Source organism: Streptococcus vulneris, from assembly GCF_019218685.1.
Classification (GTDB): Bacteria; Bacillota; Bacilli; order Lactobacillales; family Streptococcaceae; genus Streptococcus; species Streptococcus vulneris.
Genome location: NZ_JAHUZC010000005.1, coordinates 1 through 57671 on the forward strand (window position 1 = coordinate 1; position 57671 = coordinate 57671).

Sequence of the window (57671 nt, forward strand, 5' to 3'; positions counted from 1 at the left end):
CCCTTAGTAATGACTTGAGTTTTTCCTTTGAGCAAGAGTGGATTTTCACGAGTCACTGTGGTAAATGGAATTTCTTCTTCTTGGATATCCAGTCTAGGTTTTGTTTCTACAACTGGAGCAAGATCATGTTCATCACCTACATATGTTACGAGAGTTCCGACTTCAACAATTTGAGTAACTGCTTCTTTGGTTACAAGACTATCTACAAGAGTTTTCACTTCCTTGCCATCGACAGTGCTTACAGAGTAGAAGTTGCTACGATGTCCATTGACGCCCTTAGTAATGACTTGAGTTTTTCCTTTGAGCAAGAGTGGATTTTCACGAGTCACTGTGGTAAATGGAATTTCTTCCTCTTGAACATCTAGTCTAGGTTTTACCTCAGTAGTTGGTGCAAGACCACTTTCATCACCCTTGTGAGTTACAGGAGCGCCGACTTCAACCACTTGGTTTACAACTTCTTTGGTTACCTGGCTATCAAGGACTGTTTCTGTTGTTTTTCCATTTTCAGTGAGTACAGAGATGTAATGAGTTCGTTCACCTTTGACTCCTGCTGTAATAATATTTTCCTGACCAGCTGGGAGGTTAGGATTTTCTTTCTTGATAACTTCAAATGGAATTTCTTCAGTTCTTGTGATGAGTTCTGGACTGGTTTCAACATTGGCAGCCACTTCATTTTCATCCAGGCTTCCTGAATGAGTTGCAGCTGGTTTGAGGCCTAAGCGAGCGGCTTTTAGGTTGGCTACAAGTGTGTCAAGCTCAGCTTGTTTATTACGGTTGAGGTTGTAATTTAGAGCTGTTTTAGCTGCGTCAAGGGCCTCAAGACTTTCTTTACTATATCCTTCTAAGTTTGTAGGAATTTTAGCTAATTCTTCGCGGAGGGCATTATAATTAGCACGGAAGTAGTCTTTGTTGTGATCTGCAAAGGCAGTCATAAGTTCAAAGATTTCCTCTTCCTTGTACTCAGCGCTTGGTCTATCTGCCCAGATAGCAAGCATACTTCCGACTGTTGGAAGGTCTACTTCAGGATATTTGGTAGAAGCTAGTTGATTGAATGGTGTTTTTCCAGTATTCTCAATAGCTTTTTTGAGGAAACCACCACCATCTTCTGGTTTTTGACCGAGAATGTAGTACCAGTCACCGTTGGTATTCAAGAACTTATAACCCTTGCTTGCTAGATATTGAGGTGATGCAAGGTTGTAGCCCCACCAGCCTTTAGACCAGTAAGAAATCAATACATCTTTGTCAAATTGAACATCGTCCTTGTCCTCATAGTAGAAGCCATCGTTGAAGGCCATTGGTTGAAGCCCTCTTTCTTTAGCCATAGCAGCAAGGCTGTTAGAATAGTCTGCGAACTTGTTATAGAGTCCATACCATTTGAGGTAGTACCAACCTTGAGCGTTTGTCGCATCATTGGCATACTCATCTGTACCATAGTTGAAAATCTTTGATTTATCAGCAAAGTAATCCATATACTTACCGATAAGAGCTTTGGTAAAGTTAAGGGCTTCTTGATTTTCAAGGTCCATCGTGGTTTTTGAAACTTTATCAAAGTTGGCTTGAGGATTCGCGATGCCAAGTTTTTCCATGGCAACCAGCATAGCATCCATATGCCCTGGGCTATTAATAGCTGGAATCAGACCAATACCTTTTTCCTTAGCGTATTTAACAAGCTCTGTCACTTCTGCCTGTGTTAGTGCAGTACCGTTTGGATCGTCGTAGTAAGCTTTAGTTCCTTCGATAATAGCTTTTTTAACGTCATCACTAGCATAGGTTTTTCCGTTGGCAGTAATGGTCATATCATCGAGTAAGAATCGAAGTCCGTCATTTCCTAGAAGGAGATGAACATCAGAATATCCGAGCTCACTGGCCTTATCTACGATGCGTTTGAGTTGGTCAAGAGTAAAGTATTTGCGTCCAGCATCGATTGAAATCACCTTGTTTTTAGCAAGTTTTTCAACCTCACGTTTAGCATCTTCTTCTTTTTGAGCTTCTGGTGTGAAGGTCAAATTGCTGACTGCTTCTTGAAGTTTTGTAATTGCTTGGTCAATCGTGTCTTGTTGGGCACGGCTGAGGTTGCTATCGAGAGAGCGAATAGCTTTTTCAGCTTCTTTTACGGCCGCGACGCTTTCTGCAGTATAACGGTTAAGGTCTTTTGGTACCTCGTTAAGTGCTTTTTCTGCAGACTCATAATCAGCTGCGAAGTATTCAGCGTTAGAATTTGCGAATTGACGCATGAGTTTGAAGAGGCGTGATGGTGAATAACGTGCAGATGGAGTGTCAGCCCAAGCAGCTACCATACCACCGATGATTGGGATATCAGCTCCTTCTGTTTTTGGTACAGAAGTGATTGGTGTGTTTTTAATACCATTGAGCCCCTGATCGAGATTGTACCAGCCTTGGCCATCAGCGTTTCGTCCAAGAACGTAGTACCAAGCATCGTTAGTGTTTAGGATTTGGTGACCTTTTTCTACTAGAAGTTTAGAAGAAGCGACGTCGTAACCTCCCCAACCACCAGTCCACATTGAAACGATGATATCTTTGTCAAAAGTTCCGAAGCTAGTATCACTATTGTAGTAAATACCATCATTGAAGGCCATTGGTTTTAGACCGTGCGATTTTACAATACGAGCTAGGTCATTGGCGTAGGCAATAAATTTTTCATATCCTTTTACAGGATAGCCTTCGTTTGGATAGTATTTATCAGCTTGAAGAACGCTCCAACCTTTAGCGTTTGTTGCATCATTGGCATATTCATCAAGTCCGATGTTGAAGATTTCAGTCTTTTTCGCGAAATAAGCAGCATATTTATCGATAAGGGCTTTTGTAAAAGCGACAGCTTGTTCGTTGTCAAGATCGACAGTACGAGCTGATTCCTTCCCAAAATAGCTAAAGTTAGGGTTTTGGATTCCCAATTCTTTCATGGCATTGAGAATAGCATCCATGTGACCAGGACTATTTACTGTTGGAATGAGACCGATACCTTTATCTTTGGCATAGTTAATCAGATCTGTCATTTGACTTTCTGTTAAGTGATTGCCGTTTGGATCGTTGTAATAATCATTCGTACCTTTTTCAATGGCACGTTTGACATCGTCACTGGCATAGGTCTTGCCGTTAGCTGTGATGCTCATATCGTCCAACATGAAGCGGAGCCCATCATTTCCAACTAATAGGTGTAAATCAGTGTAGCCATAATGTTTCGCTTTATCGATAATTTCCTTGAGTTGTTCTGGTGAGAAATATTTACGTCCAGCATCAATAGAAACAATTTTCTTTTTCGCTAGTTTTTCATTTACAGTTGCAGCACGTTCCTTTCCTGCCTCTGTTGCCGGTTTGTCAGCCTCTGCTTTCGCTTCATCTTTTTCAGCTGGTTTATCCTTGTCAGTCTTGTCTGTATTTGACTCTTTAGAATCAGCCTCTTTCTTAGGGCTAGTTTCTTCTGCCTTTTTATTAGCAGTTTCTTTTTCAGCAGAAGTTGGCGTTACCACTTCTGCTTTATCACTAGGAGTTGAACTAACTTCCTCTTGTGGTTTTTCTTCTGTTTTTGGACGACTAGCTACCTTATCAGTAGCTGGAATTTCTGTTTCTACAGTTTTTGGAGCTTCTGGTTGAAGCTCTGCTTTAGGTGTTTCCTCAGTCCGATTTTCGGATGATTGAGGGGAATCAGAAACCGTATGGATGGTCGGTTGGTTTTCTGTAGTAGTAGGAGTAACTCCATCGGCTGTAACAGTCTGTGCTTGGAAGGCGAATCCAATTAGAACAGAAGCTGCTCCTACAGCGTATTTACGAATAGAAAAACGCTGTTGTTTTTCATGTTTCATTGCAAAACCTCCTGATTGCATTGTTATATTGATAGCGTTTACATAAATCAACACCTTTATTTTATTTCTTATATTAACGAGAGTCAAGAGGAGATGACAAAAAACTATAATAAGTATAAAAAAATATAAAATTTAAACTTAAGATTTCAGATTGGTCGGAAAAGATACATATATATATCTAGTAGAATCTTTTTGGTTCTATTTCTATAAAATATTCCACAAATTATAGAATCTTCCAAAAATAGGTAAGCGCTACCTTTTTGATGTGGTATAATAAGTATAGAAAAAGCCCAAGCGTTTAGGCTCAGGCTTTCTTCTTAGTGATCACGGTCACATGAAATGAATTTGATTTTGTAGTAATCCGCTCGTTTGTATGTTTCGCTGAATGCGAGAACTTGACCAGTAGACTCTAGTTTAGTAGTCTTGGTTTGTAAAACGGTTGGGAATTGTTCATCGACTCCGAGGATCGAAGCCGCATGTTCTGGAGTTGGAAATGCTATTTCATTGATTTCTTCAAAATGTTCATCATTCATGTGAATGTGGTAATCCAATTTGAAACGGTTATAGATAGAGCTATAATATTCAAGATTTGGATAATTTGCGTTGATGTATTGTTCTGGGATGTAAGATGTATGGTAGATGTAGACAACACCACCTGTTTCGCGTACGCGTTCAATCTTGTAGTAGAACTGATCTCCGCGTAGTCCGAGTTTTTCTAAGTAGCTTAGTTTGTTTCCACGCTCAATAGAAAGGACGGTAACTTTATCATCTTTAGTTTCAAAAACTTCTACATCTGAAAACTCTACGAGTTTATGTTTGCGTGCGCGTGAAACGAATGTACCCTTTCCTTGTTGACGGACAATATAGCCATCCTTGGCAAGGTCGTTTAAGGCGCGGACAACTGTGATAGAACTCACATCATACATTGCAATCAATTCAGCTTCAGTGTAGAATTTATCTCCACTGGCAAATTGACCAGAAATGATTTTGTTCTTTAACTCATCTTTAATATATTGATACTTTGGAATTGCCATATTTTCACCTCGATTTTCCTTCTCCGTTAAAGATTTTACCATAAAACTGGAAAGAATAGTAGCCTTTTGAATAAAAAAATTAGAATAATAGGCTATAAGGTTAATTTACATAGGAATAAATAGAAAAACCTACATTTTTATACATGGTGCTAAAATGTTGTTATGACTATAGATTACGAGATTTTTATAAGTTTTTTGTGTAAAATTTAGTGAAAAATGAAAAAAATTGTGAAAACCTATTGACAAATGCAAGATATTGAGATATATTTACTATATCAACAAATGAAAGCGTAAACTTTAGTTGTCAGAAGGTAAGAACATGACACGATTTGAGATACGAGATGATTTTTATCTCGATGGAAAATCATTTAAGATTTTATCTGGCGCCATTCATTATTTTAGGGTTCCTCCAGAAGATTGGTATCATTCGCTCTATAACTTGAAGGCTCTTGGTTTTAATACAGTAGAGACTTATGTGGCCTGGAATTTACACGAGCCTCGTGAGGGTGAGTTTCACTTTGAAGGAGCTCTGGATTTGAAGCGATTTCTTGAGACGGCACAAGATTTGGGTCTCTACGCTATCGTTCGTCCCTCTCCCTTCATCTGTGCGGAGTGGGAATTCGGTGGCTTACCAGCCTGGCTCTTAACAAAGAATATGAGACTTCGTTCCTCAGATCCTGCTTATATTGAAGCTGTCGGTCGCTACTATGACCAGCTCTTGTCACGGTTGGTTCCACATTTGTTGGACAAGGGTGGCAATATCCTCATGATGCAGGTTGAAAATGAGTATGGTTCTTATGGAGAAGATAAGGCTTATCTGAGAGCAATTCGACAGTTGATGGAAGAGCGTGGTGTAACCTGTCCTCTCTTTACATCAGATGGTCCATGGAGAGCTACTCTGAAAGCTGGAACCTTAATCGAAGATGACCTCTTTGTGACAGGGAACTTTGGTTCTAAGGCACCTTATAACTTTTCACAGATGCAGGAATTCTTTGATGAGCATGGTAAGAAATGGCCGCTCATGTGTATGGAGTTCTGGGATGGCTGGTTCAATCGTTGGAAAGAACCGATTATCACACGGGATCCAAAAGAGTTGGCAGATGCAGTTCGAGAGGTTTTGGAACAAGGCTCTATCAACCTCTACATGTTCCATGGTGGTACAAATTTTGGTTTCATGAATGGTTGCTCAGCTCGAGGGACCTTGGACCTGCCACAAGTTACATCTTATGATTACGATGCCCTTCTGGATGAAGAAGGAAATCCAACTGCCAAATATCTGGCAGTCAAGAAGATGATGGCAACACATTTTCCAGAGTATCCGCAGTTGGAACCACTCTACAAAGAGAGTATGGAGTTGGATGCTATTCCACTAGTTGAAAAAGTTTCCTTGTTTGAAACTTTGGATAGCTTGTCAAGTCCTGTAGAAAGCCTTTATCCTAAAAAGATGGAGGAGTTGGGACAAAGCTATGGCTATCTACTCTATCGAACAGAAACAAACTGGGATGCAGAAGAAGAAAGACTTCGTATCATTGATGGTCGAGATAGGGCCCAGCTTTATGTCGATGGTCAGTGGGTCGAAACCCAATATCAGACAGAGATTGGGGAAGATATTTTTTATCAAGGTAAAAAGAAAGCGCTATCTAGGTTAGATATCTTGGTAGAAAATATGGGGCGTGTCAACTATGGACACAAGTTCTTAGCGGATACGCAACGTAAGGGAATTCGGACAGGGGTTTGTAAGGATTTGCACTTCTTACTAAACTGGAAACACTATCCACTCCCACTAGATAATCCTGAGAAAATTGATTTTTCAAAAGGATGGACAGAAGGACAACCAGCCTTTTATGCTTATGATTTTACAATCGAAGCGCCAAAAGATACTTACCTAGACTTGTCTGAGTTTGGTAAGGGAGTTGCCTTTGTCAATGGGCAGAACCTAGGACGTTTTTGGAACGTTGGCCCGACCCTCTCACTTTATATTCCTCATAGCTATCTAAAGGAAGGTGCTAACCGCATCATCATCTTTGAAACAGAAGGTGAATATAAAGAAGAGATTTATTTAACTCGTAAACCTACACTAAAACACATAAAGGGGGAAAACTTATGACAATTGTAGGATGCCGTATCGATGGACGTTTGATCCACGGACAAGTAGCCAATCTTTGGGCTGGAAAACTAAATGTTTCACGTATTATGGTTGTAGATGACGAAGTTGTCAACAACGACGTTGAAAAGAGTGGTTTGAAACTCGCGACACCACCAGGTGTGAAATTGAGTATTTTGCCAATTGAAAAAGCGGCAGCCAATATTCTTGCTGGTAAATATGATAGCCAACGTCTCTTTATCGTGGCTCGTAAACCAGACCGCTTCCTTGGTTTGGTCGAAGCAGGTGTACCACTTGAAACTCTCAATGTTGGGAATATGTCTCAAACACCAGAAACTCGTGCCATCACACGTTCTATCAACGTAGTGGATAAGGATGTGGAAGATTTCCACAAATTGGCAGAAAAAGGTGTTAAACTTACTGCTCAAATGGTTCCAAATGATCCAATTTCAGACTTTTTGAGCTTATTAAAATAGGAAAAAATTTTTAGGAGGTCATTGTTATGATACAATGGTGGCAAATTTTACTTCTCACTTTGTACTCAGCTTATCAAATCTGTGATGAGTTGACGATCGTTTCATCTGCAGGTTCCCCTGTATTTGCTGGTTTCATTACTGGTTTAATCATGGGAGATGTGACAACTGGTTTGTTTATCGGTGGTAGCTTGCAGTTGTTCGTACTTGGGGTTGGTACCTTCGGTGGTGCTTCTCGTATCGACGCAACTTCTGGTGCGGTTCTTGCAACAGCATTCTCAGTTTCACAAGGAATCGCTACAGACCTTGCGATTACAACAATCGCTGTACCAGTAGCAGCACTTTTGACATACTTCGACGTTCTTGGACGTATGACTACTACTTTCTTTGCACACCGTATTGATGCTGCAATCGAACGCTTTGACTATAAAGGAATCGAGCGCAACTACCTACTTGGTGCAGTGCCTTGGGCTCTTTCACGTGCCCTTCCAGTATTCTTCGCCCTTGCTTTTGGTGGAGAATTCGTACAAGGTGTTGTAAACCTTGTTAAGGAATACCAATGGGTTGCAGACGGTTTGACACTTGCAGGACGTATGCTTCCAGGTCTCGGATTTGCAATCTTGCTTCGTTACCTTCCAGTTAAACGTAACCTTCACTACCTTGCAATGGGATTTGGTTTGACAGCTATGTTGACTGTTCTTTACTCATATGTAACAGGTCTTGGTGGCGCTGTTGCAGGTATTATCGGTACTCTACCTAAAGATGTTGCTGAAAAAATTGGTTTCGTGAACAACTTCAAAGGATTGTCTATGATTGGTATCTCTATCGTAGGTATCTTCCTAGCAGTGCTTCACTTCAAAAATAGCCAAAAAGTATCTGTAGCAGCACCTTCTACACCATCAGAAAGTGGGGAAATCGAAGATGACGAATTCTAATTACAAACTTACAAAAGAAGATTTTAATCAAATCAACAAACGTAGCTTGTTTACTTTCCAATTAGGTTGGAACTACGAACGTATGCAAGCTTCTGGTTACCTTTACATGATCTTGCCTCAATTGCGTAAAATGTATGGGGATGGAACTCCTGAATTGAAAGAAATGATGAAAGTTCATACTCAATTCTTCAATACTTCACCATTCTTCCACACTATTATCGCTGGTTTTGACCTTGCCATGGAAGAAAAAGATGGTGTAGGTTCAAAAGATGCCGTTAACGGTATCAAGACAGGTTTGATGGGACCATTCGCTCCTCTTGGAGATACTATCTTTGGTTCACTTGTACCTGCTATCATGGGATCTATCGCAGCAACTATGGCTATCGCTGGCCAACCATGGGGAATCTTCCTTTGGATCGCAGTTGCAGTTGCTTATGACATCTTCCGTTGGAAACAGTTGGAATTTGCTTACAAAGAAGGGGTTAACCTTATCAACAACATGCAAAGTACTTTGACAGCTTTGATTGACGCTGCATCTGTACTTGGTGTCTTCATGATGGGTGCTCTTGTAGCAACAATGATTAACTTTGAAATTTCTTACAAATTGCCAATCGGTGAAAAAATGATTGACTTCCAAGATATCTTGAACTCAATCTTCCCACGCTTGCTTCCAGCAATCTTTACTGCCTTTATCTTCTGGTTGCTTGGTAAGAAAGGTATGACTTCTACTAAAGCTATCGGTATCATTATCGCTCTTGCAGTAGGTCTTTCATTCATCGGTAAATTCTTGCTTGGAATGGGCGCATAATTTATGGCTAAATCATTAATTTTGGTGAGCCATGGTCGTTTTTGTGAAGAACTTAAAGGTAGCACTGAAATGATCATGGGTCCACAAGACAACATTCATGCAGTGGCTCTTCTTCCAGAAGATGGACCAGAAGACTTTACTGCAAAATTTGAAGCTGCTATTGAAGGATTGGATGATTTCCTAGTCTTTGCGGATCTTCTTGGTGGTACACCATGTAACGTGGTGAGTCGCTTGATCATGGAAGGTCGTGATATTGACCTTTACGCAGGGATGAATCTTCCAATGGTGATTGAATTTATCAATGCGAGCCTTACAGGCGCAGATGCGGACTACAAGAGCCGTGCTGCAGAAAGCATTGTGAAAGTCAATGACCTGTTAGCGGGCTTCGATGATGACGAAGATGAATAAGATGTGACAACGTGAAAATCACAGGGAAAATAGGCGATAAGAGGATGGAGCGATGCTCCGACGATAATCGGTCTTTTTCCCAAAGATTTTAGTTGGAACTCGATTCAATAAGATGTGATATCGTGAAAATCGTTAGAGCATTTTATATAGAATATACATGGGAATGGGGCTTACTCCCATTCCCATATTTAATAGAAAAAGAGGAAATCAATGCTACATTATACAAAAGAAGACTTGCTCGAATTGGGTGCAGAAATCACTACACGTGAAATCTACCAACAGCCTGATGTATGGAAAGAAGCTTTTGAATCTTATCAAGCAAAACGTGAAGAAATTGCAGCCTTCCTACAAGGGATTGCTGATAAACATGACTATATCAAGGTTATTTTGACAGGTGCGGGGACTTCTGCTTATGTGGGAGATACCTTGGTACCTTACTTTAAGGAAGTATATGACGAACGCAAATGGAATTTCAATGCCATTGCGACAACAGATATCGTTGCCAATCCAGAAACTTATTTGAAAAAAGATGTGGCAACTGTCCTTGTGTCTTTTGCTCGTAGTGGGAACTCACCTGAAAGTGTGGCGACTGTTGATTTGGCCAAAGCCTTGGTGGATGAGCTTTATCAAGTGACGATTACTTGTGCAGCAGATGGTAAATTGGCACTTCAAGCTCATGGAGATGACCGCAATCTTTTGCTTTTGCAACCAGCTGCTTCCAATGATGCTGGATTTGCTATGACTTCTAGCTTTACGTCTATGATGTTGACAGCTCTCTTGGTTTTTGATCCTACAGAATTTGCTGTGAAAGCTGAACGTTTTGAAGTTGTATCTAGTCTTGCCCGTAAAATTCTAGACAATGCAGAAGATGTCAAAGAGCTTGTTGACCTTGACTTTAACCGTGTCATCTATCTAGGCGCTGGTCCTTTCTTTGGTCTTGCTCATGAAGCTCAGCTCAAGATTTTGGAATTGACAGCTGGCCAAGTGGCGACCATGTATGAAAGTCCAGTTGGCTTCCGTCACGGTCCAAAATCTCTGATCAACGAAGATACAGTTGTCTTGGTCTTTGGTACAACGACAGACTACACTCGTAAGTACGACTTGGACTTGGTTCGTGAAGTTGCTGGTGACCAGATTGCTCGTCGTGTTGTGCTTTTGAGTGATCAAGCCTTTGGTCTTGAAAATGTCAAAGAAGTGGCCCTTGGTTGTGGCGGTGTCTTGAACGATATTTACCGTGTCTTCCCTTACATCGTTTATGCCCAACTCTTTGCCCTATTGACTTCACTCAAGGTAGAAAATAAACCAGATACACCGTCTCCTACAGGTACAGTAAACCGTGTGGTACAAGGTGTTATCATCCACGAATATCAAAAGTAATACTGCGTTTATAGATTCTTGATAAAGGGGTTTGTAAATCATACAAGTAAACCATAGATTGTCAATTCGCTTTCTATGGTTTGTTTGATTGAGAGAAATAGAAAAAGGAGAAGAGAATGAAAGCATACACAGAGCGTGTATTTGGAAATGTTGAGGGCAAGGATGTCTTGGCCTATCGCTTTGAGACGGACGGTGGCTACCAGCTTGAGGTTATGACTTATGGTGCGACTATCTTGCGCTATGTCACACCTGACAAGGCTGGAAATTTTGCCAATGTTATCTTGGGTTTTGATGATTTTGATAGCTATGTAGGCAATAGCCCCAAGCATGGAGCTAGCGTAGGTCCTGTGGCAGGCCGTATTGCAGGTGCGACCTTTGAGCTTAATGGCAAGAACTATGACCTTGAAGTCAACAATGCTAGCAACTGTAACCATAGTGGTTCAACTGGTTGGGATTCTAGCTTGTTTGAACTAGTTGAAGTGAGCGACCATGGTTTGACCCTCTACATAGAGCGTACAGATGGGACAGGAGGATTTCCTGGAAATCTCAAGATTTGGATCAGTTATCACTTGGAAGAAACTGGTGCCTATGAAATCAGCTACAAGGTAACGACCGATCAGGATACGCTGGTTAATCCAACCAATCACAGCTACTTCAACTTGTCTGGTGATTTCACACAGACAATTGACCGCCATGTCTTCCAACTAAACACAGAGGGCATTTATCCAATCGCTCCCGACGGTGTTCCGGCTAAAACTCCAGATGCTAATCGTGATGTGGTTAAACACATCTACAATGGTGCCTTGTTGAAAGACATCTTTGCAGAGGATGATGAGCAAATCCAACTGGTATCTGGTTTGGATCATCCATTCGCTCTTCCTGCAGGTCATGACAATGCTGGTTTCCTTTATGATCAAAATTCAGGTCGCTTCCTGCTTTTCAAGACAGAGGCCCCTTGCTTTGTGGTCTACACAGCAAACTTTGTGGATGAGAGTGTCATCATAGGAGGTCAGCCAATGGTGCAGCACAATGGGATTGCCCTTGAAGCGCAAGCTTTACCAGATGCCATTCACAGCGACCTCAAAGATCAAGTCATTCTCAAAGCCGGTCAAACCTTCACCAGTAAGACACGTTATGAGCTTGTTGTGAAATAAAAATTTAGAGATATGATAGGTATTCCAGAAATTAGGTATCTAATTTTAGGGATGCCTTTTATTATTACCCTATTTGTATATCTATCCCTAGAATCTTTTTTTAAATTGATGTATAATGGGAAGAGTTGTATATTTTACCATAATTTAATATACTAATTTAAAAATGTAAAAAGAGGGGAATATGAATTTCAAAACTACTGGAGAAGAAAGACAGAATTTCTCATTAAGAAAATTGGCAGTTGGCCTTGTATCTGTAGCTGTTGCGTGTTTCTTTTTGATGGGAACTGGCCTACAGACTGTATCTGCCCAAGAATCTCATGCCGTTAATTATACTTATGTTTTAGAGTCGGATTTGACTGATGAAGAGAAGACTCTCTTAGTTACATCCCTACCACAAGTAGCGGAAGAATCTGATGCGACTTACTATCTGGTTTATCGAGCCAATCAAGTACTACCCAACACAGGAACTAGCTCTTCCCTAGAAACTGCTGCCTTAGTGGCAGGCCTTAGTTTATTGATTGTAGTAGTTCTTAAGGGACGTGATGGCAAGAGTAAGATTAGTCGATTCTTGTTAGTAACCAGTCTAGGAAGCCAGTTGCTGTCTCCAACTGTCCTTGCCTTGACTAGCGAAACACTAGCTGCTTATAACACTCAACTATCGGTTCAGGCAGGAGATGCCTTGCCAGCCCCGGTTGATATTCCTGGTTATACATACATAGGATATGTGAAAAATAAAGTAGACGTTGTTAAGCAATCAGATAAACAGAAGGCGCATGACAGCAAGTCTAACTTAGAAAATGTAGATAGCTCAACGATAGAGGAACAACAAGGAGGAACACCTTCTCCTATAGAGTCTCAACTACAAAAAAACAATGAAACTGTAGTGCAAGCAAAGGGGAGCCAAGAGCCAGGTCATGAGGGTGCTGCCCTGGTTCAACCAGCACAACCGACTTATACAGAACCCGTTAGCACTAAAGGCACGCAAGAGCCAGGTCATGAGGGTGCTGCCCTGGTTCAACCATCGCAACCAGCGTACACAGCCCCAATTAGCACTCAAGGCACACAAGAGTCAGGTCATGAAGGCGAATCCCTGGTTCAATCAGAACTACCAGTTTACACAGGTCCTCAGGAGGGAGCTCCAGTTGAGCCAACAGTGCCAGAGTCTACAGAAGTTGTTAGCAGTAAGGGCACGAAAGAGCCCGGCCATGAGGGTGAAGCCTTAGTTCAACCCGTTCAGCCATCTTACACAGCTCCAATTAGTACCCAAGGTACGCAAGAGCCCGGCCATGAGGGTGAAGCCTTAGTTCAACCCGTTCAGCCATCTTACACAGCCCCAATTAGTACCCAAGGTACGCAAGAGCCCGGTCATGAGGGCGATGCTCTAGTTCAACCAGAATTACCGTCTTATACAGGTCCAATCAGTACTCAAGGAACACAAGAGCAGGGTCACGAGGGTGAGGCTGCTGTGGCAGAAGCTCTTCCTGAACTGCCTTTGACAAGTACTCGTCGAACAGTAACGGAAACTATCCCTCACGAAACTGAAGAAATCGAAGATGCGACCATCTTGAAAAATCATCGAGAAATTGCTCAGGAAGGAAAAGACGGTTTACGGACAATCGAGTATGAAGATTATCTCGTAGATGGTAAGGTGGAAGCTAGCAAGGAAATCTTACGTACAGAAGTAGAACCAACCAAAGAGATTGTCAAGGTTGGCAGTCTTGTTAAAACCAAACCAACAGTTGAAATCACCAATCTTGTTAAAGATGAGAGCAAAAAAGCTGTAGCAGTCACCTATCACTTAGATGACCAAACGTCTGCTTTTGTTAAGGCCAAGGCCCAAATTTTTCAAAATGGAACACTGATTAAAGAAGTGGATTTGAAAGATTTATCCGTTCAGCAAACGATTGATGGTTTGGACTACTATACTCCTTATACAATTAAGACTTACCTGACCTATAATCTAGGCCAATCTGATCAGGAAAATACAGAAGTATCAACGAAAGATTTTCAATTGGACTATAAGAAAATTGAAATCAAAGATGTGGATGAAGTGGGGCTCTATGGTAAGGAAGATGGTCACTACCGTCGCTATCTGAATTTATCAGAAGTACCAAGCGATTTGTCACCTTATTTTGTCAAAGTCAAATCAGATAAGATGAAAGAAATGTTGCTACCAGTTAGCTCTATTAAGGAAACAGAGGATGGGAAATACAAGGTAACCGTTGCCTTCAATGAACTGGTTCAAGAGAAAGATTCAGCATACAAGGATAACTATAGCTTCACAGTTGATAAGCAAAAGCTTGCCAAGGACGGTGTCTATACTTCCTTCAAGAAACTGATTGCTGCCATGCAAGGTAATCTCGCTGGAACCTTTAAACTTGGAGCTGATATGACAGCTGATGAAGTGGCCTTAGCAAAGGGACAAACCAGCTATGTGACAGGCACTTTCACTGGTAATCTTATCGGTGCGAGTGATGGGAAGCCGTTTGCGATTTATGACCTTAAGACAGCCTTGTTTGATAATTTGACCAAGGCTACTGTGAAAGATATTGATTTTAAAGCAGTATCGATTAAGAGTCAAGAAGATACAGCCAGCCTAGCAAAAGTGGCTACTAACAGCCAGATTAGTAATGTAGCTGTAGAAGGTCAATTGTCAGGTAGCAAGTCAGTTGCAGGTTTGGTAGCCAAGGCTCAAGATACAGAAATAACCAATAGTTCATTTACAGGTAGCATTCAGGCTAAGCATACGGATGCTTCTCCTTACTATGTGGGAGGTATAGCAGGGCTCTTATCTGGTAATAAGGCTAAGATTGATAAGGTCGCAGTTGATGCAAATATTTCTAGCAATGCTCGCAACAATGACCAATTTGCGGGAGGTATTGTTGGGAAAGTTCAAAGTGGTGCTTTAGTTTCTCACGCGTTAGCAAGTGGAACCATTCTCAACACAACAACTTATCCACGAGTCGGAGGAATAGCTGGTTCTACATGGCAAAATGGCCGTATCCATCATGTCGTTAGCATGGTCAACGCTGGAGATGGTTATGCCATCACAGGAGACCAGTACAGGGGAGCGGACATCAAAGATGCCAGCACTGCTGTTGAGAACAAGAAGGCTGATCTCTATGCGGCCCCAATCACCCAAGACCAGGCCAGAGAAAAGGTTCAGTCTTATGGGATGACAGTGACACTAAACGATACAGGTCAAACACTTAAGGCCAATCAGCACAGTGTGGACTATACTCAGTTAAGTCAAGGCCAAGCTAGTCGAAAAGTTGCTTATCACAATATTGAGAAATTGATGCCTTTCTATAATAAAGAGCTAGTGGTTCACTATGGAAATCAAGTTGATTCTACTGATAAGCTCTATACTACAGAACTGCTAGATGTCGTACCAATGAAGGACAATGACATCATCACAGATATTCAGGCCAATAAAGCAACGATCAATAAACTGATGTTGCATTTTGCTGATAATACAATCAGTTATCTAGATGTCACCTACAAAGAAGATTTCAAAAATACACAAATTGCAGAGTACAGCGTAGCAAGTAAAAACTTTATCTTTACACCAGAAGCCTTTTTATCTGACTATACGAAAGTGACCGATCAGGTCCTAGCAGATTTGCAAGGGGTCGAATATGACTCAGCAGCCATGAGAAGAGTTCTGGGCATTGAGGCAGATGCGTCGCTTGATCCGCTATACTTGGACAAAGAATTCGAAAAAGTTAAGGCTAATATCGGCGAACATCTCCGTAAAGTGCTAGCCATGGACAAGTCTATCAATACGATGGGAGATAGTGTAGCAACCTACATCAGCGAAAAAATCAAAAACAACAAGGAAGCTTTCTTGCTTGGTTTGACTTACCTCAATCGCTGGTACAATATCAACTATGATCACATCAATACCAAGGATCTCAATACCTATAAGTTTGACTTTGATGGCAATAGCACAACTTCAACCTTGGATACCATCATTGCCCTAGGTCAGAGCGGTATGGAAAATCTCAAGGCATCAAATAATATAAGTGCCTATGAAACAACCCTGGCCCCTGCAAAAGGTCGCAAGACAGTGACGGATTTACTAGAGTCTTACAGAAAACTCTTCCTACCAACTAAAACCAATAATGAATGGTTGAAGACGAATACCAAGGCCTATATAGTAGAGAGTAAGTCAGCGATTCCAGAAGTGCGTGCTAAACAAGAGTCAGCTACACCAGATAGTAACTATACACTGGGAGTCTATGATCGTATTACGGCACCAAGTTGGAAATTAAAAAACATGCTCCTACCTTTATTAACATTGCCAGAAGAAGATGTTTATGTGATTTCAAATCTTTCTACCTTGGCCTTTGGTGGCTATGAACGCTACCGTGACCGTGTTAATAATACAGTCTTATCAGGAGAAGAATTGCGTCAGTATGTCCGTGCTAAGGTTGACCAGTCGGCTGAATGGCAACGAGACCACTACGATATCTGGTACCACTTCCTTTCACCAGAATACAAAGAAAAACTCTTCCGTTCAGTCATGGTTTCAGATGGCTTTGGTATGAAAGATAGCAATAGTAATTATTACTGGGCTACCCTGTCTGATAAGGCCATTGATTCTATCTACAACTTCTTTGGACCAACTGGTAAGTGGTATGGGGAAAGTAAGGGAGCTGGAGCCTATGCCAACGGTTCTGAGGTCCACTATGTCAGCGACCGCTTGTTGGATAAATACGGAACATCAGTCTATACTCATGAAATGGTTCATAATTCTGACGGACATATTTACTTTGAAGGAAAAGGTCGTCGTGAAGGATTGGGAGCAGAGTTGTATGCCTTAGGCCTGTTGCAATCTGCTGACAGTCTAGATAAGGATGCTATTGTCTTGAATACTCTCTATAAAGGGGATAAGGATTCATCAACTCGCTTGCATACTTATGACCCGACAAGCCGCTTCACATCAGCCGCAGCCTTGCAAGAGTATGTTCACGGTATGTACGATGTCTTGTATACCTTGGATGCTATGGAAGCCAATGCCATTTTAACTAAGTCTAATGATGTCAAGAAAAAATGGTTTAGAAAAATAGAGAATTTCTACATTGAGGACAAGTACCATAAACAAACTCATGCTGGAAACTCTGTTCGTCCATTGACAGATGCTGAAGTAAGTAAACTAACCAGTCTGGATGCCTTGATTGACAATGATATCATCAACCGTCGGGCTTACCGTGATAAGAGCGACTATACTCGTAATGGCTATCATCTGATCAGCATGTTCTCACCGATTTATGCTGCCCTCAGTAATTCAAAGGGTGCGCCTGGTGACATCATGTTTAGAAAGACAGCCTACGAATTGTTGGCAGAAAAAGGTTATCAAGATGGGTTCTTACCATATGTATCCAACCAATATGCAGAAGAAGCTAAACGAAACGGGGACATTACCTATTCAGATTGGCTTAGGAAAGATGTGGGCCTCATCACTGATAGTCTCGTCTTGAAAAATGTCTTTGCCAACCAATATGGTTCATGGGCTGATTTCAAGAAGGATATGTTTAATAAACGTATTCGCAAGCAAGACCAGTTGAAACCAATCACTATTCAGTATGAACTTGGTGTACCAAACAGCAGCAAGGAGATTACAATTCGTTCAGCTGCTCAAATGCAAGAACTCATCGATCAAGCAGTGGCAAAAGATGTGGCTAACATTGACCGTACGACAAGCCACGCTCCTGCAAGTTGGGTCCACTTATTAAAACAAAAAATCTACAATGCCTACCTACGTAGCACAGATGATTTCAGAGAATCGATTTATAAACAATAAGAAAACTCCCCCAAGCTATCCTGTCTAAACCAGTCCACCTTGCAGATGGTCAGTCTTTGTGATAGAATAGCATAAAGTCCTTTTGAGGGGGAACTTGCTAGGAAATCCCCAAGCATTGTAACGGAAAAACCACCCTCGCTTCTTTGTGAGGGTGGTTTTTCCTTTGTAAGTAGAAAATAAGAGAGAAAGAGTCTACATCATGTCGAGAATTGTCACCATTCATCCAGCCAAGGAAATCCATCGCTATGGTTTTGAGAGTACCCAAGTCTATCGAGCCCGTATAGCACGCCATCTGGGTTTGGAATATGTTCACCTTGTATCGAGTCCTCAGCTTCGTCCTGACTGGAAGAAAGATTTAATCAAGTTAGGATTTTTAGAAAAAGAACTGATATGTGTTCCGCATAGTTTTTCAGATATAGGCCATGCAGACTTATCAGTGAAGCCAGAAAGTTTAACGCTAGCAGATGGAGATCAGGTGGAGCTCAATGAGGATGGTTTTGTGGTCTCTGTTACCCTGGGAGATGGCTCGGGGAGATATTACTATACCAAGGGTCCCTTCTTGTTTGAAGATTTCAAGGAAAAGGAACTGCGTTGGTATCACGAAAATGGAGAATTGGCTCTGGAAGGACGCTTTATCGATCCCTTCAAAGAACCCTCTCCTGTCACTATCTTTTACCCAGAATACATCTACCGCATAGGAGGAGAAATCCGTTCTGAAGAGGACTTACTGGTCAAGTTCTTAGCCAAATGGGCCCAGCAAACCGACCTCTTTATCCGTGACCAACAAATCGTACCCAAACCCAGCCTTTGGCGTTACATGGAAAACACGGATAAAAATTATTATGAAGTCGTCCATGAAAATGTCATGCGAGATTTACGCCTCGCCAATCTGCGCAAGACAAACAAATACCTAGTTGCCAGTGAAGTTTTGACTGATACTTTGGCGAAACAAGGGTATGACACTAAGTTTTTACCACCAATGTTTACAGAAAAAGTAGGTCAGCTAAGAAAAATCGGACCTGTTTTGGACTATTGCTTGGTGGGTCATATGGGAGAAGGCAAGAACGTTGAACTTGTCATTGAAGCTTTTATCGAACTCTACAAACGTGGCTCCAAGGCCCAGATTACCTTTTATGGTGGTACAGAGGAGCGTCTGGAGGAACTTCGTAATCGCTACGATCTGCCACCAACCATTCACTTTAAAGGTATCGTTGACGAAGTACCTTATCATCTCCACCAATGCTATTTGTCTGCAAGTTATACAGAGTTATTTGCTAATGCCTGTATTGAAGCCTTGAGTCAAGGTTTGTTAGCCTTGTTATCTGATGTGGAGATTGCCCATCGTTTCTATGCTGACCAGTCCAATGCCATCAACTTGTTTAAAAGCAAATCAGAGTTGATTCAAAAGATAGAAGAGATGGAAGAGCCTGATTTTTATCTATCGAATGAAAAAAATCTAGCCTTATCCTCTTGCTATTCTCTGGAAAAAGTAGCTCAAATATACAGAGAACTACTAGATAGGAACTTCTAGGATGTTGGGAATTCTAGTCACCCTAGTGCTCTATTTCTGCTTGATTTCCTGGATTGCCTATCGGAAAAAAGGGAGCGAAGAGAACTATTATCAGGTTAAGAAAGCTGTTCCAGTGACAGTTTTGGCCTTCTCAGTCTTTGCGACCTTGCTCAGCCCCATTTCCTTTCTGACTCTGGTGGGGAATGCCTATACAGGCAGGTCCTATCTCTGGTTTGCCTAGTGCGGCATCTTTCTAGCCATTCCACTAGCTCATCGCTATTTTCTTCCCCTCTATCAAAAGGGAAACTATGAGACAGCCTATCATCTTTTAGAGGACAAGTTTCAATCGACTGGCATTCGTTCACTGGCCTCAGGTCTTTTCATCATTTACCAGTTGGGGCGAATAGCAGTGGTGAACTACTTGTTGTCTCAGGCCTTAGCGCCCTTTATCCCTATCAATCAGCTGATCTTGTCAGGTTTACTCCTTCTTTTGACGGTTTATTATCTGGCAAGGGGTGGTCTCTTGGTTGTGCTGTGGACGGACTTTTTTCAGGGTTTGGTCCTGCTAGCTATACTAGCCCTCTTTCTACCAAGAATTGCCCAATCTGGCTTAGTCATGAATAGCAGTCAACAGCTTTCTCGCTTTGCAGAGAAACTGGATGGGCAGACGGTCTTGATCTTAGTTTCAGGAGCAGGCTTTAGTAGCTTATTCTCCTACGTCTCCTCGCAGGATATTGTCCAACGTTTTAATAGCAAAATGGGGCGTCAGAAGATTGGAAAAATTTTATGGCTACAGGGACTTTTGTCCTTTGGGGTTGCCAGTTTACTGTATCTGATTGGCTGCTTAATTCGTCAGGAAAATTTCGCTACCACATCGACCAATCCTGTGCTCATTGCCTATGCTCGGGAAGGTCTGGCACCTTGGTTTGGTAGTTTCATCATGCTGGCTCTCTTGGCAGCAGGCCAATCCACAGTTTCATCCAGTATGAATGCAATCGTGACCTGCTTGAAGTTGGATTTTGCTTGGTCAAAGATTCGTTGGTCGCCAAGCCTCCTATCCTTTGTCTTAGCATGTTTGTCTTGGCTCCTCTGCCTCTTACTCATGAATGCAGAAATCTACTCTATCTATGAGTGGATTAACGGCTTTATGGGCCTGACACTAGGTGTGATAGGTGGTTTGTATCTCTTGGTCTTACTCTTCAAAAAACCGAGTTTACCACTAGCCAAAATCTATTTGGTCTTTAGTCTAGGAGTCTTGGTTCTCTATCATTACAGTGGTTTCTTTGCCAATCCCACTCCTTGGTTAAATAGCATCATCACCACCCTATCTGCTCTTTTTATCTCAATTCTAGGAAGACTATATGAAAGCAAAATCTAAACCCATAGCCGTCATTTTAATCCGTTCGGGTTCACGCGGCTTAGTGGATAAAAATATCAAACCGCTTGCAGGCAAACCCTTGGTTTTCTATACCATAGAAGTCGCTCTAGCCTCCAAGCTATTTAGTGATATCTGGATATCCTCAGACTCACTAGCCTATCTAGAACTCTGTTGTCAAGCCTATCCAGAGATTCGTTGTGTCCACAGACCAAAAGAATTGGCCTTGGCAACAACCTCTAGCTTAGAAACCTTACGCGACTTTTTACAGCCCTTTGAGGAAGAGCAGGTCTTTGTGAATCTACAGGTGACTTCACCTCTTAGAGAGGTAGAGCATCTCATCGAGTCCTATCAACTTTACTGTCAGTCTGGCGCTGACCATTTGATTTCCTGTGTTAAGGCGGACAAGAGTCGTAGTCTTTACTTGCAGTTTGCGGAGTCGTCATTTATCCATCCCCCTCAAGTTTCCAAGCACTATGCTCGGCAGAAAGAGCCTGTCTATTACTATCCCAACGGTAGTATTTGGATTTCTCGCAAGGACCTTTACCTACGAGACGAGACCTTTTACACAGATAAGACAGTAGCCTATGAAATGCCCAAACTCTATTCTTATGATATCGACGATGCCTTGGACTTTGAAGTCGTTGAGACCTTGCTTCACCATCACCACTTAGGAGAATCAAAGAGATGAAACACCTCATCATTGCCACAACGCCCTTGCAGGCTAAAATAGCTCATCATATCAAGGGCCTCTATCCTAATCAGGACTTTGTCAGCCTTTATGTCAGTCCTGTAAAAAATGCTCGTCAGGAGCATTATGCAAAGGATTTTGACCATGTTCATTATCCTCAAACGACAGAGGACTTGGCTCAGATTTGTCAGGAGCTTGTCGGCGACTATGACACCATTTTTTATGCTAGCTTTGACAATAGCTTGATTCTGGACTTGGTTGCTAGTTCGACCTACCAGCACCTCATGAGTTTCGATGATGGCTATGCGGATATTTACCCTTTGGGAATGTATGCCCTCCCTCTTCAACCCAGTCAGGTGGGTTCTCTGGGCTTAACCAGAGATGACTTGATTGAGCGGACGGAAAAGCACTATACCCTCTATCGCAGTAACTACCATGTCGTAGCTAGAGAGAAACTAGTCTATCTGGAGCATTTTTTTAACCTGCCTCAAGCTCCTGTTTCAAATGGCAAGACAGTCAAGGTTCTGCTGGGGCAAAAGTTCTCTGAAGAGGACGATCAGATCTCCATCCGCTTTATCAGTACCTATGCCAAGGCCTTGGCCATTGACCTCTATCTACCCCATCCCAAGGAAACCTTCACTATCCCTGATGTGACCTACTTGGAGACGGAGCTCATCTTTGAAGATGTCCTAGCCCAACTCTTTCAAGAATACGAGTTCGTTCATGTCTATCATTTTACCTCATCAGTCAGCCTGCACTTGAAAGACCTTCCCCATGTGACCATTACAGGCATTTCCCTCCCCTACTATGAGGACCGTCAAAAAGAATTGCGACGCTTGGGTTGTCAGTTTGAAAGGGTTTCACTTGGCTGGTAGCATAAATGTATATTTTAAAATATGTAAATCCATACATCTGTATGGATTTTTTATATATAAATATAGCGAAAAACTATAGTTTGAATGATTAAAAAGCACTCAAATTCCTTGTATAGGAGGTTTTAAAGTGTTAAAATGGAAGAGTGAGGTTTTTGGTTTTATTAATCATTTATTACTATAACAACATTATGAAATCAAGAATCATGCAAAAAATAAAAGTAAAGGATACTAAGAATGTTTATAAATAAAAAAGAAAAATTTTCCATTCGTAAGTTTAAAGACGGCCGTTCAGACTCAGTCAAAATCGGAACAGTAGCTTTGATTGTTGGTACAGCCCTTGCAATGGCAGGACAAACCCAGACTGTAGAAGCAGCTGTAAAAGATAATGGTAATGGAACATCAACAATCTCAAATGATAAGGGGTCAGTAATTGTAGATACAGCTAATATTGAGAACCCAGATGCAGGTAGGCAATTTTCAACTGATCCAACTGCAGAGGGAACAAATACAATTACTAAAACTGGAAAAGTAGACTACAAATATGTAACTGCTGAGGGTAATACTGTATTAGAAGAAAACAAAAACCAAAACTCTGGTGCTGATAAAACTATCGAAACACCATACGATGTATACGGTAAATCAGGAGAAGTTTTCAAAGGAACTACAGGTGGTGATGCAGAAGCTAGCGACCTAAACGACGCTAAAGAAAATGGTAAGAAAGAAACAATCGAAAAAGATGGGAAGACTTACCACCTAATCGGAGAACCTAAGGTTGAAACTACTGGAAACGGTGGAGGAGTGTACTCTGACACAACTCTAGGTGATGTAACTGCGAAATTGACTCCAGAAGGGTTAAGTAACGCAGAAGGTAAAATCACTTATGATACTGTAAAACCTGGTGGAAAAGCTTGGATTGTTGAACAAACAGGAAAAGGAACATATGGTAAATATGTACAAGCTGATTCAGGTGCGATCACTTCTGATGCTAAGATGATAGAAGCTTTCAAAGCTGGAGAAGCAACAGCAAAAAACTTCACTTCAGCTAACGTAACAGCTGATGGTGGAATCAAAGAAGGTGATTATGTTTTCGTCCTTGAGAAAAATACCTATGTAACAGCTAAAACTGAGAGTTTCTCTTTAACAGCACAGATACAATTGTCATCTAGTGATAATGTAGCAGATGATAAAGATGGAACTGGGGCTACTTTAAATAGAACATATGCAATGGTACAAAACTTTAAAGCGGCTCCAGATACTTTAACAGGAGAAGCAAACAAAACTCTTGTAAAAAACTATCTTGCATATCTTCAAGAAAAAGGATTTGAAGATAACCTCCTTAATTTCAAACGATATATTACTTTAGGAATGGCGGCAAAAACTGGTGGTCCTCTGGAGATTAGTGCTGATAAGGGAGATCAAGTTGATGATAAAGGAAGACCTACAAGTGATATAACAGCTGATATAGCAAGCGTTACTGATCAAGAAACAAGTACTTTAGAAGATAGTAGTGATTTTCTTCTTAAATTTTCTGATCCTTCGCCGGAAGTTGAAGAGTATTCTTACCGTGACGAAATCACTCCTCTTCGTGCATACCGTTTAGCAAGTGGTACTACAACAATCACTTACACTTATGCAGAAGAAAAAACTCGTGAAATCGAGAAAAAAGGTTCTGTAGTCGTTAACTACCAAACAGAAGACGGAACAGAATTAAAAGCTCCTTACACTGATACTCCTGAAACAGTAGCTGAAGTAGTAACTGAGAAATACTATGTTGATGCTGATGGAAATGATGTAATTGTAAGTAGTACTACAGCTTCTAAAAACGTACCTTACAACACTAAAGAAAATGAAACTGAAAAACCTCAAAAACTTACAGATGCACAAGGAAATGTTTACTACCTAAACGAAGCAAACACAATGACATCTGTAAATGGTACAGAAACTACATCACCAGCTGAAACAGGAACAGTAGTAGAAGGTGTTACAAAAGTAACTTACATCTATGAAAAAGCTGGATCAGTAATCGTTAACTACAAAACAGAAGATGGAACTCCACTTGCAGGAACAGTAGTAGACGAAGATGGAGCTGGTAAAACTGTAGAATCAGGTGCAAAAGACATTGATAATGGTAAACCAGGTACAGCTTATAACACTGCAGACAATGGAATGAAACCAACTCGTATTAAAACTGCAGAAGGCAAAGTATACGAATTAGTTCCAGACTTAACTGAAGGTGAAGAAACAGGTGAGGTTGAATCAGGAACAACTAAAGAAGTAACCTACGTTTACAAAGAAGTTAAAGGTAATGTTGTCGTTAAGTATGAAGATACTGAAGGTAACACACTTGCTGATGACGAAAAAGATGAAACAGATGCTTCTCTAAATGTTAAATACGATACAGCTGACCACAAAAAAGAATCTATCGAGAAAGATGGTGTTAAATATTACTTAACAGCTAAAGAACTGAAAGATGGTTCTAAACCAGCTACTGGAGACGTAGTAGAAGGAACAACTACAGTAACTTACGTTTACGAAAAAGCTGGATCAGTAATCGTTAACTACCAAACAGAAGACGGAACTCCATTAACAGGTACTGCAGATGGTGCAAATGTAGCTTCAGGTGCTAAAGACACTACAGACGCTAAAGCAGGAACTGACTACAACACTGCAGACAACGGAATGAAACCAAACCGTATTACAACTGCAGAAGGTAAAGTATACGAATTAGTACCAACAGCAACTAAAGGTGATGAAACTGGTAAAGTTGTTGCAGGTGAAACGAAAGAAGTAACCTACGTTTATAAAGAAGTAAAAGGTAATGTTGTCGTTAAGTATGAAGATACTGAAGGTAACGTAATCGCAGAAGACGAAAAAGACGAAACAGATGCTTCTCTAAACGTTAAATACGACACAGCAGACCACAAAAAAGCTGAAATCACCAAAGACGGTGTTAAATACTACCTAACAGCTAAAGAATTGAAAGATGATTCTAAACCAGCCACTGGAGACGTAGTAGAAGGAACAACTACAGTAACTTATGTTTATGAAAAAGCTGGACAAGTAGTCGTTAACTATCAAACAGAAGATGGAACTCCATTAGTAGGTGTTGACCCAGCTGGTGCAAATGTAGCTTCAGGTGCTAAAGACACTGTAGATGGAAAACCAGGATCAGATTATGATACTTCTGACAACGGAATGAAACCAGCTCGTATCACAACTGCAGAAGGCAAAGTATACGAATTAGTACCAACAGCAACTAAAGGTGAAGAAACTGGTAAAGTTGTTGCTGGAGAAACTAAAGAAGTAACATACGTTTATAAAGAAGTAACTGGTGATGTAGTAGTTCACTATGTTGACACAGAAGGTAACAAAATCGCAGCTGATAAAGACGACCTTAAAGGTGCATCTCTAAGCGAAAAATATGATACTGCTGTTGATAACAAACCAGAAAAAATCACTGCAGAAGACGGAACTGTATACTACATTACAAAAGCTGGTCTTAAAGATGATTCTAAACCAGAAACTGGAAACGTAGTTGAAGGTAAAACTGATGTAACTTACGTTTATGAAAAAGCTGGATCAGTAATCGTTAATTACCAAACAGAAGACGGAACTCCATTAGTAGGAACTGCAGACGGTAAAGATATTGCTTCAGGTGCTAAAGATACTGACAATGGAAAACCAGGTTCTGAATACAACACTGCAGATAACGGAATGAAACCAACTCGTATCACAACTGCAGAAGGAAAAGTATACGAACTAGTCCCAGCATCAACTAAAGGTGATGAAACAGGTACTGTAGAATCAGGTCAAACGAAAGAAGTAACCTACGTTTATAAAGAAGTTAAAGGGAATGTAGTAGTTCACTATACAGATGAGGCAGGAAACAAAATTGCTGAAGATGCTAAAGATACAACAGATGGATCAATTAGCACACCATATGACACTTCTGATAACGGCATGAAACCAGAACGTATTACGACTCCAGAAGGCAAAGTTTACCAATTAGTACCAACAGCAACTCAAGGTGCTGAAACTGGTAAGGTTACTGAAGGAACTACAGAAGTAACCTACGTTTATAAAGAAGTAACTGGTGATGTAGTCGTTCACTATGTTGACACAGAAGGTAACGTAATTGCTGAAGATAAAGAAGATACGAAAGGTGCTTCTCTAAACTCTAAATACGATACAACTGACAACAAACCAGAGAAAATCGAAAAAGACGGAACTGTTTACTACTTAACAGAAAAAGCTCTTAAAGATGACTCTAAACCAGAAAACGGAGACGTAGTAGAAGGTAAAACTGAAGTAACTTACGTTTACGAAAAAGCTGGACAAGTAGTCGTTCATTACACTGACGAAAAAGGTAACACTATTCAAGAAGATGCTGTTGATACAAAAGACGGTAAACCAAACTCAGACTACAACACTGCTGATAACGGAATGAAACCAAACCGTATCACTACTCCAGAAGGTAAAGTATACGAATTAATCCCTCAGTCAACTAAAGGTGATGAAACAGGTAAAGTTAAAGCTGGAGAAACGACAGAAGTAACTTACGTCTACAAAGAAATCACTGGTAATGTCGTCGTTCACTACGTTGATACAGAAGGAAACACACTTGCTGAAGATACGAAAGATGTAGAAAATGGATCACTAAGTGAGAAATATGACACAACTGACAACAAACCAGCTAAACTTGAAAAAGATGGACAAGTTTACTACTTGACAGCTAAAGAATTGAAAGACGGTTCTAAGCCAGAAAACGGTGCTGTTGTAGAAGGAACTACAGAAATCACTTATGTATACGAAAAAGCAGGAAACGTTCTTGTTCATTACGTAGACGAAGCTGGAAACACTCTTCAAGCAGATGCTGTTGATACAAAAGATGGTCAACCAGGAGCTAAATATGATACTTCTGATAACGATATGAAACCAACTCGTATCACTACTCCAGAAGGAAAAGTATATGAACTCGTACCAGCATCAACTAAAGGTAACGAAACTGGAGATGTTGAAGCAGGTAAAACTACAGAAGTGACTTATGTCTACAAAGAAGTAAAAGGAAACGTCGTCGTTCACTATGTAGACGAAGCTGGAAACACAATCGCAGAAGACATTAAAGATACGACTGATGGATCTGTAAGCTCAGCATATGACACAAGTGACAACAAACCAGCTACAATCACTACAAAAGATGGTAAAGTATATGTACTTGTACCAACTTCAACTAAGGGTGAAGAGTCTGGTAAAGTAACAGAAGGAACAACAGAAGTTACTTACGTTTATAAAGAAGTAACTGGAGATGTAGTAGTTCACTACGTTGACACAGAAGGCAACGTGATTGCTGAAGATAAAGAAGATACTAAAGGTGCTTCTCTAAACGCTAAATACGATACAACTGACAATAAACCAGCAACAATCGAAAAAGATGGTGTTAAATATTACTTAACAGAAAAAGCTGTTAAAGACGATTCTAAACCTGAAACAGGAGATGTAGTAGAAGGTAAAACTGAAGTAACTTACGTTTACGAAAAAGCAGGACAAGTAGTAGTTCACTATGTAGACGAAGCTGGAAACACAATCCAAACTGACGCTGTTGATACCAAAGACGGTAAACCAGGAGCTGCTTACAACACTACTGATAATGATATGAAACCAACTCGTATTACAACTGCAGAAGGAAGAGTATACGAATTAGTACCAGCATCAACTAAAGGTAACGAAAACGGAAGTGTTGAAGCAGGTAAAACAACAGAAGTAACATATGTGTACAAAGAAATTAAAGGAAACGTAGTCGTTCATTATGTAGACGAAGCGGGTAACACAATCGCAGAAGACGTTAAAGATACTACAGACGGATCAGTAAGCTCAGCATATGACACAACTGACAACAAACCAGCTACAATCACTACGAAAGATGGAAAACTATACGTATTAGTACCAACTTCAACTAAAGGTGATGAAAATGGTAAAGTAACAGAAGGAACAACAGAAGTAACTTACGTTTATAAAGAAGTCAAAGAAGGTACTACAAATGGAGGCTCACTCACTCCATCTCAACCAGGTTCTCCATCAACACCTTCAACAAACCCAACAAGTCCGGTGAAACCGACAGACCCAAGTCAACCAACAACACCGGCTAACCCAGCAACCCCAGCTGCCCCAGCTAACCCAGCAACACCGGTTGCTCCGGCTAATCCAACTAACCCAACAACACCGGCTAACCCAGCAACTCCAACGATGCCATCAGCACCAGTAAATGGTAAAGCACCACAAGCTCCAGTAGCTCCATCAGAAGCTAAAGGACAAGCTGAACTTCCTAATACTGGTACAGAAGACCATGCTAGCCTAGCAGCACTTGGACTTTTAGGTGTCTTGAGCGGATTTGGGCTTGTTGCTCGTAAGAAAAAAGAAGACTAAATTTAATTAGATTTTCTGATAAGAATAAGGAGTAGGATATCATATCCGCTCCTTTTTCTATGTAAATATGAGGTAATTTTTAATCTTTTTTGAAAGTTGTTAATCATATTTCTGAAGCTATTAATTATCTTTGCTTTTTTATATATTAACATCGATTAAAATATCGAATTGCTTGACATAGTGAATAGATAGAGTTATTATATATATTATACAATAGGTGAAGTCAGGGATTTTCTTAGTATCTATTTAAGGATTTTACTGACTTTTCTTGATGTAAATAAAAATATAAGAAAAGGAGTAGTAATGTACTCACGAATAAAAAAATATCATGGACAAAAGGTTCAACGATTTTCAATCCGAAAGTATAGTTTCGGTGCAGCATCGGTAGCGATTGCTGCGCTTATGATATTTGGAGGTGGAGCAACTGCAAAAGCTGACACTATTCAAGGAAACGATGCAAGAACGAGCTCAAATTTGTCTAATCAACAGTCATCGCCATCTCAAGAAAACCTAAATCACGAAGAGAATGTTGCGAGCCCTGATGCTAAGGGAAAAGAAATTCCTTCTAAAGATCCAGTTTCTAAACCAGTAGTAACTTCAGCTGAAGCTTTAGTTAATGAAGATAGGGTAGCACCAGAAAATATTGCAAAGGTAGACTTCAGTAAGTTATCAGAAGCGATTTCACGTATTCAATCAGCTATCGATAAAGTTGAAATTAGTAATAAAACATCAAAAACTATTGAGGATGCAAAGGCAGCACTATTAGAAGCTCAAGCTTTATCAGCAAATGATAAAGCAACTCAGGCAGAGGTAGATAAAACTGTTGCAAGATTAGGAGAAAAGGCTTTTGTAATTGAGAGCATGCCAAAAGTGTCTCCTGCTGTAGAAGATAAATCAGAAACAGAAGCTAAAGTAGAAAAAACAAATAAAAACCAAGATCCACGAAACGGAAAAGCAATTCCTGGTAAAGGGGAAAGTGGGTTTAGAGCGACTCCTACTGGTGTAGGGGAACAAGCAGCGGAAGGTCCTACAAGTAATAATAAGAGGGGGGTAGGAGCTAACCCAGTAGATAACGTTATTTCAAGTTTGAAAAATCAATTTGGGGATATTGATTTCAATACCCCAGATGTTGAAACAAAATCCGCAACTGTTGAAAATCAATATTCAAGAAATAATGCTAGTAGTCCAAATCCAGCCCCAGTGAAGTTAGGGAAAATTACTTACAATTGGAAAGAAAAACGAATAGAAAATGAAATTGATGGTTGGAAGATAGAAGGGACAAATAATTATGTAACAGCTATCAAACCTGAAGCTCCAACAGAAGTTGCGGCTGATAGACCTGCTGGATTTGAACCAAAACCATCTAAAGTTTACGATAATAATGGAAGTATTGATAGACAGTATAACGATACTCCTACTCCAGACAATCCTTTAGCGCCTAATAAAGCTAATCAAAACTATGCAAATGGTGTCAACTACTCAAGTGTACCTGGTATTCCTTTAAATAATGCAGAACATTCTGCTGTCGGTAAAGGCTATTATATTCAGTTAAATAAAAAAGGTACACAAATTTCGAAAGAATTTAATGTCAATCCGAATTCTAGATTATATCTTAGTGCATTAACGGGTGGTGCATATGGGAATATGGGTACTGCTGGTACTGGTGAAAAAGTAGAAATTACCGTTACAGATGCAGACACAGGTGAAGTTTTAACAACACTGAAAGATGCGAATAATAATAGTGAAACAACACACGTTTCAACTCCGTATGGTGATGGAGGGAATGGTAATGGTTTCGGATTCTGGAGAACGATTATTAATACTCCAAATACGACTAAAAAAATTAAAATAACAATTAAGGCACTAGAGGATGGACCAGCATTTAAAAAGACCTATCCAGTAAATGGTAAAACAGAAATTGAAGATGGATATTTTGTAGGTGGGGTCAACTTAGCTGTTGGTGCTGCATTAGAAATGACAACAGATGTTGTTCGTAATAATGCTACATCCTCTTATGGAGAAGACACTCTCTATAAAGACAAAGAATCCGGTCAATTAAGAGTTACTGTGAAAAACGTTGGTGGGTTACCAACGTACGGTGCTTATGAATACACAATTAAAATTCCTGAAGGTGTCGAATTAAAAGATTCTCTAAAAAAAGCAAATGAATGGAATTGGCCTGGTCCTTTCCAAGTCGTATCGTATGATGAAGCTACAAGAACGCTTAGATTGAAATTCAATGCAGGGGATTCAGATCCAGCAAAGAATGGGACAAGAACATTCGGTATTGATTTCACAACGGCAAAAAATTTCAAAGGGACAGCTACTTTTAAGGTAACTGCAGAAATTAAAGAAGGATTTACAGATTTACAAGGCAACAGAGTATTAGAAAATACAGGTGTTGTAAATCCAAATAGTCCATATAGAAATACATTTAATGCACTAGGAAATACAGACAATCCAGATTACTACTACAACAAAACAATTTACATTGATACGATTAAACCAGTAACTCCTACTGTGGAACCAGTTCATACTGATAGCATTAATGGAGAAAAAACTGATAAAAATCAACCAACAGAATTATTAATTTCTGTCCCAACAGAAAAAGATACTAATTTAACAGATGTACCTAGAGAAAAACAAGATATCGCTGACAATGATAGAAACAATGGAACGGACCGTGATGCTGATACTGAGGTAGACAATATTAAAGAAGCTATTGGTGGAGTAACTTCAATGAAAGTTACGTTACCAAATAGTAAAACCCCAATTACTTTAAATAAAAAAGAAGATGGTTGGTATATTGGTGAAACAAAAGTTGAAGTACGCGATGGTAAATTAGTTGTACCAGTTCCAAAAGGGACAGATTTGACAGAAGCGAATGAGACAACAAATCCTGACAAACGTATCAAAGTTACTGTGCTTGATAAAGCAGGTAACGAATCAGATCCAGCTTATGCTAATGTTCTAAACGAAGCTCCAACAGTAGCAGTTGAGAAAAAAGATTTATATGTTTATAAAACAAAAGAAGCTGACAAATGGAATAATAATAAAGTTCTAGAAAAAGCGAAACCATCTGCAACTGACTTAGAAGATGATCGTGATGGTGTTGATTCTACTAAACCAACAATCGCAGTAAGTGATGCAGGTAATCTAGATACAACTAAAGTTGGAGATTACACTGTAAAAGTTCAATCAACTGATAGTGAAGGTAAGAAATCAACAGAAACAAATGTCACTGTTCATGTCTTAGACTTAATTAAAGTAGACCCTACAGTAACAACTGATCCAACAAATCCAAGCACAACAGCTCCAGTATCTCCAAAAACAGCAGATACACCTGTAAAAGAAGGAGATGAAAATCTTGGTAAATATCCAGCAGGAGTTACTCGTGAGGACTTAGTTAAAGAAGTTACACGTACAATTAAGTATCTAAAAGAAGAAGATGCAAACAAAGATAATGCTACTCCTTTATATGCTGAAAAGGTGCAAAAAGTAACTTACAAACGTACAGCAACAGTTAATCCTGAAACAAAAGAAGTAACTTACTCTGATTGGGAAGTTTACAATGAAGCGGATAAACTAACTGATGCTAAAGCAGATGGTACTAATGGTAAGTATAACTCAGTTGAATCTCCAGTTATTAATAATTATTTATTAGTGGATAATGCGGATAAACTTGTTCCAGAAAAAGATGCTCCTAAGCCAGCACAAAATGGAACAGCAACTTCTGAAGTGAAGAAAGTTCTTTATAAAGAAATTGGTTCATTTGTACCTGAGTACCCAGCAGGAAAGAAACCACAAGGAGCACCAGATAAGATTTCTTATCCAAATAACCCGACTGATCCAACGGTTCCAGGTGATTTTAGCACGATAACAATTCCATATATCCCAGGTTATACTCCAGTATATAATGGACAAGAATTAACACCGAAAAATCCAAATGATCCAACTCAAGGCTATAAAGTTCCAGATGGATTTACACCAACGGATAAATTTGGGGAATCACCAATTACATATACACCTTCTACTCAAACAGCTAAAGTAGTGATTGAGAAGAAAGTCGATGGAGCCGCAAATGAAGTGGTTTCTAGCTTTGATTTAACAGGTAAATCTGGTTCAGAATTACCAGCAAGTACAGATGTTGACAACAAAATCAAAGAACTTAAGAACCAAGGTTATGAAGTAGAAAGTGATGAATACCATATTCAAGATAATCATCATCCAATTTTTGATGACAAGGAAGATATCAATGCACAAGATGGTACACCAGCACCTTCTCAAACATTCAAAATTGTGGTTAAACCTAGAATCATTGAAGTTCCTTCATCAACACCACATGAAAAAGATAGTCCAGTAGATCCAAATGGGGATACCCCAGAACTTAAATGGCCTGAGGGATTAGCTGAATCTGACTTGAATACAACAGCTAAACGTGTGATTTCATATGTGAAGAAAGATTCAGATACATCGGCTGAAGAAAAAGTTAAGGATGATACTGTTCAAACGGTGCCATTCACAAGAAAAGCGACCGTTAATCTTGTCACAAAAGAAGTAAGCTATACTGATTGGGAAAGTCCAAATAAAACATGGGATAAAGTTGGAGTAGACGTTCTACCAGGATATATTGCTGATAAAAAAGAAATTCCAGCTAAAGAAGCAGCAACCCCTGCAAAAGATACAAAAGTAATCCCTGATGAAACGGATAAAGTTACTTATACGAAGATTGGAAGCTGGATTCCTGTTGATCCAACCACTGGTAAGGATGGAGATCCGATTCCATTCCCTAACGATCCAAATGATCCAACCAAGACTGGTGAAGTTACACAAATTATTCCTCATAAAGATGGATATACTCCAAAAGATGGAAATGGAACACCATTAGAACCGGTAAATCCTGCTAAACCAGAAGAAGGATATAAACCACCAAAAATTACGGATCCAAAAGCAAATATCAAGATTACCTATGATAAAGACGATCAAAAAGCAAAAGTTAAATTTGTTTCTGTAGATGATAAAGGTGTTGAAACACCATTAGATACGAAATATAATATTGATGATCTTGCTGGTAAATCAGGAGATAAAATTCCAGAAGAAAAAGTTCAAGCACGTGTTGATGTTTTGAAATCTATGGGATATGATGTTGTAGATAATCCATTTGATCAGGATCCAACGTTTGATACTAAGAAAGAAATAGATCAAGAGTTTACAATTAAAGTTAAACCACAAGTTTCAACTGCAAAACCTGTTTATGTAGTAGAAGGAGATAAACCATCTTCAGAAAAATTAAAAGATGCTGTTACTACTAAAGGAAATGAGAAAACAGTAGATGAAACTAAACTTCCTGATACAACTGATAAAGTTGGGGATGACACATTAACAGCTCCTGTGACAGTGACATACGGTTCAGGGGATAATAAACGTGAAGAAACTGTTAATGTACCGATTAAAGTTGTTGCAGGCTATCCTCAAATTGTTCCAGTAAGTGCAGACAAGAAACAACCGTCTCCAGAAGATAATATTGACACAGCAGACTATCCAGATGATGCTACATATGAGTACAAAGAAGAAGTTGATACAACAACACCTGGAGATAAAAAAGTAACTGTAGTGGTTAAACAGGGGGATAAAGTACTTGTAGAAGTACCTGCAACTGTTCGTGTAGTTGATAGCACTCCACAATTTGTTGTAGCTGATAAATCCAAACCACAACCAGATGCTAAATCAAGTATCACTCCAGAAGAATATCCAGAGGGAACAACCTTTGAGTATAAAGAACCGGTTGATACAACAACAGCGGGTGAAAAAGATGTAGTCGTTGTAGCGAAATTAGATGGAGATACTTTAGTAGAAGTACCAGCTAAAGTAGTGGTAGTAAGCCCTGAGACACAATATGTATTTGAAGACCCTGCCAAACCACAACCAGATGCAAGTGAAAGTATTAACCCTGAGCAATATCCAGAAGGAACAACCTTTGAGTATAAAGAACCAGTTGATACAACAACACCTGGAGACAAGAAGGTAACAGTAGTTGCTAAGAATGGTGAAGACAAACTTGTAGAAGTACCTGCAGTTGTGAAAGTATTACCATTAGTGAAACCAGAAGGTTTAACAGTTCTTAAAGGTAGCGAAAATTTAGAAGATGCAGTTAAAGCTAAAGCTGAAGAAGTAGTTGCAGCATTACCAAAAGATAAACTTCCTGAAGGTGTGACAGTAAAAGTTAAAGAAGTTAAATCAGGAACTACACCAACAACAGCTGAAGTGACTGAAACAGGTAAACCAAAACCTGCAACAGTTGTTATTGAATATACTGATGAAAAAGGAAACGTTATTGGTACTAAAGAAGTAGAAGTACCTGTAACAGTAGTTGGATCAACAACTAAACGAGTAGTCGTGTTTGAAGGTGATAAACCAACGAAAGCTGAAGATGCCGTAACACCAGGACAAGGCGGGACAGTTGGTAAACCAACAACATTACCAGAAACAACTGGAAAAGCAGGAACTACAGATGTAACAGTCGAAGTTCCAGTAACTTACGAAGGAATTAAAGATCCAGAACAAGTGAAAGTTCCAGTGACAGTATTGCCAGTTGCTAAAGGTGAAGTAACAGTACCAAAAGGTGAAACTACAGATAAAGTTAAAGAAGTAGCTAAAGCTAAAGCGGAAGAAGTAGCAAACTCAGCAGATTTCAAAGCTAAATTACCAGATGGTGCCAAAGATGTAGAAGTTGGAGCGATTACAGAAGAAGTGCTTGCAGCCATTACATCGGAAGCAGGAACAAACAAAGGAATTGTAAAAGTCCCAGTAACCTATACAGTAGATGGCGTTAAGTATACAAAAGATGCAGAAATTACTGTAAGTGTAGTTGGTTCAAATGCTGGTCAAGTATACGTTGTTGAAGGCGACAAACCTGAAATAGCTAAAGTAAAAGATGCAGTAACACCAGGACAAGGTGGAACAGTACAAGATCCAACAGAAGCTGATTTACCAGATACAAAGGATAAAGTTGGAGCAACCGATGTAACAGTACCAACTAAAGTTAAGTATGCAAATGGTGAAGAGACAGTAAAAGTCCCAGTGACAGTATTACCAAAAGTAACCCCAGAAGGTGTAACAGTTCTTAAAGATAGTGATAAGCAAGAACTAGAAAAAGCTATTAAAGAACAGGCTGAAAAAGCAGCTAATAACGTGAAGGGGCTTCCATCAGGAGTTACTGTAACAGTTACAGAGGTTAAAACAGGAACAGTACCACCTACAGCAACAGTTGGTGTACAAATCCCAGCGACAGTAGTGGTAGAGTATGTGAAAGATGGTAAAGTAGTTGCGACTAAAGAGGTACCTGTACCTGTTAACGTAGTAGAAGTCGTTCCAGTCTCAATAGAGACACCAGTCACATCTACCCCATTAACACCAGAGGATTACACTAAAGGCATCAAGATTCCAGAAGGTGGTAAGGTCACAAATGTTGAAAACATTCCAGACTTAACAACTCCAGGTAAGAAGGATCCGGTTAAAGTAACGGTTGAATTACCAAATGGAAAAGTGATTACAGTAGAAGTCCCAGTAACAGTAACACCTGTTAAGGAAATTGAAACTCCAGTAACTAAGACCCCATTAACACCAGAGGACTACACTAAAGGCATCAAGATTCCAGAAGGTGGTAAGGTCACAAATGTTGAAAACATTCCAGACTTGACAACACCAGGTAAGAAGGATCCAGTTAAGGTTACAGTAGAGTTACCAAATGGAAAAGTGATTACAGTAGAAGTCCCAGTAACTGTAACACCTGTTAAGGAAATTGAAACTCCAGTTACGAAAACTCCATTAACGCCAGAGGATTACACAAAAGGAATTAAGATTCCAGAAGGTGGCAAGGTCACAAATGTTGAGAATATTCCAGACTTGACAACACCAGGTAAGAAAGATCCAGTTCAGGTAACTGTAGAATTACCAAATGGAAAAGTGATTACAGTAGAAGTTCCGGTTAATGTAACACCTGTTAAGGAAATTGAAACTCCAGTTACGAATACTCCGTTAACGCCAGAGGATTACACTAAAGGTATCACCATTCCAGAAGGTGGTAAGGTCACAAATGTTGAGAATATTCCAGACTTGACAACACCAGGTAAGAAGGATCCAGTTAAAGTAACGGTTGAATTACCAAATGGAAAAGTGATTACAGTAGAAGTCCCAGTAACTGTAACACCTGTTAAGGAAATTGAAACTCCAGTAACTAAGACCCCATTAACCCCAGAGGACTACACTAAAGGCATCACCATTCCAGAAGGTGGTAAGGTCACAAATGTTGAAAACATTCCAGACTTGACAACACCAGGTAAGAAGGATCCAGTTAAGGTTACAGTAGAGTTACCAAATGGAAAAGTGATTACAGTAGAAGTCCCAGTTAATGTAACACCTGTTAAAGAGATCGAGACACCAGTCACATCTACCCCATTAACCCCAGAGGATTACACAAAAGGCATCAAGATTCCAGAAGGTGGTAAAATCACAAATGTTGAAAACATTCCAGACTTAACAACGCCAGGTAAGAAGGATCCAGTTAAAGTCACGGTTGAATTACCAAATGGAAAAGTGATTACAGTAGAAGTTCCAGTTAATGTAACACCTGTTAAAGAGATTGAGACACCAGTCACCTCTACCCCATTAACGCCAGAGGATTACACAAAAGGAATTAAGATTCCAGAAGGTGGCAAGGTCACAAATGTTGAAAACATTCCAGACTTGACAACTCCAGGTAAGAAGGATCCAGTTAAGGTAACGGTTGAATTACCAAATGGAAAAGTGATTACAGTAGAAGTTCCGGTTAATGTAACACCTGTTAAGGAAATTGAAACTCCAGTTACGAAAACTCCATTAACACCAGAGGATTACACTAAAGGAATTAAGATTCCAGAAGGTGGCAAGGTAACGAATGTTGAAAATATTCCAGACTTGACAACACCAGGTAAGAAAGATCCAGTTAAGGTAACGGTTGAATTACCAAGTGGCAAAGTGATTACAGTAGAAGTCCCAGTTAATGTAACACCTGTTAAAGAGATTGAGACACCAGTCACATCTACCCCATTAACCCCAGAGGATTACACAAAAGGTATCACCATTCCAGAAGGTGGTAAGGTCACAAATGTTGAAAATATTCCAGACTTGACAACGCCAGGTAAGAAAGATCCAGTTAAAGTAACGGTAGAATTACCAAATGGAAAAGTGATTACAGTAGAAGTTCCGGTTAATGTAACACCTGTTAAGGAAATTGAAACACCAGTAACTAAGACCCCATTAACCCCAGAGGATTACACTAAAGGAATTAAGATTCCAGAAGGTGGTAAGGTTACTAAGGTTGAAAATATTCCAGACTTGACAACGCCAGGTAAGAAAGATCCAGTTAAAGTAACGGTAGAATTACCAAGTGGCAAAGTTATTGTAGTAGAAGTCCCAGTAACTGTTACTCCGGTTAAGGGAATTGAAACACCAGTTACGAATACACCGTTAACGCCAGAGGATTACACAAAAGGTATCACCATTCCAGAAGGTGGTAAGGTTACTAAGGTTGAAAATATTCCAGACTTGACAACGCCAGGCAAGAAAGATCCAGTTAAGGTAACGGTTGAATTACCAAGTGGCAAAGTTATTGTAGTAGAAGTCCCAGTAACAGTCACTCCAAAAGCGACTCCAGCTCCAAGAGAAACAGTTAAAACTACCCCAATCGTAGTAGAGGTTGGAACTCCAATTGGCAAAGATGATGTTAAGAAACATGTTGAGTTACCAAAAGGTGCTGAAATCGTAGAAGTTGGAGAAATCCCAGCAACTGATACGGCAGGACAAAAACCAAGTGTTAAAGTAAAAGTAAAACTACCATCAGGAGAAATCGTAGAGGTAGAAGTCCCAGTAACAGTCATACCTAAGCATGTTGAACCATCAACTTCAAACCAACCAGCTTCTCAACCATCAACACCTAAAAATGTTGAAGTTAAAAAAGAATTGCCTAACACAGGTACAGAAGCCAACTCTAGCCTAGCAGCACTTGGACTTTTAGGTGTCTTGAGTGGATTTGGACTTGTTGCTCGCAAGAAAAAAGAAGACTAATTCTAATTAGATTTTCTGATAAGAATAAGGAGTAGGATATCATATCCACTCCTTTTCTTTTTGGAATAGAGATGAGAGTTATCGTAGCGTTGGTTAAAAATTTTAGGTGGCTTTATTGTCAATTCTCTGTAAATTTTCTCGTTCTAATCCCATATAGACAAGATGACAGAATTATCATCTATAAGTTGTCTGGCTTGACTTTCTTGATGGAAATTATATAATAGTTGTAATTATTTAGGTTACAATGAAAGAGAGAAATATTTATGACCTATGAATACAAGAGCTACATTTATTTGGCAGAGGTAGTTTTAAATGTAAAGGATTTGGCAAGTCAAACTGCCTTTTATCAGCAAGTGCTTGGTTTAGAAATCTTATCTCAGACTGAGACAGAGGTCATTCTAGGCCTTGGTGGAAAAGCCTTGGTTCAGCTGATTCAAGCACGAGAGAGTGGTGAAGTAAGGGAACATTATGGCCTTTACCATCTGGCGATTCTCTTGTCGACACGCAAGGATTTGGCGGATGTCTTGAAACACCTGACAGATTTACAGATTCCTCTTGTCGGCGGTGCAGACCACGGTTACAGTGAGGCCCTTTACTTGGAAGATTTGGAGGGAAATGGCATTGAACTCTATCGAGATAAGCCAGTTTCCACATGGGATATTCGAGAAGATGGACGCATTATTGGAGTGACGGAGGCTCTTGCGGCGCAGGACATTTATGAGTTGGGGGAAAGAGTAGAGCCCTTTATTCTAGCAGAAGGCACGAGAATGGGGCATATTCATCTTTCCGTCAAGGATAGTCGAAAGTCCAGCCAGTTTTATCAAAAGGTGTTAGGTTTAGAAGATAAATTCAGTGTGCCTAGCGCTAGTTGGATTGCGGCTGGGGACTATCATCATCATTTGGCAGTCAACGAATGGGGAGGAAAAGGTCTGGCTCCGCGTAAGCAAGGCTTGCCAGGTTTGGACTACTATGTCATTGAAGTTGCTAATAAGGAGGAACTGTTAACTATTGCTCAACGAGCACAAGAAGTTGATGCACCAATCAAGTGGCTGACATCTAGCCAGCTGGAAATCACAGACCCAGACGGAATTGTGACTCGTATTCGTTTAGACAGGATGTGATGACAATCAGAGGATCAATTGCAGAAAGTGCTCCCTATTCTAGTAAGATACGTAGAAATTTTGATATGATAGTAGGGAACAAGGAGAAGAAAACAGTGACCAGTGAATACCAGAAAATGATAGCAGGAGAGGTTTACCGTCCATCGGATCCAGAATTGCGAGCCTTGGCTCAGGCTTCTCGCCAAAAACAGTCTGCTTTTAACAAGGAAGAAGATCCCTTGAAGGGAGTCGAAATCATCAAGGATTGGTTTGGGTCAACCGGGCAAAATCTTTATGTCAATCCACGCCTGGTGGTCGATTATGGGGTCAATATCCATCTAGGGGAAAACTTTTATTCTAATTGGAACTTGACCATGCTGGATGTTTGTCCGATTCGCATCGGGGACAATGCTATGATTGGTCCCAACTGTCAGTTCTTGACTCCCCTCCATCCATTGGACCCGCAGGAACGTAATTCAGGTGTGGAATACGGCAAGCCTATTACTATCGGAGATAATTTCTGGGCTGGAGGAGGTGTCATTGTCCTTCCTGGAGTGATACTGGGCAATAATGTCGTTGCAGGAGCAGGGGCAGTAATTACCAAATCTTTTGGTGATAATGTTGTCCTAGCTGGCAATCCTGCGCGCGTGATTAAGGAGATACCTGTTAAATAGAAGTAAAAAGGAACAGCGGATGTTGTTTCTTTTTGTAGGTTTCATCATCTTTTACCCAGCCCACATTTACCTACTCTATCTCTTAGAAAGTCTGCTTCATTAAGCAATTACAAAGCATCCCAGTTACGAGATGCTTTTTTGATGCAGGAAGTACCAGTGTAGGAGAGAGTTTTTTTAGATTTACAAAAATTCATAATGGATAGCGAAATAGATATGACGACACTTTGAGATATTGTCATAAATCTTTTTTATGGTCACAATAGAAAATATATATTAGTCAAGTTAGAAGATTCGTAGTAGAATAATTAGCAAATAAAAGCAAAGGGGTTATTTTATGAAATTAGTTAATTTATGGTCAAAACTTTCACTCGGTTTGCAATTATTGCTAGCTTTGATTTTAGGTGTTGTTTTTGCAGTAATCTGGCCACAATTTGCAGGTTTTTATCAATTTTTAGGACAAGCATTTATTAAATTGGTGAACATGGTCATTATTCCACTAATATTCCCAATTATAGTAGTTGCAGTGGCTAGTGTCATTGGAAAAAAATCGTTTGGTAAAATTTTAACGAAGACCTTACTCTACTTTTTCGCTGTTACAACTACAATCACTTTGTTATTTGTATTCTCTAGTTACTATTTGGGATTTGGTCAAGGTGTGAATATTGGTCAAACTGGAGCTAATATCGACGGGATAGCTAATAATGTCCAATTGAGTGAGTTTTTACTTGGTTTTATTCCATCAAATATTGTGAAGTCAATTTCAGAAGGCTCTCTTCTTCCAATTATTGTTTTTGCTATATTTCTTGGTTATGGAATTGGTAGCTTGAAGAATGATAAAACCCAAAAAATTCTTGAAGGTTTCCAAATCTGGATTGAAGCTATTTATAAAATTGTAACTGTTATTGTAAAATTATCTCCTGTCGGAATCTTTGGATTTATTGCAAAAGATGTCGCTAGTACAGGGATTGATAAGTTAGTTGGACTTGGTCAATTTGTTATCGGAACTTATTTGGCTTATGGAGTTCTCATTTTAGTTGTTTTCCCTCTGATTGCCTCTATCTTTAAAGTTCCATATTTGACTGCTTTTCGTGAAAATTGGAGCCTCTTGACTCTAGCATTTATTTCAGGTAGTTCGAGTGTTGTGTTACCGTCCCTATTAAAGGATTTAAAAAAACAGGGACATGATGAGAATACGATTGATTTGGTTGTTCCTTTAGGATATACCTTTAATCTAGAAGGAGCAGCTGTCTATTTTTCAGTAGCCACTATTTTTATCGCACATGCCTACGGTATCCAATTTTCATTATCAAGTCTCTTATTTACAGTTTTACTTTTGACCTTAATTGGGAAAACTGCAGCGACTGTTCCATCAGGAGCTATCGTAGTTTTGTTGGCAGCAGCACCCCAGCTTGGATTGCCAGTAGAAGGAGTAGCCTTGATTTTTGCAGTTGATTTCTTTGTGAATGCTGGCCGTACAATGATCAATGTTTTGGGTCAAATCTTAACAGTCAGTGTCATTGAAAAAACAGAAGGTTATAGTTTAGAGGAAGACAAGCAACATCAATTGTCAGTTAATTTTTCTTAAAGGAGATAGGACTTATGAGTAACGCAAAAGTTTATGTGATTCATGAAAATATTGAATGGACACAGCATTTAGTAAAATGGTTAGAAAAAATACAAGTACCTTATGAATTATGGGATTTATCGAGTGGGATATTAGATCTTCAAAGCCCACCTCCAAAAGGAATTTTTTATAATAGGATGTCCGCATCTTCTCATACGAGAGGGCATCGCTATGCACCAGAGTTTACGGAGCAGGTGCTTACGTGGCTAGAGGCTCATGGACGTAAAGTAGTTAATGGAACGGGAGCCATCAATCTAGAAATCAGTAAGGTGAAACAATATTTGAAATTAAATGAATCTGGTATCGAGACTCCAGCAACAGTTGCTGTTTTGGGCCCAGAAAATATCATTGAAGCAGCAAGAAAATTGAATATCTATCCTTTGATTACCAAGCATAATAGAGCAGGAAAGGGATTAGGAGTGCAACTTTTCCAAAATGAAGAAGAACTAGAAGCCTATGTTAATAGTTCTGCTTTTGAACCTTCAGTAGATGGTATTACCTTGTTGCAGGCTTATATTAAACCAAGTGATGGTCGTATCCGTCGTTCAGAGTTTATCAATCAGAAGTTCCTTTATACTGTTTCAATTGATTCTTCAGATGGTTTCCAACTTTGTCCAGCAGATGGTTGTCAAATCGGTAAGAGACCAGAACAGCTGGAAACTTCTGAAAAATTCCAAATTACAGAACCTCTACCAGAATCTCAAAAAGAAGCTTATGAAGCCTTCCTTAAAAATGCTCATATTGATGTGGCAGCTATAGAATGGGTTCAATCAGAAAGCGGAGATATTTATGTGTATGATGTAAATACCAATACAAACTATAATCCTACAGCGGAACAGAATGCTGACATCTTTGCTCATCAACATCTAGCTGAATATTTAAAGAGGGAGTTAGAAGCTCTTTATAGTGAATGATCATCTTGGAAGTTAATCTTTTAAAAATTTGATAACAACTTCCGGATAAAGTAAGACATAAATACTTTTCTTTCAAGGTAACAGTTATCATCAACAACTACTAATATATAACGTCCCCTCTGAAGATTAATTACAGAGGGGCTACGTTTGTAATGTTTACTCTAATTCCTTATGATTTATAAAATCACTTAGTGTTGAGAATTCCAAGAATACTGAGATTTTTTCTCCTCAGTTCATCAACCCCCTACTTGACACTCGGTCAGCTTTTGATACAATAGTACAAAATTAGAGGAGGTGGGTTATGATTCAGAAACATGCGATTCCTATTTTAGAGTTCGATGATAATCCTCAGGCGGTTATCATGCCTGATCACGAGGGGCTGGACTTGCACTTGCCTAAGAAGTGTGTCTATGCTTTTTTAGGTGAGGAGATTGATCGCTATGCGAGGGAAGTAGGGGCGAACTGTGTCGGCGAATTCGTTTCTGCCACCAAGACCTATCCAGTCTATGTCGTGAACTACAAGGGCGAGGAGATCTGTCTGGCTCAGGCTCCTGTCGGTTCAGCTCCAGCGGCTCAGTTTATGGATTGGTTGATTGGCTATGGTGTGGAGCAGATTATTTCCACCGGTACTTGTGGTGTGCTGGCTGATATAGAGGAAAATGCATTTCTAGTCCCTGTTCGCGCTCTGCGAGATGAAGGAGCTAGTTACCACTATGTGGCACCTTCTCGTTATATGGAAATTCAGCCAGAGGCTATTGCTGCTATTGAGCAAGTTTTGGAGGCTAGAGGGATTCCTTATGAAGAAGTTGTGACCTGGACGACAGACGGTTTTTACCGAGAAACGGCTGAAAAGGTGGCTTATCGTAAGGAAGAAGGCTGTGCTGTTGTGGAGATGGAGTGTTCTGCGCTTGCGGCAGTAGCCCAACTGCGTGGCGCTCTCTGGGGAGAGTTGTTGTTCACAGCTGATTCCTTAGCTGACTTGGATCAGCACGATAGTCGTGACTGGGGTTCAGAAGCTTTCGAGAAGGCCTTGGAACTCTGCCTTGAGATAGCCTTTCAGATATAGCTACTCTCCTACTTTTTATGGTACAATGGATGTATGTTATTCAAATTATTTGTTAAAAAAATTGAAAGGGCCTTGGGTGGACTTTCGCCAGCTCGTCGGATTTTTTTAAGTTTCGTTGGAGTTATTTTTATAGGCTCTCTTCTTTTGAGTTTGCCTTTTGTTCAGGCAAGTGGTTCGCAGGCCACTTATTTTGACCATCTTTTTACGACGGTGTCTATGGTCTGTGTAACCGGCCTTTCTACGCAACCGGTAGCTACTACCTATAATGTCTGGGGGCAGTTGATTTGTATGCTCTTGATACAGATTGGTGGCTTAGGTCTCATGACTTTTATCGGGGTCTTTTATATTCAGGGGAAGCAAAAGCTCAGTCTTCGCAGTCGTGAAACTATTCAGGAAAGTTTTAGTTACGGGGAGACTCGGTCGCTGAAGGCCTTTATGCGGTCCATCTTTTTGACAACTTTTCTGGTGGAGGGCTTGGGTGCCTTCCTACTAAGTTTTCGTTTTATTCCTGAGTTTGGCTGGGGACGAGGCATTTTTACCTCTATCTTTTTAGCCATTTCAGCCTTTTGTAATGCTGGTTTTGATAATTTTGGTAGTAGCAGTTTAGTGGCTTTTCAGACGGATCCCTTGATCAATCTGGTCATTGCTGGCTTGATTATCACAGGTGGTCTTGGCTTTATGGTCTGGTTTGACTTGGCAACCCAGTTTGACAAGAAGAAAAAACGCCGTCTACGTTTCCACACCAAACTAGTCCTCTTCTTAACTGCAGGGATTTTGCTGCTTGGGACAGTATCTACACTTTTTACGGAATGGCACAATCCAGGAACCATTGGCAATCTCAGTGTTCCAGAGAAAGTGCTGGTTAGCTTTTTCCAAACCGTCAGCATGAGAACAGCTGGTTTTGCTTCTATTGATTACACTCAAGCTCAGCCTGTGACCTTGTTTATCTATATCCTACAGATGTTTCTCGGAGGAGCGCCTGGAGGGACGGCTGGAGGGCTCAAGATTACGACTTTCTTTGTCTTATTGGTCTTTGCGCGTAGTGAATTGCTAGGCTTGCCTCATGCCAATGTTGCGCAGAGAACCATTGAGGCTCGAACAGTCCAAAAATCCTTTAGTGTCTTCATTATCTTTTTGATGACCTTCTTGTTGGGTTTGATGTTGTTGGGAATTACAGCAGAAGGAACACCGCGATTTATTTACCTCATGTTTGAGACCATTTCAGCCCTTGCGACAGTTGGGGTAACGGCAAATCTGACACCAGAACTGGGCAAGTTAGCTCTCAGCATTGTCATGGTGCTCATGTTTATTGGCCGTATCGGTCCCTTGACCTTGCTGGTTAGTCTAGCGGATTACCAGCCTGATAAGAAAGATTTGATTCAGTATATGAAAGCAGATATTAGTATTGGATAAGAAAGGAAGAATGATGTCAGATCGTACGATTGGAATTTTAGGTTTGGGGATTTTCGGGAGTAGTGTCCTGACAGCCCTAGCCAAGCAAGATATGAATATCATTGCCATTGATGACCATGCCGAGCGCATCAATCAATTTGAGCCAGTTTTGGCGCGTGGAGTTGTGGGCGATATTACAGATGAGGAACTCCTCAGAACTGCAGGGATTGATACCTGTGATACGGTTGTAGTGGCAACAGGGGAAAATCTAGAGTCGAGTGTGCTTGCAGTCATGCATTGTAAGAGTCTAGGGGTACCAAGGGTTATTGCCAAGGTCAAAAGCCAGACAGCTAAGAAGGTGCTAGAAAAAATCGGTGCTGACTCGGTGATTTCACCTGAGTATGAAATGGGGCAGTCTCTAGCGCAGACCATTCTCTTTCATAACAATGTTGATGTCTTTCAGCTGGATAAAAATGTGTCTATTGTGGAGATGAAAATTCCGAGTGTTTGGGCAGGTCAAAGCCTGAGTCAGCTAGATTTACGTGGCAAATATAACCTCAATGTCCTAGGATTTCGTGAACAGGAAAATTCCCCCTTGGATGTCGAGTTTGGCCCTAATGATCTCTTGAGGGCAGATGCCTATATCTTGGCGGTCATTAACAACCAGTATCTAGATGACTTGGCAGAATTAAATTCGTAAGGAGGGAGCACCCCTCTTTTTTGATGTCCAAAATAGCAAATAGAGTCAGAAACCCTTGTATTCCAGTAAAAGTCCTTCAAAAACTGGACTTTATGGTAGAATAGAAAGAAATGATAAGAGAGAGTAATACTCTTCGAAAATCTCTTCAAACCACGTCAACGTCGCCTTGCTGTAGGTATAGGTAACTGACTTCGTTAGTCTTATCTACAACCTCAAAACTGTGTTTTGAGCTGACTTCGTCAGTTCTATCCACAACCTCAAACCAGTGCTTTGAGCAACCTGCGGCTAGTTTCCTAGTTTGCTCTTTGATTTTCATTGAGTATAAGAAAAAATCAGTCCCCTAAAGGAGTAGATTATGAAGTTATTGTCTGTCGCCATTCCTAGCTATAATGCCGCTGCCTATCTTCATTACTGTGTGGAGTCGCTAGTGATTGGTGGTGAGCAAGTTGAGATTTTGATTATCAATGATGGGTCTCAGGACCAGACTCAGGAAATTGCTGAGCGTTTAGCCAGCAAGTATCCTAACATCGTTAGAGCTATCTATCAGGAAAATAAGGGTCATGGCGGTGCGGTCAATCGTGGCTTAGCGGAGGCTTCTGGGCGCTATTTTAAAGTAGTGGATAGTGATGACTGGGTGGATCCTCGTGCCTACTTGAAAATTCTTGAAACCTTGCAGGAACTAGAGAGTGAGGGGCAGGAAGTTGATGCCTTTGTGACTAATTTTGTATATGAAAAGGAAGGTCAGTCTCGTAAGAAGAGTATGAGTTACGAGTCCGTCTTGCCTGTCCAGCAGATTTTTGGCTGGGATCAGGTTGGAAATTTCTCAAAAGGTCAGTATATCATGATGCACTCGCTGATTTACCGGACAGATTTGTTGCGAGCGAGCCAGTTCCAACTGCCTGAGCATACTTTTTATGTCGATAATCTCTTTGTCTTTACCCCCCTTCAGCAGGTTAAGACCATGTACTATCTGCCTGTCGATTTCTATCGTTATTTGATTGGGCGTGAGGACCAGTCTGTCAATGAGCAAGTGATGATTAATCGCATTGACCAGCAACTCAAGGTCAATCGACTCTTGGTAGACCAGCTTGATTTATCCAAAGTGAGTCATCCCCAAATGCGAGAATATCTGTTGAATCATATTGAGATTACGACGGTGATTTCCAGTGCCCTACTCAACCGAGCAGGCACAGCAGAGCATCTTGCCAAAAAACGGGAGCTGTGGACCTATATTCAGCAGGACAATCCAGAGGTTTTTCAGGCTATCCGCAAGACCATGTTGAGCCGTTTGACCAAACATTCAGTCTTACCAGCTCGCAAACTTTCCAATGTTGTCTATCAAATCACCAAGTCTGTTTATGGATTTAATTAATATAAGTATTTTATAAGAGGGATTTAAGAAAAATTTTAACTTTTTCTTAATCCTTTTTAATTTTAGGAGATTATACTAGAGTCATCAAATAAAGAAAAACTTTAAGGAGAATCCTATGAAATTCAATCCAAATCAAAGATATACTCGTTGGTCTATTCGCCGTCTTAGTGTCGGTGTTGCCTCAGTTGTTGTAGCCAGTGGCTTTTTTGTCCTAGTTGGTCAACCAAGTTCTGTACGTGCCGATGTGGTCAATCCAACCACTGCTCAAGTTGTGCCAGATGCTACTTCGGTGAGTGAAAAGAGCGACTTACCAGCAGAGGTTCTCAAGAAAGCAGTTGATGTAGCTCTTCCTTCAGAACAGGCAGATTTAACACCTAAAGCGAGCTTGGATACTACAAGCTCTCCAGAAAAAGCAGATGCAGGTGCTAAAGAACCAGTAGTAGCACCAAAAGAAGAAGTGCAAGCAAAACCAGAATCTAAGAAAGAAACAGAGGATGCGGTTAAACCTGCGACAACAGTTTCTGGACAAGACCGTGAAGCAAGTGAAGCTCAGCCAGCAACTACTCCAGCTGAAGTGCAAAAGGGCGTAGCCGACAACACTAAAGACACAGTAGATGTCCCAGCCACTTACTTAGATAAAGCGAATTTCCCAGGCCCATTCACAGCCGGTGTTAACCAAGTCATTCCATACGAATTCTTCGCTGGTGACGGTATGTTGACTCGTCTTATCTTGAAAGCTTCTGACAAGGCTCCATGGTCAGACAACGGTTCAGCTAAAAATCCTGCTCTTCCACCAGTAGAGAAATTGGGCAAAGGCCTTTACTTCTATGAAGTGGATTTGGCTGGCACTCAAGGAAAATCTGACAAAGAACTGCTTGACTTGTTGAAACAAAATGGTACGCAAAGCTATAAAGCAACTATCAAGGTATACGGCGCTAAAGATGGCAAGGCTGATTTGACAAATCTCGTAGCGACTAAAGATTTGGATGTCAATTTGAATGGCTTAACCACTCCAGCTGAAGTCCAAAAAGGTGTGGCTGACAATACCAAAGACACAGTAGATGTCCCAGCTACTTACTTGGACAAAGCCAATTTCCCAGGCCCATTCACAGCCGGCGTCAACCAAGTCATTCCATACGAATTCTTCGCTGGTGACGGTATGTTAACTCGCCTTATCTTGAAAGCATCCGACAAGGCCCCATGGTCAGACAACGGCTCAGCTAAAAATCCAGCTCTTCCACCAGTAGAAAAATTGGGCAAAGGCCTTTACTTCTACGAAGTAGATTTGGCAGGAACTCAAGGTAAATCAGACAAAGATTTGCTTGACCTCTTGAAACAAAACGGCACTCAAAGTTATAAAGCTACTATCAAAGTGTACGGTGCGAAAGACGGCAAGGCTGATTTGACAAATCTCGTAGCGACTAAAGATTTGGATGTCAATTTGAATGGCTTAACCACTCCAGCTGAAGTCCAAAAAGGTGTGGCTGACAATACCAAAGACACAGTAGATGTCCCAGCTACTTACTTGGACAAAGCCAATTTCCCAGGCCCATTCACAGCCGGCGTCAACCAAGTTATTCCATACGAATTCTTCGCTGGTGACGGCATGTTGACTCGTCTTATCTTGAAAGCTTCTGACAAGGCTCCATGGTCAGACAACGGTTCAGCTAAAAATCCTGCTCTTCCACCAGTAGAGAAATTGGGCAAAGGCCTTTACTTCTATGAAGTGGATTTGGCTGGTACCCAAGGCAAATCTGATAAAGATTTGCTTGACCTCTTGAAACAAAACGGCACTCAAAGCTATAAAGCTACTATCAAAGTGTACGGTGCGAAAGACGGCAAGGCAGACTTGAGCAACCTTGTAGCGACTAAAGAATTGACAGTGAACTTAAATGGCTTAACTACCCCAGCTGAAGTGCAAAAAGGTGTGGCTGATAATACGAAAGATACAGTGGATGTTCCGGCTACTTACTTGGACAAAGCTAATTTCCCAGGTCCATTCACAGCCGGTGTTAACCAAGTTATTCCATACGAATTCTTCGCCGGTGACGGTATGTTGACTCGCCTTATCTTGAAAGCCTCTGACAAGGCTCCATGGTCAGACAATGGTTCAGCTAAAAATCCAGCTCTTCCACCAGTAGAAAAATTGGGCAAAGGTCTTTACTTCTATGAAGTGGATTTGGCTGGCACTCAAGGTAAATCTGACAAAGAGCTTCTTGACCTTTTGAAACAAAACGGCACTCAAAGCTATAAAGCTACCATCAAAGTGTACGGTGCTAAAGATGGCAAGGCTGATTTGACTAACCTTGTAGCGACTAAAGAATTGACAGTGAACTTGAATGGGTATAAGTCCCTCAATGATATGAAATCTAAAATGTCAGCTGCTAGCCAGGATAAGATGATGCCTAACAAAGAGCAGGACAAAACCATGAATGCTAGCCAGCCTATGGTAACCTCAAGCAAAATGCCTGATGAAGGCAAGGTGGTATCCAATAATAAGGTGTCAAGTCCAATGATGGCTACTCAAATGAAAGACCAAAAAGCCATGCTTCCATATACTGGTGAAGCCCAAACATCAATGGCTACTATTGGATTCTTTGGATTAGCTTTGGCCGGCCTGCTAGGTGGACTCGGTTTGAAAGCTAAAAAAGAGGAAAATGACTAGTCTAGCTACAGACTTTCTATCTGGGATTTGAAAAATCCAGATATCGTTTAGAATGTTCGTAAAGAGATTAAAATAGTGTTATACTATTGTGGTATAGCACTGTTTTTTTCAAAGGAGAGACAGATGGGAAAGACAATTTTACTCGTTGACGACGAGGTAGAAATCACAGATATTCATCAACGCTATCTGGTTCAGGCAGGATATCAGGTTTTAGTGGCCCATGATGGGGTAGAGGCCTTGGAAATCTTCAAGAGAAAAGCGATTGATTTGATTATTACAGATATCATGATGCCTCGGATGGATGGTTATGATTTGATTAGTGAGGTTCAGTATCAATCTCCAGATCAGCCTTTTCTCTTTATCACGGCTAAGACTAGCGAGCAGGACAAGATTTACGGCCTGAGCTTAGGGGCAGATGACTTCATTGCCAAGCCCTTTAGCCCTCGTGAGTTGGTTTTGCGTGTCCACAATATCTTGCGTCGCCTTCATCGTGGAGGTGAGACAGAAGTCGTCAGTCTCGGGGATTTACGGATGAATCACGGTAGTCATGAGGTCCAAGTCGGAGATGTGGCGCTTGATTTGACAGTCAAATCCTTCGAACTTCTATGGCTTTTAGCCAGCAATCCAGAGAGAGTTTTTTCTAAGACAGACCTCTATGAAAAGGTCTGGCAAGAAGACTATGTGGATGATACTAATACCTTGAATGTTCATATTCATGCTCTTCGACAGGAGTTGGCTAAACATGCCAGCGCAGAAACGCCTGCTATAAAAACTGTCTGGGGTTTGGGCTACAAAATTGAGAAAGCACGAGGTAGTCAATGAAATTAAAAAGTTATATTTTAGTGGGGTATGTCATTTCAACACTCCTAACAATTATCGTGGTTTTTTGGGCTGTTCAAAAAATGCTGATTGAGAAAAGCGAGATTTACTTTCTGCTTGGAATGACCATCGTTGCCAGCCTTGTCGGTGCTGGGATTAGTCTCTTTCTCTTATCGCCGGTCTTTACTTCATTGGGCAAACTCAAGGAACATGCCAAGCGGGTAGCGGACAAGGATTTTCCTTCAAATCTGGAGGTTCAAGGCCCTGTAGAATTTCAACAATTAGGCCAAGCTTTCAATGAAATGTCCCATGATTTGCAGGCGACCTTTGATTCCTTGGAAGAAAGCGAACGTGAAAAGGGCTTGATGATTGCCCAACTTTCGCATGATATCAAGACCCCTATCACGTCAATCCAAGCGACGGTAGAAGGAATTTTGGATGGGGTTATCAAGGAAGGAGAACAGGACCATTATCTAGCAACCATTGGGCGCCAGACGGAAAGACTCAATAAACTGGTTGAAGAGTTGAATTTTTTGACCCTAAACACAGCTAGAAATCAGGTGGAAATTGCCAGCAAAGACAGCATTTTTCTGGACCAGCTCTTGATTGAGTGCATGAGTGAATTTCAGTTCTTGATTGAGCAGGAGGAGCGAGATGTCCACTTGCAGGTAATCCCAGAGTCTGCTCGGATTGAGGGAGATTATGCCAAGCTTTCTCGTATCTTGGTGAATCTGGTCAATAACGCTTTTAAATACTCTGCTCCAGGAACCAAGCTGGAAGTGGTGGCTAAAGTGGAGAATAACCAGCTTTCAATCAGTGTGACCGATGAGGGACAGGGGATTGCCCCAGAGGATTTGGAGAATATTTTCAAACGCCTTTATCGTGTAGAAACTTCGCGTAACATGAAAACAGGTGGTCATGGCTTAGGACTTGCGATTGCGCGTGAATTGGCCCATCAATTGGGTGGAGAAATTACAGTCAGCAGCCAGTACGGTCTAGGAAGCACCTTTACCCTCCTTCTTAACCTCTCTGGCAATGAAAATAAAGCTTAAAACCCCTTTACAAATCTAGCCATTCATGGTAAAATGGATTTTGTGCGAAATATCAGCAGGAAAGCATGAAGCTCGTCAACAGGTGTCTTATGATAAGTAACCTTGGCTGTTTAGGCGAAGGGCATCTGCACGAATCAGGGCTTTCTAAGTGACTATTTCCACCGAAATATTATTTATATCAGGAGGACATTCACATGTCACGTTATACAGGACCATCTTGGAAACAAGCTCGTCGCCTTGGCCTTTCACTTACAGGTACAGGTAAAGAATTGGCACGTCGTAACTACGTACCAGGACAACACGGACCAAACAACCGTTCTAAATTGTCAGAATACGGTTTGCAATTGGCTGAAAAACAAAAACTTCGTTTCACTTACGGTGTAGGTGAAAAACAATTCCGTAACTTGTTCGTACAAGCTACAAAAATCAAAGGCGGAATCCTAGGTTTCAACTTCATGCTTCTTTTGGAACGTCGTTTGGATAACGTTGTTTACCGTCTTGGTCTTGCGACTACTCGTCGTCAAGCTCGTCAATTCGTAAACCACGGTCATATCCTTGTTGACGGAAAACGCGTTGATATCCCATCATACCGCGTAACTCCAGGTCAAGTGATTTCAGTTCGTGAAAAATCATTGAAAGTTCCAGCTATCCTTGAAGCAGTAGAAGCTACTCTTGGACGTCCAGCATTCGTATCATTCGACGCTGAAAAATTGGAAGGTTCATTGACTCGCTTGCCAGAACGCGACGAAATCAACCCAGAAATCAACGAAGCACTTGTCGTTGAATTCTACAACAAAATGCTTTAATTTTAAGATATATCTTACAGAAAGCCTACAACAGTGGGCTTTTTCCCTTGTCTTAAAATGTTGATTTCTGGGTTTGTATAGTGATTTGCTAGTAAGGTTATTTGTGTATCTAAGTCTATCTATTCCAAGAATTAAGCGATGTTGATGATATAAATCTGGTATGATATAATATTTTGGCCCCCTCACTTTAATGAAGGGAGGTGTTACATATGTTAGAAACTTTACTCACAGTGTTTCTAGCTCCGTTACTTATTAACGTGTTATCTGAGCTTTTCAAGCTATGGCTTAAGAAACGTAAAAAGTAATGGTTAACCCTTTTAGAGGGTAGCAAAAAACCCCATCGGTGGCACGGTGGGGCTTTTTTAGTTACATATGCTGTAACTTTACTCACATTGTAAGTTCATTCTAACACAACTCCCCCGATATTTCAAGCTTTTGTTTTGATATTCCCCAGAGTGTGTTTGTGGTTTGAGTCAGCTTCACTGAAATTAGCCCACGCGCTACTAGCCTCCATTCTACAGCAAAGAAATCAACTCTTTTCTAGGGGATTTCCGCCCTCATTTTTGTCTTTTGTGCTAAAATAGACTTATAAATTGAAAATAAGGAATGTTTATGAAATCGGGTAATGGTTTTTGGAAAGGCTGTCTCTATTTTTGGGGCTTCTTGTTCTTGTTGGGCCTGTTGGTCCAATATGCTCTTCCACTTGCGGCTTGTGTCCTGCTAGGATATGGTGGTTATCGTCTCTATAAACGCTTACGCTATCCTCTTTTGCAGGATCGTTCTCTAGACGATCGGATTGAGCTTTTAAAAGCTCGGATTCGTCAGGCGGACAAAGATATTCAGCAGTTAGAGGGAGTCTTGGTAGAGAAAGGCTCAGAGTCCTATAAGAGTCTGGCCAATCAAGTATTGATCGAACTGCGGGAAATCCATCAGGAGGCGGATCGTCTCAAGTCCTATATCGATGATGATGTCTACAATCGTATTGACAAAAAGGTTCGTACAGTGCGGGCAACTATCGATGTTCAGCTAGAACGTTTGGATAGAGAAAGTCAGGTAGATCTTGAAAATGCGGAGCCAGAGGAATTAGCTCCAGAATTATCCCAGACCTTGGCTAATATTGCCGTTGACCATCAGGCTATTTTAGACAAGATTGCTACCTCTGCTGAAGGGGATAAGGAAGAATTGACTGCCATTCATAGTTTGAAGATGGAAAAATTCCAAACGATTTTAGAAGGTTATTTAAAGATTAAGGCCAATCCGAAGAACTATAATCGGGCAGAAGAACGCTTAGAGCAAGCTAAAGCAGCTATCGAACAATTTGACCTTGAGCTGGACCAAGTCTTGAGAGAACTCAATGAAACAGATATGCGTGATTTTGATATCAGTCTACGTATCCTAGAAAAAGATCGTAAAGAATAGGTTAGAAACAAAGGAGTAAGCATGACAGAATTTAATTTTGATATTGACCAGATTGCCAATAATACGGTAGCTAAGGTGGATAAAACAACCCAAATCATCGAGACTAATACTGGCTCAGACAAGACCTTGACCTTCCTTGAAAAGTTGAGCCCTGAGCAGCAAGAAGGAATCAAGGCGCACGTGCCCCAGTTAGTAGACCAATTTGTCACAAATCAAAATGCTCTTTTGGATTTTGGACAATCTGCTGTAGAAGGTGTGAACAATACGGTCAATCGTATCTTGTCAGAACAAAAGAAATTGCAGATTCCCCAAGTGGATGATCTACTCAAGAACACCAACCGTGAGTTGCAAGGCTTTGTAGTCAAATACAAGAACGCTGAAATTGCTGAGTTAGAAGAAAAGCCAAACTTTTTGCAACGATTGTTTAACAAGAGCAAGAATACCCTACAAGAATTTTACTTTGACTCAAAAACAGTGGAGCAAAAGCTGGATGGTATGGCTGCCGCAGTGGTCAAGCAAGAAGATGTCTTAGCTCGAAATATCGTTTCAGCTGAGATGTTGATTGAGGACAATACCAAATCCATTGAAAATCTAGTGGGAGTGATTTCCTTTATCGAAGCTAGTCAGACAGAAGCTGGTAATCGTGCTGCAGAACTGAAAGCTCAAGCTGACCAACTCGATACAAGTACGGTAGAATACCAAACCAAATCACAAGAATTGGCCCGCATGGCTGAAGTGGTCAATACCCTTGAACAACAACATACTGAGTATGTCAGCCGTCTCTATGTTGCCTGGGCAACAACACCTCAGATGCGCAATCTTGTGAAGGTGTCATCTGATATGCGCCAAAAATTGGGCATGCTTCGTCGCAATACGATTCCGACAATGAAGCTTTCTATTGCCCAACTGGGTATTTTGCAACAATCAATGAAATCAGGTGTCGTGGCAGATGCCATTGTCAATGCCAATAATGCTGCCCTTCAGATGCTAGCTGAAACCAGCAAGGAAGTGATTCCGCAGATGGAGAGAATTGCACAAAGCCCGACAGTCGCTGTCGAATCGGTTACCAAACTGGCTGAAAGTCTGGTTGCACAAAACCAAGGTATCGTTGCTGCCATTGAATTGGGTCGTCAGAAACGTGCGCAACTAGAAACAACCATCGTCAAGTCCGCAGAAATGATCAACGATTCTGTCAAACTACGCGATGAAAAAATCGTCCAAGCCCTTCTAGACCAAGGCAAGGCCGCTCAGAAAGAAGTACAAGAATAATACACAAATCCCCTGCACTGTCGATTTGCAGGGGATTTTGCTTGTTTTAGTAGAAGTTTGAAGGTCAGGGAATTCTTGCTACAAGGATGTCTTCTTTATCGATGCCTCAAAAGAGTTTGAAAAAGGGAAAAATCAAAACAATATGACCGACGACCATATTGCCAAGATTTTGGAGACCTATCAAAAACGCGAAAATGTCGAGAAGTTTGCCCATCTAGCCAGCTTTGAAGAGATTGTCGAAAATGACTACAACCTTAACATTCCACGCTATGTCGATACCTTTGAGGAAGAACCCGTTGTTCCCCTCGCCGACCTAGCCGACCAACTCGCAGAGATTGATAAAGAGATTGGAGAGGTAGAAGCCAGACTCGCACACATGCGCAGCCAGCTAGTAGGCACAACACCAGAAGCCCAAGCAGAATTAACCGCCTATCTCGAAAAATTGAAAGAGATTTAGAGACTTGAGAGAATACTCTGCTAAAAAGTTAGAAAAATAAAAATGACAATAGATTTTCTACTGTCATTTTTTGTTATTAATAACTTTAACAAAAGTCATCTTTAAAAATTTAAAAGTTTATTTCTTTCTTCAATATCATTTTTAATACATTCTTCAAGCACCTTGGGATCAACATAGATCACATTCCCAATCATTTTTGCGGGAATGTTCATAGACAGTACTTGTAACGAATATTTTTTAACAAGTGGTTCAAGTTTTGAGCCGTTTATATGGTTGTTAATGGCAGGGAAAATGATATCTTCCCATGAAAATGTGTAGTTATAAATTGTCTTGTTAAATCCAAGCTCTCTGACTTTAACCATATCATGTATGCGAATGAGTTTTACCAGTATATTAATACCATCAATATTCTTGGCTTTATAATTTTCACGTAAGTCTTTAAAAGAAGCATAGTTCTTGAAGGTAAGATAAGCCAGTAGAATAATTAAGATTAGAGGGATAATGCCTTTAGACGTTAGCAAGTCACTTATAGCTGTCAACTTAAAGCTAAGTATGAAGTTGATAACAACTGCGTACAAAATAGCTAGTAGTGGCAATTTTACAAATAAAAAAGATTTGTATTTTATTGAAGTAATGGTATTGCTTTCTTTAAATTTTATTTTCATAAATGTTTCTCCTTAAATATTATCAGTTGAAAGAATATAGAGAAAGACTATGTAATGTTAGTTTTATAATAAAACACCCCATCAGCTAGATATTTTTGTCTAACTAATAGGGTGTAAGTCATGAAACAGAATGACCTATTATTTAACTTCTGTAAACACAACGTGTTTGCGAAGTTTTGGTGAGTATTTCTTCAATTGAAGACGGTCTGGAGTGTTACGTTTGTTTTTAGAAGTAAGGTACAAGCGTTCACCAGATTCTTTGTGTTCAAGTGTAATATTTACGCGCATGGTATCTCCCTTCTATTATTCAGCTGATGCAGCTTTAGCGATTTTACGTCCTTTGTAGTATCCTTTAAGTGATACACGGTGAGAACGTGAGTAATCTCCAGTAGTTTCGTCAAAGTTTACAGATGGAGCTGTTACTTTGTAGTGTGTACGACGTTTGTTTTTCTTCGCTTTTGAAGTGCGACGTGCAGGTACTGCCATTTTGATTTCTCCTTTAGGTATTTATATTCGATTCAATCTACTGATTTTCATCAACCATACTAGGATAACACATTTTTTTTGTAAAGTAAAGTTACTTGACAAAAAAAGATGAAAAAATTAGAAGGTCATTAAGTAAATTAATCGAATTTTCTGAAAATTCAAGAATTTTCTTCTGTTCATTGCTTTTAAAATGTGCTATAATAGTAAAAACTGAAATGGGAGGGAACAAATGACTGAATTAGATAAACGTCACCGCAGTAGCATTTATGACAGCATGGTTAAATCACCAAACC

35 protein-coding genes and 1 pseudogene (1 of these 36 running past the window's edge) are annotated in these 57671 nt (G+C 40.4%); 31 read left to right on the forward strand and 5 right to left on the reverse strand.

The genetic code is table 11. The annotated features are described in order from the left end of the window. A partial coding sequence (gene strH / locus KUA57_RS04740; RefSeq protein WP_250646316.1) for an LPXTG-anchored beta-N-acetylhexosaminidase StrH occupies positions 1-3821 on the reverse strand: 3821 nt, incomplete at its 3' end. Between the two features lie 317 nt (positions 3822-4138). Further along, positions 4139-4855 carry a GntR family transcriptional regulator gene (locus KUA57_RS04745; RefSeq protein ID WP_049509958.1) on the reverse strand — a complete coding sequence of 239 codons (717 nt, stop codon included), beginning with the start codon at positions 4853-4855 and terminating at the stop codon, positions 4139-4141. A gap of 319 nt (positions 4856-5174) precedes the next feature. On the opposite strand from KUA57_RS04745, the gene KUA57_RS04750 reads away from it, so the two are divergent. From KUA57_RS04750 to KUA57_RS04890, 30 genes and pseudogenes are all read left to right on the forward strand, one after another. Further along, on the forward strand, positions 5175-6962 hold the full coding sequence (locus tag KUA57_RS04750) for a glycoside hydrolase family 35 protein (protein WP_218493738.1): 1788 nt from the start codon (positions 5175-5177) through the stop codon (positions 6960-6962). Next, entirely contained in the window at positions 6959-7435 is a 477-nt protein-coding gene (locus tag KUA57_RS04755; RefSeq protein WP_000156970.1) for a PTS sugar transporter subunit IIB, read from the forward strand. The genes KUA57_RS04750 and KUA57_RS04755 overlap by 4 nt, the downstream gene beginning before the upstream one ends. A 26-nt stretch (positions 7436-7461) precedes the next feature. Beyond that, positions 7462-8367: a PTS mannose/fructose/sorbose/N-acetylgalactosamine transporter subunit IIC gene (locus KUA57_RS04760; RefSeq protein ID WP_218493739.1), complete on the forward strand. Its 906-nt coding sequence runs from the start codon at positions 7462-7464 to the stop codon at positions 8365-8367. Continuing rightward, entirely contained in the window at positions 8354-9175 is an 822-nt protein-coding gene (locus KUA57_RS04765) for a PTS system mannose/fructose/sorbose family transporter subunit IID (protein WP_049509964.1), read from the forward strand. The genes KUA57_RS04760 and KUA57_RS04765 overlap by 14 nt, the downstream gene beginning before the upstream one ends. 3 nt (positions 9176-9178) lie before the next feature. Then, positions 9179-9583, forward strand: coding sequence for a PTS sugar transporter subunit IIA (locus KUA57_RS04770; protein ID WP_001129931.1), 405 nt, complete (start codon positions 9179-9181; stop codon positions 9581-9583). A 210-nt stretch (positions 9584-9793) separates the two neighbouring features. Continuing rightward, positions 9794-10960 carry an SIS domain-containing protein gene (locus KUA57_RS04775; protein WP_153193704.1) on the forward strand — a complete coding sequence of 389 codons (1167 nt, stop codon included), beginning with the start codon at positions 9794-9796 and terminating at the stop codon, positions 10958-10960. A 116-nt stretch (positions 10961-11076) separates the two neighbouring features. Continuing rightward, the gene (locus KUA57_RS04780) at positions 11077-12114 is read left to right on the forward strand and encodes an aldose epimerase family protein (protein ID WP_049501015.1); all 1038 of its coding nucleotides are present in this window, start codon (positions 11077-11079) and stop codon (positions 12112-12114) included. Between the two features lie 181 nt (positions 12115-12295). After that, complete coding sequence (locus KUA57_RS04785) at positions 12296-17920, forward strand: ZmpA/ZmpB/ZmpC family metallo-endopeptidase (protein WP_218493740.1); 5625 nt, start codon at positions 12296-12298, stop codon at positions 17918-17920. Between the two features lie 199 nt (positions 17921-18119). Continuing rightward, positions 18120-19451, forward strand: coding sequence for a glycosyltransferase (locus KUA57_RS04790; protein WP_049491993.1), 1332 nt, complete (start codon positions 18120-18122; stop codon positions 19449-19451). 1 nt (position 19452) lies between these two features. Beyond that, positions 19453-19671: a hypothetical protein gene (locus KUA57_RS09585; protein ID WP_239665256.1), complete on the forward strand. Its 219-nt coding sequence runs from the start codon at positions 19453-19455 to the stop codon at positions 19669-19671. 168 nt (positions 19672-19839) lie between these two features. Further along, complete coding sequence (locus tag KUA57_RS04795) at positions 19840-20808, forward strand: SLC5/6 family protein (RefSeq protein WP_239665257.1); 969 nt, start codon at positions 19840-19842, stop codon at positions 20806-20808. Then, positions 20792-21496 (forward strand): acylneuraminate cytidylyltransferase family protein, encoded by a 705-nt coding sequence (locus KUA57_RS04800; RefSeq protein WP_218493741.1) that lies wholly within the window; start codon positions 20792-20794, stop codon positions 21494-21496. Before KUA57_RS04795 ends, KUA57_RS04800 begins: the two co-directional genes overlap by 17 nt. Next, the gene (locus tag KUA57_RS04805) at positions 21493-22371 is read left to right on the forward strand and encodes a glycosyltransferase family 52 (protein WP_218493742.1); all 879 of its coding nucleotides are present in this window, start codon (positions 21493-21495) and stop codon (positions 22369-22371) included. Before KUA57_RS04800 ends, KUA57_RS04805 begins: the two co-directional genes overlap by 4 nt. A gap of 234 nt (positions 22372-22605) precedes the next feature. Then, a complete protein-coding gene (locus KUA57_RS04810; RefSeq protein ID WP_218493743.1) occupies positions 22606-28794 on the forward strand; it encodes a MucBP domain-containing protein in 6189 nt (2062 codons plus the stop codon). Between the two features lie 303 nt (positions 28795-29097). Beyond that, complete coding sequence (locus KUA57_RS04815; protein WP_218493744.1) at positions 29098-38898, forward strand: Rib/alpha-like domain-containing protein; 9801 nt, start codon at positions 29098-29100, stop codon at positions 38896-38898. Between the two features lie 263 nt (positions 38899-39161). After that, a complete protein-coding gene (locus tag KUA57_RS04820; protein WP_218493745.1) occupies positions 39162-40019 on the forward strand; it encodes a VOC family protein in 858 nt (285 codons plus the stop codon). 95 nt (positions 40020-40114) lie between these two features. Further along, the gene (locus tag KUA57_RS04825) at positions 40115-40672 is read left to right on the forward strand and encodes a sugar O-acetyltransferase (protein WP_049487759.1); all 558 of its coding nucleotides are present in this window, start codon (positions 40115-40117) and stop codon (positions 40670-40672) included. 334 nt (positions 40673-41006) lie between these two features. Further along, positions 41007-42257, forward strand: a complete 1251-nt coding sequence (locus KUA57_RS04830) for a dicarboxylate/amino acid:cation symporter (protein WP_120719243.1) — start codon at positions 41007-41009, stop codon at positions 42255-42257. A gap of 14 nt (positions 42258-42271) precedes the next feature. Next, complete coding sequence (locus KUA57_RS04835) at positions 42272-43210, forward strand: ATP-grasp domain-containing protein (protein ID WP_061865019.1); 939 nt, start codon at positions 42272-42274, stop codon at positions 43208-43210. 301 nt (positions 43211-43511) lie between these two features. Beyond that, positions 43512-44276 carry a nucleoside phosphorylase gene (locus tag KUA57_RS04840; protein WP_061865018.1) on the forward strand — a complete coding sequence of 255 codons (765 nt, stop codon included), beginning with the start codon at positions 43512-43514 and terminating at the stop codon, positions 44274-44276. 33 nt (positions 44277-44309) lie between these two features. Further along, positions 44310-45689, forward strand: a complete 1380-nt coding sequence (locus KUA57_RS04845) for a TrkH family potassium uptake protein (protein WP_061865017.1) — start codon at positions 44310-44312, stop codon at positions 45687-45689. A gap of 13 nt (positions 45690-45702) precedes the next feature. Beyond that, positions 45703-46368 carry a potassium channel family protein gene (locus KUA57_RS04850; RefSeq protein ID WP_061865016.1) on the forward strand — a complete coding sequence of 222 codons (666 nt, stop codon included), beginning with the start codon at positions 45703-45705 and terminating at the stop codon, positions 46366-46368. Between the two features lie 355 nt (positions 46369-46723). Continuing rightward, positions 46724-47740 (forward strand): glycosyltransferase family 2 protein, encoded by a 1017-nt coding sequence (locus tag KUA57_RS04855; RefSeq protein ID WP_125447276.1) that lies wholly within the window; start codon positions 46724-46726, stop codon positions 47738-47740. 115 nt (positions 47741-47855) lie between these two features. Further along, positions 47856-50405, forward strand: a complete 2550-nt coding sequence (locus KUA57_RS04860) for an SSURE domain-containing protein (RefSeq protein WP_218493746.1) — start codon at positions 47856-47858, stop codon at positions 50403-50405. A gap of 123 nt (positions 50406-50528) precedes the next feature. Beyond that, entirely contained in the window at positions 50529-51227 is a 699-nt protein-coding gene (locus KUA57_RS04865; RefSeq protein WP_061590529.1) for a response regulator transcription factor, read from the forward strand. Continuing rightward, positions 51224-52276, forward strand: coding sequence for a HAMP domain-containing sensor histidine kinase (locus KUA57_RS04870; protein WP_218493747.1), 1053 nt, complete (start codon positions 51224-51226; stop codon positions 52274-52276). The genes KUA57_RS04865 and KUA57_RS04870 overlap by 4 nt, the downstream gene beginning before the upstream one ends. Positions 52277-52470: 194 nt before the next feature. After that, positions 52471-53082 carry a 30S ribosomal protein S4 gene (gene rpsD / locus KUA57_RS04875; RefSeq protein WP_000092756.1) on the forward strand — a complete coding sequence of 204 codons (612 nt, stop codon included), beginning with the start codon at positions 52471-52473 and terminating at the stop codon, positions 53080-53082. A 612-nt stretch (positions 53083-53694) separates the two neighbouring features. Further along, on the forward strand, positions 53695-54501 hold the full coding sequence (locus KUA57_RS04880; RefSeq protein ID WP_218493748.1) for a coiled-coil domain-containing protein: 807 nt from the start codon (positions 53695-53697) through the stop codon (positions 54499-54501). Positions 54502-54522: 21 nt separating this feature from the next. Then, the gene (locus KUA57_RS04885) at positions 54523-55770 is read left to right on the forward strand and encodes a toxic anion resistance protein (RefSeq protein WP_033685330.1); all 1248 of its coding nucleotides are present in this window, start codon (positions 54523-54525) and stop codon (positions 55768-55770) included. A 70-nt stretch (positions 55771-55840) separates the two neighbouring features. After that, positions 55841-56227: pseudogene (locus tag KUA57_RS04890) on the forward strand (N-6 DNA methylase); the annotation flags it as partial. A gap of 101 nt (positions 56228-56328) precedes the next feature. On the opposite strand, the gene KUA57_RS04895 reads toward KUA57_RS04890, so the two are convergent. The 3 genes from KUA57_RS04895 to rpmF form a co-directional block, all read right to left on the reverse strand. Continuing rightward, positions 56329-56892, reverse strand: a complete 564-nt coding sequence (locus KUA57_RS04895) for a hypothetical protein (protein ID WP_004269922.1) — start codon at positions 56890-56892, stop codon at positions 56329-56331. A 138-nt stretch (positions 56893-57030) separates the two neighbouring features. Then, a complete protein-coding gene (gene rpmG / locus KUA57_RS04900) occupies positions 57031-57180 on the reverse strand; it encodes a 50S ribosomal protein L33 (protein ID WP_001265622.1) in 150 nt (49 codons plus the stop codon). Between the two features lie 15 nt (positions 57181-57195). Then, entirely contained in the window at positions 57196-57378 is a 183-nt protein-coding gene (gene rpmF / locus KUA57_RS04905; RefSeq protein ID WP_000290417.1) for a 50S ribosomal protein L32, read from the reverse strand. Positions 57379-57607: 229 nt separating this feature from the next. Here rpmF and ilvD point away from each other — a divergent pair, with 229 nt between their 5' ends. After that, positions 57608-57671, forward strand: the start of a protein-coding gene (gene ilvD / locus KUA57_RS04910; RefSeq protein ID WP_000137343.1) for a dihydroxy-acid dehydratase. It continues 1640 nt past the right edge of the window; 64 of the gene's 1704 nt are visible here — the first part of the coding sequence; it begins with the start codon at positions 57608-57610; its stop codon lies beyond the right edge, outside the window.

Coding starts and splice junctions, on each gene's coding strand:
- KUA57_RS04745 (WP_049509958.1), bottom strand. CDS start 4,855: ATGGCAATTCCAAAGTATCAATATATTAAAGATGAGTTAAAGAACAAA.
- KUA57_RS04750 (WP_218493738.1), top strand. CDS start 5,175: ATGACACGATTTGAGATACGAGATGATTTTTATCTCGATGGAAAATCA.
- KUA57_RS04755 (WP_000156970.1), top strand. CDS start 6,959: ATGACAATTGTAGGATGCCGTATCGATGGACGTTTGATCCACGGACAA.
- KUA57_RS04760 (WP_218493739.1), top strand. CDS start 7,462: ATGATACAATGGTGGCAAATTTTACTTCTCACTTTGTACTCAGCTTAT.
- KUA57_RS04765 (WP_049509964.1), top strand. CDS start 8,354: ATGACGAATTCTAATTACAAACTTACAAAAGAAGATTTTAATCAAATC.
- KUA57_RS04770 (WP_001129931.1), top strand. CDS start 9,179: ATGGCTAAATCATTAATTTTGGTGAGCCATGGTCGTTTTTGTGAAGAA.
- KUA57_RS04775 (WP_153193704.1), top strand. CDS start 9,794: ATGCTACATTATACAAAAGAAGACTTGCTCGAATTGGGTGCAGAAATC.
- KUA57_RS04780 (WP_049501015.1), top strand. CDS start 11,077: ATGAAAGCATACACAGAGCGTGTATTTGGAAATGTTGAGGGCAAGGAT.
- KUA57_RS04785 (WP_218493740.1), top strand. CDS start 12,296: ATGAATTTCAAAACTACTGGAGAAGAAAGACAGAATTTCTCATTAAGA.
- KUA57_RS04790 (WP_049491993.1), top strand. CDS start 18,120: ATGTCGAGAATTGTCACCATTCATCCAGCCAAGGAAATCCATCGCTAT.
- KUA57_RS09585 (WP_239665256.1), top strand. CDS start 19,453: ATGTTGGGAATTCTAGTCACCCTAGTGCTCTATTTCTGCTTGATTTCC.
- KUA57_RS04800 (WP_218493741.1), top strand. CDS start 20,792: ATGAAAGCAAAATCTAAACCCATAGCCGTCATTTTAATCCGTTCGGGT.
- KUA57_RS04805 (WP_218493742.1), top strand. CDS start 21,493: ATGAAACACCTCATCATTGCCACAACGCCCTTGCAGGCTAAAATAGCT.
- KUA57_RS04810 (WP_218493743.1), top strand. CDS start 22,606: ATGTTTATAAATAAAAAAGAAAAATTTTCCATTCGTAAGTTTAAAGAC.
- KUA57_RS04815 (WP_218493744.1), top strand. CDS start 29,098: ATGTACTCACGAATAAAAAAATATCATGGACAAAAGGTTCAACGATTT.
- KUA57_RS04820 (WP_218493745.1), top strand. CDS start 39,162: ATGACCTATGAATACAAGAGCTACATTTATTTGGCAGAGGTAGTTTTA.
- KUA57_RS04830 (WP_120719243.1), top strand. CDS start 41,007: ATGAAATTAGTTAATTTATGGTCAAAACTTTCACTCGGTTTGCAATTA.
- KUA57_RS04835 (WP_061865019.1), top strand. CDS start 42,272: ATGAGTAACGCAAAAGTTTATGTGATTCATGAAAATATTGAATGGACA.
- KUA57_RS04840 (WP_061865018.1), top strand. CDS start 43,512: ATGATTCAGAAACATGCGATTCCTATTTTAGAGTTCGATGATAATCCT.
- KUA57_RS04845 (WP_061865017.1), top strand. CDS start 44,310: ATGTTATTCAAATTATTTGTTAAAAAAATTGAAAGGGCCTTGGGTGGA.
- KUA57_RS04850 (WP_061865016.1), top strand. CDS start 45,703: ATGTCAGATCGTACGATTGGAATTTTAGGTTTGGGGATTTTCGGGAGT.
- KUA57_RS04855 (WP_125447276.1), top strand. CDS start 46,724: ATGAAGTTATTGTCTGTCGCCATTCCTAGCTATAATGCCGCTGCCTAT.
- KUA57_RS04860 (WP_218493746.1), top strand. CDS start 47,856: ATGAAATTCAATCCAAATCAAAGATATACTCGTTGGTCTATTCGCCGT.
- KUA57_RS04865 (WP_061590529.1), top strand. CDS start 50,529: ATGGGAAAGACAATTTTACTCGTTGACGACGAGGTAGAAATCACAGAT.
- KUA57_RS04870 (WP_218493747.1), top strand. CDS start 51,224: ATGAAATTAAAAAGTTATATTTTAGTGGGGTATGTCATTTCAACACTC.
- rpsD (WP_000092756.1), top strand. CDS start 52,471: ATGTCACGTTATACAGGACCATCTTGGAAACAAGCTCGTCGCCTTGGC.
- KUA57_RS04880 (WP_218493748.1), top strand. CDS start 53,695: ATGAAATCGGGTAATGGTTTTTGGAAAGGCTGTCTCTATTTTTGGGGC.
- KUA57_RS04885 (WP_033685330.1), top strand. CDS start 54,523: ATGACAGAATTTAATTTTGATATTGACCAGATTGCCAATAATACGGTA.
- KUA57_RS04895 (WP_004269922.1), bottom strand. CDS start 56,892: ATGAAAATAAAATTTAAAGAAAGCAATACCATTACTTCAATAAAATAC.
- rpmG (WP_001265622.1), bottom strand. CDS start 57,180: ATGCGCGTAAATATTACACTTGAACACAAAGAATCTGGTGAACGCTTG.
- rpmF (WP_000290417.1), bottom strand. CDS start 57,378: ATGGCAGTACCTGCACGTCGCACTTCAAAAGCGAAGAAAAACAAACGT.